This window comes from Peptostreptococcus sp. D1 (genome assembly GCF_900112955.1).
In the GTDB taxonomy this organism is placed as follows: domain Bacteria; phylum Bacillota; class Clostridia; order Peptostreptococcales; family Peptostreptococcaceae; genus Peptostreptococcus.
Window position 1 is genome coordinate 1 of sequence record NZ_FONP01000004.1, and the last position, 57,671, is coordinate 57,671.

The window sequence follows — 57,671 nt, forward strand, 5'->3', positions numbered from 1 at the left end:
GCACCATTAATATTAAGATTAAATTTTTCATTTTGTTTAAATTCTATATTTACATCATTTCCTTCTAGCTTCATTTCTTGTTCTCCTTTTATAAAAATATACTGGTATAGTATTGAATAGTATAATTAAATTATTTTGTATCCTTCTAAGCATTAGTATTCTCCTTCTTTTACTCTTTTGTTAGGATCAACAAAGAAGTATTTTTACACTAAAAAAGCACCCTAACTACTGTTAAAGTGCTTATATAAATGGTGTGATGTCTTTAACATCCTTCAAACCATTCTTAATTTTTTGCATTGTAGAATTTTCTTGTAAAAACTCCATACCTTTGATTGTTAATCTAGGCTCTATTGCTTTAAAGCCATACCCACCATGATAATTAATTCTTGCAAAGCCATCAATTAAACCATCATCAATCATAGATTGAAGTATTTTATTTCGTCTTTCTTCACTTATTTTTAAAGCTTCTAAAAATGTACCATCAAATATACTGCTATCCATAGATGCTTCAATTCCTACAAGAATTTTATATACTATTTTCAGATTATCCATTATTACACCTACTTAAAATCATCTAGTGAATACCCTCTTGATTCAAGGTCATTCTTCATCATATCCAATACTTCATAAAAGGCTAGTTTTCTACCATTATTGAAATCATCATCACCTTCACTCAAGGATTCTTCATACCTTTCTTGTATTCTAGAGATGATATATCCTAGAGTATCTTCAGTAATTTTCCACTTATCATCATTATTTATTTTTCCACTCACTTACATCAACTCCTCTTTTTTCTAGTTCTTCAATAGAATCTTCAATATTTTTCTCAAAGGTTTTTATTTCTTTCTTCCAATGCCTCACTAAACCTTCTTTATGCTTGTCTGTATAGTTATTAAACTCTGGGTCAAACAGATGTGGATTAAGGACTTTTGCCTTATGTTTTTCAATCTGCTTTATATTCGACTTTATCCCCTTTGCAATCTGTTTATCTGTCTGCTTTAAGAGGTCTTTACTAGCCAACAACTGAAGATTCATCCTTCTAGATTCATTATACTTTATATTCTGAAAGTCCTCAAGCTTTCTAGGCACTTTATTACTTAATTTTCTATATTTCTCTAATTGCTTTTTATCACTATGCCTATTCTTCCATTTCTTTTCTTCAATCAAATATTCAGGATTACTTTCAACATACTTCTTATACCATTCATGATAATTTAATGACTTATCTACCTTTACCTCATTACCATCTTTATCCCTTGCTGTTCTAGTTCCTTCTAACTTTCCTGTATATGGTGCTGTTGCACTTCGACATCTGGGGTGCATTGGTGGATAGTTAACACCTGCTTGAGCTTCTGAAACGGAAAATATTTCATGGTCTAACTCTCTACAGGTATCCGATGTTTTAATATCAAGTGTAGCTATATAAATGTATTTTTGAACATTCATGGCTTCGTATGCTTTTTTAGTCCCGAGTCCACTGAAATATGCTTGTTCAGTGTAAATTAGTGTGGCTGCTGCTTTTTTACTGACATCTATTTTTTTAGTGATCTTATCTATTGCATCCTCAGTGTCTACACCTTGAATAGCTGATTGTATTATTATTTCCTCCAAAGTATCCTTCAACAGTGTTCTATTTTTCCATATCCTCTCACTAAAATTTTTGCCACTCCAGGGTTTAGCAAACTCTTTTACTATTTCAGCTTTAGATAATACATTCAGATTTTTAACAGTCACTCCACTGGCCACACTAACATCAAATAAGGTTTTGTAGTAATTCGATTTTGTAGATTCATATAATAACCTCTCTACTTTTTCATCAGTGAATTGAAAAACACCATCTATATGCTTTTGTATCTCAAAAAATGATTGTTCAAGTCGTGAAATTCGACTCCTAGCTGCCAACGTATTTAATTCTAATAAAATATTAGGGGTATCTATCAACTCCATATATTCGGTTAGCTCTCGCTTGAATTTGATGTATTCTTTACCAGTTAAAAGCTTTATAGCTAAATCATAATCTATCTCATTATTTTCAGAAAACCTATAAAATATCATTGCTATTTCTTTTTCTATCTTTTTCAAACAATTCTCAAGCTGCTCATTAACCAACTTAATTACTTCATCAGAATCCCTCAAATCTTCGAGTTGGGTCATATTAATCCAACCGCCACATTAAATATCTATTCGCACCTATATAAAAATATGTCAAAAGAAGACATTGACTTCTTAAACAAGCTAGATTAATAATTTATAAAACATTGCCACGGAGCATTACACCCCGTGGCAGTATTAGTATTTTAAATCTATTTAGCTGATATAGCAGCCATAGTTATATAATTATACGGCTGATTGAAGTGAGGCAAGAAGAATATATCTAAAAGAGCTAATCTTTCTATAGTCACTTTTTCCTGAATTGCCAAAGAGAACATATGGATTCCCATTGACATATCATATTCAGATGCCATCTGAGCACCAAGAACAACTCTAGTTTTCTTATCATAAACTATTCTCAATTTAACACTTGGATTAGAAGTTTCAATAAAAGCTGGCTTCTGAAGATCTTCAAAATCAGTGTATCCAACTTCGATTCCAAGCTTTTCTGCCTTTGCTACAGTTATACCAGTAGAAACCATCTTTAAATCATAGATGCTTATACCATTTGATCCCTGTACACCAATTGATTCAATTTCAGTACCTGCAACATTATGAGCAGCCACAATACCGCTTCTAACTGCATTTGTTGCAAGTGCTATATAATTTCTATCGTCTATCGTGTTGTCATAAACAGTTGCACAATCACCTATCGCATATACATCCTTTATGCTAGTTTCCTGTTTTTTGTTTACAAGATAAGCACCATTTCTGAATAATTCCAAGCTATCCTTTCCTAAAGCATTATTAGGTCTGAATCCTATTGATAGAATAACCATATCTGCCTTTATTTCTTTCTTATCAGTCACTACTGCAGTAACCTTTCCATTTTCACCCTTTATTTCTTGAACAGCCTGTCCGAACTCAAGATTAATATTATGATCTTCAAGATTTTTCTTCATTAGAGAAGTAAACGGTTCATCATAGTATGCTGGCAAACATGTATCAGCAATATCAACCATTGTTACCTTCTTTCCATGTCTTTCAAATGCCTCTGCTAATTCAACACCTATGTACCCAGCACCTACAACAGTAATATCTTTTATTTCAGGATTTTCTAATTTCTTTATTACCTCTGCAGCATTCTGGTACAATTTAACCTGCTGAACGTTTTCTAGATCCTTACCAGGAATTGTCGGTATTATTGGAAGAGATCCAGTAGCCAGTATTATCTTGTCATAAGAATCTTCTACCTCTGTTCCATCTGATAGAGTAACATACACTTTTTTATTTTCGAAGTCTATCTTGTGAACATCCGCTTCCATATGTACTTTTGCACCCATTTCTTCTAGAGATTCTTTTGTTGCATAAAATAAACCTTCTGCTCCAGAAATCTGATTTCCTATCCATAATGCCATACCACAGCCCAAGAATGAAATATTATTATTCTTGTCATATACCACTACTTCATGTCCTTCATAATTGCCTAAAATCGTTTTGATTGCTGCTGTACCAGCATGGTTAGAACCAACAACTATAATCTTGCTCATAATAAAACCCTCCGTTAAAAAAATAATTAATAATATGTAATTTCCATCTTCGCAAATAGTGTTTTAAAAGATAAACTTAATAAACCACAAAAAACCATGGTAAAAATTTAATATTGTTTTTATATTAACATTAAAAATTTACATAAGAACTCAAGATTAGTTTGCGAAAACCTTCTCATTTATTTGATACCCCCTAAAAATACATATAAACATTTTTTTTAATAAATTTTTAATAAATTTTTGATTATTTTAATCGCGATATTAAAAATGTTGAACTTATAGTGTTTTAATCTTGTAATCCCATAAAAAAAGACTTTACATTCAAATCATAATTTCAAAAAATGTAAAGTCTTTAATTTCAGACTATCTTCAAACAACAGTCCATTTACTAGCTTTTTGTATATTTATTTTTGTATTTCAATTTTATATTTATTTAATAAAATCATTTTTCTTCAAGCATTCCATAGCTGCATCAAGTTTTTCTGGAGAAATCATTACTATCGGTCCTGTACAACCCATTCCACTTTCTGCGTATATTCCATCCTTCCAAAGAGCCTTGACAGCATCTTCAAGATCAAGAATATCCACTCCTGCAATACCTTCAGTAACTACTTCCTTTGGCGGAGCAGTTATCTCTTCAGCAGCTTCCTTAGGTGCTTTTTTAGACTTAAGCTCAGCAAACTCTTTTTCTAAACCGCAAGAAACTGCCTTCTTATATTCTTCTCTAGCAACGACATTAACTTCACCCTTAGCTATTTCAAAAGCATACTTTAATGCGTTTGCTACAACAGGAGTACCACTTGCTCTAGATAAAATTAGTACTCTTCTATCATAATTTTCGCCAATACCTGGTCCATATCCAAAGCCTTGCGCCTCAAAATCACCACCAGTATTGAAAGAAGAAAATACCTTCATCAATAAGTTGCCAGTTAATGTATCTGTTACCATTACATCTGGAACACCTATCAATAGGTCGTTTCCTCTCATCACAGAACCACCATCAGCTCTCATCGATTCTGCAAAATCGAAATCATATCCATTTTCCTTCAGACTCAACAATACTTTTTCAACCTGTCTAGCACCATCTAGGTTTAAAATACCAACAGTTGGTTTTGCAATACCACAAGATTTTGCAGCTGCAATACCGTAAATGGCATTTCTTACCATTGCCTCTACTCTGTCAGTCGCTGAAGTACCTGTAGTTGTCGCCAGATACATTTCACGACCTCTACCTGGAGTAACAACTCTACCTACTGTAGATACACCTATTGGAAAATTATAGTGCATAGTTACGCAAGCATCGATTTCTTTAGAATCTAGTAGCTGTTCCATGACTTTGTACATTTCATCTTCTGTTTCAGTTTCATAAGAAGTAAATCCTTCTGCACCTTTACCAATCAAAACTATTTCAAAGTCACCCTTATTGGCAAGTATTGCACCATTAATAAGATTTTCAGAACCATGTTCGCTTCCAAGAGTAGTTAAGCCTACTTTTATTTTCTTTCCAAAATTACCACTTTCAATTGCATCCGCAACTTCAAGTAGAACATCTGATATAAACCTGTTAGACATATTTTCTATCCCCCTATTCTTCTATCATATTTAGGGCAATATTTCTCATTGATTCTGCTATTATCTTTCTTATTTCATCCTTAGAGATTGAAGAACCAGCTTCTTCTTCAACACCCGGGTTTCTCTCAGCAATTAATGAAAGACCATCAAATAGATTAGTCATTCTACCCAAGAACAAACTACCCTTACCAACTATCATCGCTCTATTCTTATCACCTGTTGTCAAATCGTCGATTAAGAAACCAACATACGGAACACCAGATGGAATATGTCCCTGAGTTGGAGCCCAGCCTGGAAGACCACGCTTTGCAATAAAATCCTTTAATTCTTTCTTTTCTATTTCACCTCTAGTTGCAGCAAGAGCTCCTATCATCTTGTAGTTAGCTTCTGGTACATTACCTGCACCTGCTGGCTTCGTAATATCAGGGTTTTGCATTTCTACTGAAAATACATCTACATCAGGTATCTTTAATCCAGCTTTATCTAATCCCTGAGTGATTAATGCCGTCATAACCGCCTGTGGAGCAGAGCCTGTTCCAACAGTATGCTTTCCAACTAGGTCAGTTCTTATTATTGGGTTAACACCATCGTTTTCAGAAACTAATACCGCAAATCCACCAACTACGTCTTCAAGAACTGGTAAGCCCTTCTTAACATGGTCTTTTGCATTCATACCCAATTTGGCTGAAGCACCACCTGCAACAACCACAACGTTCTTATGAACACCAGCTTTTACTAAAGCCGCAGCATTTGTTAATGCATGAGCTGGACCAGCACAGAACCCTCTTGTATCTGAGCCTGTTGCATTTACAAATCCTAGCATTTCAGCGATAGATTTAGCAAAGTTACCTCCACCTCTCTGATTCATATCACCACAGGCTTCTTCTGAGCACTCAATCACATAATCTATATCTTCAAGATTAACGCCAGAGCTTCTCACAAGCTCAATAGCTGACATAACACCTGAAGCTTTCACAACAAGGTTTTCAAACATAGTATGTGCATTCAAGTTAACATCTACATCATGAGCTCTCTTTACGTATCCCACCAACTTATTATTATGGTATAAACCTTGAGCGACATGTCCGTCTATTAATTCCTGTGCATCAGAAATATCGCTACCTTTTAGTAAATGGAAGAATGATTGTAGTTCTGGATAGTTTTCTTCCAATGCTGGTCTTACCGCAGAAACAAATTCTTCTGAAAGTTTAACAAGCTCAAAAGCATCTGAAATCTGCATCAAAGCTAAAAATTCATCTTGAGGAGCTATCTGTCCAAATTTACCTTTTCTTTCACCTTTGTGTTCTATTTCGCACCATGGAAGCTTTTTATCTTCCAAAAATTCAGGTCTAAGGTTTCCTATATAAACCTGATTTGGCAAGTAGTTTACTACTTCTTCGTAGCTTCTTATTCTACCACCAATTTCTTTTAAAAATTCTGAATTCGGATTAATTTCCTGTTCTACTGTACAAGTCGTACCGTTTCTGACAATCATATCAGGAGTATGAACTAGAACATATCCTGCACCTTTGAATACTGGGAATGACATTGTATTACCTCCAATTTAAAAATAATTTATATACCAATATTGGTACACATAGAAACCCTACGTGTACCAATACCAATTAAGCTATTTCTTTTGATTAGTCTTCGAATACTGTCTGACCATCTACCTCTGTAGTTAATGCTTTTAATGCTTTTTCTACAAGCTTTCTTCTTAGAGCTTTTTCTTCAGCAGGATCCAATGCTGGATTTCCAAGAGGATGAGGTATAGCTATTGTTGGAACTATTCTGTTAGCACCAACAGTCAATGAAATAGGTACAACTGTACACATGTGAACTATTGGTAGTCCAGCTCTTTCTATTTCTTTTACCATCGTTGCACCGCAACGAGTACAAGTACCTCACGTAGAAGTCATGATAACAGCGTCTACTCCATCAGCTATCAACTTCTGAGCGTATTCAGCAGCAAAAGCCTTTGATGATGCAACCGCAGTACCATTACCTACTGTAGTATAGAATTTATTGTGAAGCTTTCCAATAACTCCTTCTTTTTCTAAATCTCTCAATACATCAACTGGCAAAACTCTATCTGAGTCAGTGTTTGCGTAAGATGGGTCATATCCACCATGAGCAGTTTCCCATCCTTCTTCTGTCAAATCATTTACACCAGTAATGTCATATTCACCATACTTTGTAGCATTTGATGATTCAATTCTATCAGGATTTCCCTTTGGAACAATACCACCAGAAGTACAAAGTGCTATTGTGCATTTTGATAAATCTTTTATTGCTGGATTTGGATCAACTCTATCGAAGTTTGGCATTGGATATTCTGTAACAAATTCTTCGCCTTTGATCTTCTTGATTAGCATATCAACTGCTCTCTTAGATCCTCTTTCTTCAGCAAAATAGTTTACTCTGACACCCTTTTCAATATATCCTTCTTCAGCAGGAGATCCGACTTCTTCACCCTTTGCTAGCTTTGCAGCAAGAGAAGCAATCCTTGGAAGAGCCTTTCTCATACCTGCAGCAGAATTTGCAGTTTCAACTATATATAATTCTTTCTTAAACATATCAGCACCAGGATTTTCAACATACATTCCTGTCAAGGCTGGTATATTAAGTTCATTTTTCACTACACTTGTTATTGTACCACAAGCAACACCATATCTACCAGCGTTGAAGGCTGGTCCGGCAATGAATAACTGTGGATCAAATCCCTTAACCATTCCCAATACTTCTGCACTTGCTTCATCTATATTTTCATTAAAGTAACCATCACCACAAACTACTGTAGCAACAATTTCAAATTCATCGCCTAGTTTTCCTTGTAACTGAACACTCACTGGAGGAAGTGCTTCCATTATCTTTGGTTCAACGTCAGCTTTTTCTTCTCCACCTATTCCAGCAAAGAACTGGTTAACATAATGAACTACTCTAATTTTTGACATTATTTTACCTCCCATTGGATTTTACAAATATTTACAGAATTCGCTTCTTATATCTGCCATTTCTTCAGCAATTTCGTCACAGTCAAGAACCATTTCCATCATTCCTACCTGTTCGTCGTAAACAGCTTCATCGAACTGTTCTTTCATTTCTTCTTCAGTTACGTGGAATACACTCAATCCAAGATCTACTCCTGCTAGAGGACCAGCGAAAGTTGGGTCACCTGCTGTTACTGTTTCAGCTGCAAGACCTGCAGCTTCGGCTTCTGCGGCACCTAGTAAAACCACTACATTTTCAGCTCCGAATTTATCGGCAGCATCCTTTACTCTATTCTGGTTTTCTAAGTCCATAGCCCCAGCAGCTGTTCAGACGAAGCATTCAGTAGAAGAGAAAACTACTTCAACACCGTCAACTGTTTTTACACATTCTTCGATAGCAGGACCTGGTATACCGTCTCTGTCACCGATTATAATAACTTTTTTATTACTCAAAGTTGTCATAACAATTATCTCCTTCATTAATATTTTTTTCAAATGTAATTAATACATTTCACTTACATCTCATATTTCATCAATATTCAATGCTAAGATTTTACATAAATTTTTTACCGTTTTAAATCTTTAATGCAAAATTAGAAAGTTTTTGCTGATAAGTATCCAAATCCTGTTTCGTTAGTTGCACCAGTTATAGTCTGGATTTCAACCTCTAATGATCCGTCTTCTCTTAGAGAATGTTCATTACCACCAGCTATTATGTTAACATATTCTATATGTCCAATTACCTTATCTAGTTTCGGAAGTACTACATACTGGTTAGCATTTCCTCCTGTAACAACTGCATCTGCCTTTGCATCCGCATCTGCTAATGATTGAGAAGCACCATCTCTACCAGCATATTCATCTGTTACTATAACAGTCTTAACTCCAGCTGTCTCGATCTTTTTACAGTTCATAATCAAGTCAGTATCTGGATTACCAAATCCTTCCTGAGAAACTATAACAGCGTCTAATCCCAAATATTTACAAAGCTTAGAAGTCCAGTTTGAAGATCTTTCCTTATCAGCCAAGTATACGTTTTCGTTAGTGATTATTACACCAAGGAAGTTTATTTCTTTTCCATGCTGAGCGTATAATTCCTCGATTACACCATTGTTTAAATGCACGTAAGTTGGATTCTTGTCACAAGCAGAAACACAGTTACCAGAAACTATTGCACCATCCATTATTTCAGTTGGATATAGTAGTGTTGGAACTATCTGCTTTGCATCTACACCATATACGTAAGTATCGTGTAGCAAGCCCTGAGTCTGTAGCATGTAAACATATCCTACCTTTGGAAGCTCAGGATATTCAGCTATCTGTTCTAGTAAAGGCTTAGTTTCATAAACAGAAACCTCATCAGCTTCTAGGTTTCTAGCTAGCTCACCAAGGTATCTTGCAGCCTTGAAGCCTAAGAATCTTACTGATTTTTCATGATCGTGTTGCTTAACACCTTCTTTTGGTTCAGCTATTAATACCAGGTTTACTGTCTTTGAGAATGGAGTGTATTCAGCACCCAAACCAGTCATGTCTATTATTCCTTCCTGGAAACCTACTATTTTACCAGTAGTTACAACAGACATACCTTTTAAAACATGAGTTCTACCTTCACCAACAGTGTCAACCTTTGAAAGTACACCTGGGAATATTCCACCATTACCTTCTACCTTAACTCTCGGTTCGATAACATCCTTTACAGGTGTAATTCTTACACTTTCACCTGGTCTAGCGATATCAAGATCAACTGAAGCTATGTGTTCATCATCCCATATTTCCTTGATCATTTCTTCTTTGTTTACAAATAAAACACCATTTTCTATCTTCGTAACATCAGCAAACTGGATGTCTTTTATGAAGATTTTGCCTATTTCAAGACGCATAGGTTACCTCCTATAAAAATAATTTAATATAATTTAATATTTAAAAATATTTGACTATATTTAACGCATTTTTTTCGACCTGGACCAAAAGAAAACTTTTGGTCCGAGTCTATTGTAAAGATCAAATAGACAGATGCATTGCCTATTTAATAAGTGGATAACTTTCCTAGCAGTTCTTAATAGAACTTTTTAATCATTGCTTCGATGTTTGCAATATTTGCATCATCTTTAGTTATTTCATCTACTTTTTCTCCACCCTTATACATTGTCATTGTTGGTAGACCAAGTACTTTTTGCTTAATTGCAAGTCTTCTAGCTTTTGTAATGTCCATTGAACAGAATTTTATCTTGTCACCATATTGTTCAGCTAATTTATGAACATCAGGCATTAGTGCTTTACAAGGTTCGCATCCCTGACTCCAGAAATCTACAAACACATATCCTTCACCTTCCAAAACTTCTGAATCAAAATTATCTTTAGTAAGTTCTATCATTTTTTTACCTCCATTAATAATCAATACTGAGTCGTAAATTATGACCCTTTTTCTTCAAAAACTAACTCTACTCTGTCACTAACTAACTTTATATAAAAATTTTATATACTTATTTTAACTTACTTTTTTGTTTTTACTTAACTTATTTATATTTAACTTATATTCGAATTGCTTTAATTATTATTCAAATTTACTCGCTATATATCTTTCAGCCATAACTGCTGCCACAGCACCATCACTTGTAGCAGTAACTACCTGTCTAACTTCTTTCTTTCTGCAGTCACCAGCAACGAAAACTCCCGGAATCTTAGTAGTTGTATCATCACTTGCTATAAAATATCCAGTTTCATCACATTCGATAACATCTTTGAACATTTCAGTCTGTGGAACATAGCCTATAAATACAAAGCATCCAAATGTTCCATCTTCTTCATCAGCGAAATATTCAGTGATTTCACCAGTTACTTTATTCTTGAAAACAATAGATTCTAGTAATCCATCTCCCTTAACTTCTTCTACAACTGTGTCTAGTAAGAATTCAATCTTTGGATTAGATCTCGCTTTATCAATTGCAGTAGGAGCACATCTGAATCCCTGTCTTCTGTGAACTATTGTTACCTTTCTTGCAAACTTAGTAAGGTACATAGCTTCTTCTATAGCACTATCTCCACCTCCAATTACGAATACCTCGAAATCTTCAAAGAAGTCAGCATCACAAGTAGCACAGTAAGATACACCTTTTCCTGTAAGCTCAGCTTCACCAGGACAACCCATCTTTCTTGGATTTGCACCAGTAGCTATAACCACTGCCTTTGCATGGTACTCTTTTTCAGCAGTCTTAACTATTTTTATATCTCCACTAAAATTGAATTCAACAACATCGCCTCTCTCAATTTCACATCCAAAAGACTTAGCCTGTTCAACCATTCTAGCTGTTAATGATGGTCCAGTAGCATTTTCTATTGAACCAGGATAGTTATCCACCTGATGAGTAATTACAATCTGTCCGCCATTTTTCTGTTTTTCAAGAATAATAGTTTTCAATTTTCCTCTAGCACCATAAAGCCCAGCAGATAAACCAGCCGGTCCACCACCTATGATTAATAAATCATATACGTTTTCCATTTCATACCTCCATGTAATAAACTAATATTTTCGTACAACATCCAACAATAACAGATAATCATACCAATTAATTTAATGAAATTTAATATTATTTCAACACAGCTAAATTTACTGTATTATAAACATAATTTTCATATCTATAACCAAAGTTATTTATGTCAATTTTTTGGTTATTTTAACTGTATTCATAGCTAAAATCAATACATATGCCACTCGATGGCTATTTTCTATGTTTGTGAAACGTTTTTTTAAAGCCTATTAAAGCACAATTCTATCAATAGTCTTTGAGATTAAATCATGATCAATCACTCTAAAATCTTCCTTAACGCTATCAATCCACAAAGGAGTCTGTTTATTTTTTTTGAATTTCTTCGCCGTTTCAATCGCCTCTTCAATCAATGTCAAGGAATTAATATCCAGCTTATCATTTTTTTCCAAGACTATACTTCTATATATTGTCTCATTCGGTTTAACACTTCCATACAATGGATGAGTCAACATTTCATACCCTTCGTGAATCATATCTCTACAATGCTCAAGAACGCCTAAATAGTCAGTTTCAACAAAACGAAAATCTATTTTTTTTGATTCCAAATAATTCTTCACTTCTATAAATTTTTCATTATTAGTTACTAATATCATTTATTTTCCTTTCACATATAAAAAAGGGAGATAAAGTTGTCGCTTTATCCCCCTGTCAAAATCTTTCAGAGATACGTCCAATTCTACTCCTTTTACCTGAAAAATTCATACCAATTTTGACTGACTTGGTACTTGTCCCTTCGGTGGCTTTCGCTCTCTCATAGAATTATCACCCGTAAATAATGATATTGATATTATTTATACTGCTTTAAACACATTATACATTATGTCTATATCTAAAATCAAGATTTTTTTGTTAAAAAAAAAATATTATTAGATTGATTTTTTCTATAGTGAAAAATAGCTACATCAATAGTATAAATTTTGTATAAAAATGCCTCAATTTGAATATTCACATCATTAGAGAAACGATTATTGAGTTGGCAATTTCTCTACCAATCTGACTTAGCTTCAACCTACCTTCCTCAATGCGTACATATCCATCATCAACCAATTTTTCTATATTACAAAGTATTCTATCTCTATTTTCTAAATCATTGATTGACTCAAAAATTGTCATATTTACACCATCATTCATTCTCAAACCCAGCATCAAGCTCTCATTATAGCTATCAATATTTGAAATCACTTCTTCAAATTTGACTGGAAGTTTACCATTATCTATAAAGGCTTTATATTCTCTATAACTCGACACATTTGTATAACGCTTTGAATCTAAGTAACCAGAAGCACTTATTCCAAAGCCAAAATACTCATCTTGTTTCCAATATTTGATATTGTGTTTACAGGTATAGTCAAATATTTTATTAATTAGTCTTTTATTTTTGATAATCTCGTTTTTACTAACCTCATTTTCATCACCTTTATTTTGACTAATTTCGTTTTCATTCGTTCTATTGTCTATAACATTATTTCTACTTTTTTCGTTGACATTTTTATCAAAAATATCAATATTTTCTCTATAGTAATTTGATATTTCATACTGCTTATATCCATTTTCTTTCATTTTATCAACAGACATTCTATACATTTCAATAAATTCACTCTCATCAAATTCATCTATAATCCCTCTTTCCAAATACGTATTAAACGGAGTATTTTCCTCTATGATTAAAGAATATAATGATATGTGTTCCGGTTTTAAATCAAATATAAAATCTAACGTATCCACTAAATCAGCTCTTGTTTGTCCATGAAAAGCAAAAATAACATCAACATTGATATTGTCAAACCCGACCATTCTTGCCAGTCTATAACTCTTTTCAAACTCTTCTGATGTGTGTATTCTACCCATAAAATTCAAATGCTCACTCTGTTTTGCCTGCAATCCAAAGCTCAATCTATTGACCCCATTATTAAGCATTATATTTAACTTTTCCAAATCTACAGTTCCAGGATTACATTCAACAGTAAACTCTACCACATTATCAATATTGAAGTTATTTTTCAGTATAGAAAAAAGCTTTTCAAGCTGCTTTGATGATAAAATTGAGGGCGTTCCACCCCCTATAAAAATTGTATCTATATCTCCTATTTGTGGCATAAATTCGCAGCCTGTCTTAATACGATTATATCTATATAGTTCTTTAAATATTTCTATTTCCTTGCATAAAAGCTCTAAATATTCATCAATCATTTCAATATCTGTAAATGATACAAAGTCACAATAATTACATTTTTTCTTACAAAACGGAATATGTATATATAATCCTCTTCCCATATTATCCCTTTCAAATATTTAAGGACCATTGAGAATTCAATAGTCCTTTCAATAAAAATTATTTCGTAAAATTTATATGTTACAATATCCAACAACCTTATAATTCTGTGGAATACCATAATCCTTCTCTATTTCATCAAATCCCCATTTTGAATCAAACATAGTTACATCTAGTATTACACCAAAATACAGCATAATAATACCAGCATCTATTTTGTTAGCATAGCTTCCACTGTAATTCTCATTATTTATAGCCAAAACAACCTTACCACCATCAACTATAAATCTCCAAGGCTGCTTATTTAGAGATGATGGTGCCATTCTTGAATATGAAAATGCGTCTAATAATGCTCTTTCTTCTAAAACCTCAGCAGTAGCTGAATTTCCCCACTTATCAATGAATACCATCTCCTCTAAAGCAATTCTATCTGAGCTGCCCTTAGAAACAGATAGATTCGACTGCGAATAATTGTCTCCAGTCTTTCCAGCACCTTCAATTTTCTTTTCACTTGAAGCATATCCAAGTGCAATCAATGCAACTACCTCTTTGTCAGTATCTATACCCAATGTATTTTTTACAGCGTTTCTATCAGAGTATGAAATCCAACAGCTATCTATTCCCAAGTCTCTAGCCTTTAGTATTGCTCTCTCACCAACATAGCCTGCATTTTCAAGATGGTGTGGCTTATCCTCTGACAGTAATACAAGATAATTAGGCGCCTCTATCATAACACCCTTATATCCTGCTATACCGTACAATCTCTTATATGTATCATCTCCTGCAAAAAATCTAGTTTCTACTTCGATTGAATCATCTAATTTTTTACATTCAGAAACATATTGCTCAAGCTCAGTAAGTTTTTTTGCATCAACTGGCGTATCCTTGTAATTTCTCACTGATCTACCATTCATTATTAATGATTTGAAATCCATAATTTTACCTCCATTAAAACATTAATTATACTTATATTATATTTTTTGATAACAAAACAAGTTTATCTCTACTATTGAATTCTGGATTTTCTATCACATAATCCAATAGCCTATTAAGAACAATTCCAATCGTTATCCCATTTTTGAAACCATTTTCAATAAGAAGCTTACCATTTATGTCCAATTGGGAAATACTAAAGCATTCCCCTTTTTCTATTATATCATCAAATACAGAAAAACATACACATGGATTTGATTTTTTTTTCATAAATTTTGAATAAATCGCAAATTTTGCCAATTTAATATTGGAAGTATTCCTTAATATATTTTTTAGCTCAATTTTTAGCAATTTTTTTTCATCCTTCAGTAAGTTTTTCTCATCATTTAAAACACTACTAGACAAATTGTCAATAGCATGGTATTTTTCATTTAATACCTTGTGTATTCCTACTGTACTCAAGATATCTTTCTTAGAATATTTAAGCCTCTTCATAGAGTTTAAAACTTGATTTTCTTTAACACGCTCATAAAGCATAGCTCTTTTCAAAGCCATTTCATATTCAAGCTCATAAAAGCCGTCGCCAATTGCTAATTTATTAAAATTATAGTTTTCAAAGACCATCCTATCACTACCGAATATATAGTCAGATATTCCCAAAGCATTAAATACATTCAAAAACGATACATCACTACATATAATTTCTTCTATTTCACAATTTATCCTTTCAAAAGAAATTTGCTTGATATTATTCGAATTGTTTTTCATAGAATTGAGAGTTTCTTCGTCTATATTAAATCCGAGCTTTGATGAAAATCTAACTGCTCTTATTATCCTAAGTGCATCTTCATTAAATCTTTTGTTTGGATTGCCAACACATTTTATCGTCTTTTTTGAAATGTCATGAACACCGCCAAATTCGTCTACCAAGCCAACTCTATCATTATAAGCCATTGCATTAATCGTAAAGTCACGTCTCGATAAATCTTCTATAATATTTTTACTGAAGGTAACTTCTCTGGGACGTCTCATATCCAGGTACTCCCCATCCACTCTGTAGGTAGTCACTTCATAATTGATATCATCATGGACAACAGTCACTGTACCATGCTTTATTCCAGTTGGAATTGTTTTATCAAAAATACTCTGAACGTCAGTCGGAAGTGCATTTGTTGCTATATCCCAATCTTTCGGCATTTTTCCCATCAATGAATCTCTGACGCAGCCTCCGACAATAAATGCTTCAAAGCCATTGTCATAAAGTGTATCTATAATATACTGAGCACCCTTTTCAATTTTTATTTGCAAGGAATCACCTACTTTAATCATCTAACTTTAATACTGACATAAATGCTTTCTGAGGTACCTCGACATTTCCTATCTGTCTCATTCTCTTCTTACCTTCTTTTTGTTTTTCTAAAAGCTTTCTCTTTCTGGAAATATCACCACCATAGCATTTTGCAAGCACGTCTTTCCTATATGCAGCCACTGTTTCTCTAGCAATTATTTTATTTCCAACAGCAGCTTGGATAGGCACAGGAAATTGGTGTCTAGGAATTTCATTTTTAAGCTTTTCACACATTGCTTTTCCTCTTACAAATGCTCTGCTTTCGTGAATTATAAAGCTTAATGCATCAACTTGCTCCTTATTTATAAGTATATCCATTTTTACAAGAGTTGAAACGGCATACCCCTTTACTTCATAATCAATGGAACCATATCCTCTAGTTCTGGATTTAAGTGCATCGAAGAAGTCATATATAACCTCATTTAATGGAAGATCATAGTGTAGCATCACTCTCTTGTCGTCAATATATTCCATATCAAGCATCGTACCACGTCTTTCCTGACACAACTCCATAACCACGCCTACATAGTCCTTCGGAACTATAATATCACTTTTTACGATCGGCTCTTCAATCGTTCTTATTTCTGTAACCGGAGGTAAATTCGCCGGATTTTGTATCATTACTACCTCACCATCATTCTTGATTACTTTATATATAACAGAAGGTGCTGTAGTAATAATATTTAAATCAAATTCTCTTTCCAACCTTTCTTGAATAATTTCCATATGCAAAAGCCCCAAAAATCCACATCTAAATCCAAATCCCAAAGCAGCAGATGATTCTGATTCAAACTCTAATGCAGCATCATTAATCTGCAATTTTTCTAATGCATCTCTTACGTTTTCGTACTTTTCTCCCTCACCTGGATAAACTCCACAGTAAACCATCGGAGTTGCCTTTTTATACCCAGGAAGAGCTTCAACAGTCCTATTATTTGCATCTGTTATCGTATCACCAACTCTACAGCTTCTGATATCCTTAATACTAGCTGCTATATATCCAACATCACCAGCAGTTAAATCTGGAAGCTCCGTTACATTTGGTGCCATTACACCTACTTCAGTGACTTCAAATTTCCTTTTACTGTTCATCATTTCTATTGTCATGCCTTTTTTGACAGCGCCCTCAAAAACTCTTACGTAAGCAACGACACCCTTATATGCATCATAATATGAATCGAATATTAGTGCCTTCAATGGTGCATCAGGATCTCCCTTTGGTGCCGGCACATGATTCACAATAGATTCCAAAACATCTTCTATATTTATATTGTTTTTTGCAGAAATCATCGGAGCTTCGCTACAATCAAGACCAATTAAATCTTCTATTTCATTTTTTACATATTCAGGTCTAGCACTCGGAAGATCAATTTTATTGATGACCGGAAGAATTTCCAGCTCCTGCTCCAATGCCAAATATACATTAGCAAGTGTCTGTGCCTCTACTCCTTGTGCTGCATCAACGACCAATAACGCCCCTTCACAAGCAGCCAAGCTCCTCGAAACCTCGTAATTAAAGTCTACATGTCCCGGAGTATCAATCAGATTAAGACTATATTCCTCTCCGTCCTTTGCTTTGTATTTCAACCTTACATTCTGTAGCTTTATTGTTATTCCCCTCTCACGCTCCAAATCCATATTATCCAATAGCTGAGATTTCATATCTCTTTCAGCAACCAGCCCAGTGTTTTGAATCAACCTATCAGCCAAGGTGGATTTGCCGTGATCTATATGAGCAATAATACTAAAATTTCTTGTTTTATTTTGTCTATTAGCCAATAATACCCCTCCTTTTTAAACAATCAAATCATACGTTTATATCAACAGCTTCATTTATTGCAAAATTCATCATTATATATTTTACTGTAAAAATCATATACAGTAAATAATGCTTGAACAAAATTTTAAATTTTTTATAAAATTAACTTTTTTACCTTGATTTTTACATATATTTCTGCTAAAATGGTGTATGTTGATTATGAATAAATATGATTTAAGGAGGTGAAATAGATGGCAAATATTAAGTCTGCTAAAAAAAGAATCAGTGTTATTGAAAAGAAAACTGCTCTTAATAGAGCTAGAAAATCTCAAATAAAAACTGCGATTAGAAGATTTGACGAAGCTGTAGAAGCAGGAAATAAGGAAGATGCATTGGCAAAATTCCAGTTAGCACAAAAGAAAATATACCAGGTTGCATCAAAGGGTACTATCCACAAGAATGCTGCCGATAGAAAGGTTTCTAAGCTTGCAAACAGATTGAACTCAATAAACGCTTAATGAACGAATGATAGAGTTATATCGACGGGTATGGCTCTTTAAAGGCAACGGATAGATTTTATCTTGTGTCAAACGTTTGAAAATACTAGATAACCAAAGGGACTGACTCGTATGTCCTTTTTGCCGTAGGTTGATATGCCTACGGTATTTTTTTATAATAAAGCCAGTACCTATGAAAACAAAAATTCGCACTTTAAAAAAATTCACCGAAAGTAATCACTTGCGGTGAATTTTTTCCAATTAATTAGCTGACGAACAATATTTCAATATAAAAATCTCAGATACCAGCTTATCATCCATTAGTCCTGTTTTTATTTTATAGTCGCTTTCAGATAAATAGTTTAATATATTAAAAATTGTATCATTATCAAAATTATTGGCATATCTTACAAGTTTATTTAAAACATACTTGTTAATTTTTAAATTTTCACTTATTACAGCAACCGGTATCTTTTTTTCAACAAGACTCTTTATCTGTAATATTTGATTGAATTGCCTTGATAGCATTGCCAATATCGACAACATCGACTCTCCACTATCAATCATATCATCTAACACAGACATCGCTCTTTTAGAATTTTTGCTAGATATCATATCTATAAACAGAAAAATATCATTTTCAACCTTGTCGTTAATCAATAAATTTATAGAGGCTTTATCTATTTTTTTAGTGTCTAGAGCATACGAGGTCAGCTTATCTATTTCATTTTTTAAATCCGATAGCGTGTTTTCAGAATTTTTATCTCTGTATCCACTTAGCTCTATAAAATAAGCTAGATCTGAATTTGTTATTTTAACATCTCTCTTAAAAAATTCATTTTTACACCAGCTCAATAGAGAAACATCATCTAATTTTTTTACATCACAAACCACTCCACTTTTTTCAAATACTTTCGATATGCTCTTTCTTTTATCTATATCTCCATATACTGTAAACAACAAAATAGTCGTATTTGGCATATTACTCAGAACTTTTGTCAAAATATTTTCATCATCCTTAGAAATTGCTTTTTTTGATTTAAATATTTCTGCATCTCTTACTATAATAACTCTGTATTCTGACATAAAAGGGAGTGTTTCAACACTTGTCACAATACTATCTATATCAAATTCCTTACCATCAATTATCGACAAATTGAAATCTGCAAGATTTTCATCGACTATACCCTTGATAATATTCTCAATTTCCTCTATCAAATAAAAATCTTTTCCATAAATCAAGTATAGATTTTTGTAATTCCCATTTTCAAGAGAATCAATCAATGCCTTCCTCTCCATAAAAAACTCCTTTTTAATATATTTCCCTCTGTTATAATATTCTATCATTCAAAATTTTTTTTATCAACTATATCAAATTTGTTTTTAATAATAAAATACCTCTCTAAAAATATATCTATCAATATAACTATTACAAAATATGAAATCATCGCTCCTATACCCATCTTTTTAATTACAATGTTGTTGACTCCATAATCTCCAATCATTTTTAGTACATAAATCAGCGTATCCAAAATATGCACATTCACCTGAGAAATAGCCATCGATATAGCAAACGAAGCATTAAAAAAAATCATCGACAAAAAATCTAACACTAAAATAATCATAGCAAATGGTATTGCAACAATGTTTCCAATGATTGATACAGTCGAGACCTCTCCATAGAAAAATAGTATTATTGGAATGGTTAAAATATTTGCAGCAATTGAAATACATACAGAATTAAAGCAGAGCAATAGCTTTAAGTATCTAGTAAAAATTCTTATTGACAACACTGTACCAAAGCTTAATAAAAAAGATGCATTGTATATTACATTAGGATTTACTATTATAAATATACTCGAGAGTACATATACGACATTTTCAATATCGAAATCTCTATCAAGAAAAAAAGAAGTATATAATACTGCCATCATTGATATTGCTCTGTAAATTGAGCTACCACCACCAATCATCAAGCTATATAGCATTATTATTATAAAAATGGCAATAATCTTTTTCAAATTACTTATTTTTCCCAGCAAAATCACAATCATATTGGCTATAAGTCCTATATGTAATCCAGAGATAGCCATTACATGACTTGTTCCTGAATCCTTAAAAATATATTGAATTTCTTCATCAATGCTTTCAATCCTACCTATCACTAATGCATTGACTACACTAGATAGCTCCTTGTATAGAAACCTGTTTGTTTTGATAATATAATCCTTCGCTATAGAAAGCTTGCTCAATAAATAAGACCGTCCAACCAGCTTGAAATTTTTCGCCCTAAGATATCTATTTATCCCAACACTTTTTAAATACATTCCATAGTCAAAGCCCTTTACATTCATATTATCAAGGTCCTCACTTTCACCAAAGAAAACAACTCTGTCACCAATGCTTAAATCTGATATTCCATTTTTTTTATTCAATTCCCAATCATATTTTTTCACAGAAATCAATGAATCACTCACAATGTATTCAATGGTGCTTTTTTTGTATTTTTTATTGGTAATAACACCGCAAATCACCGAATTTCCATTTGATATAGAATCATTTACACTTTTATTGTCTTTAATATTGAACACAATAAAAACAGTCAAAATTAATATTAAAAGTCCTGGTCTTCTCATCATAAATCTCCTTGCAAATAAATAGTTACCTTCTAATTATTTTTAGGCATTTTTATGTAGAAAATACTTACTATACTAATATATTGCTTTGGAAATTTTTCTTGAATATTATGTAGTTAAAAAATGCTACAGAGTTGAAATAACTAGTAATCACAAAAAAATGCTCGAATTATTAAAAGCTAAGATGTATTCTTTGAATAAGCCTACAATATTAAAGGCATCTACTAATAAAAATAAGTACTTTTACAGTTTTTTCAAAAGCAATATTTGGCTAATAAATTACAATAAAGCGTTGGCTATAGCCAACGCTTTATTGTAATTTATTTATTGGTATTATTTTATTATAGATGAGTATAGCATTTCAGCTCCATGAAATTAAAAGAAAAAAATTATTACTATATTACACATATTCATTGATATGGTTTACTTCTTTGGAAAAGGATAATAGATTTTCAAGTCTATTCTTCAATCCATTCTCTTTCACAGAAAAATAGTCTTCTCTCAATTTTAAGGCTTCATCTACACTAGAATATTTTGTAAAAATTTTTGTCGCTTCAGCAATATCCAGTTCAATTTCATATTCCTTACTACAGCTATCTTCTACAAATAAAGTCCCTGATTTATTTACCAGCCTAAATACCTTATCATTATTAGATAGATATTCATCATTAATTTTTATCAAAATACTTTCTTCGTCCAAAGCTTTTCTTATAACAAATCCACAAGCATTAATAAATTTCTTAAAATCAATAATCCTAGCCATCATAAAAGGCTTAATTTCAAAGGTAGCATCCTTTGGATTATCCAATAAAAGCCTTAGTGGATCATCAATTGAGCTCATCATTTCTACTCTTTTGCACTGTGTATTATGGTTAAATACAAACTTTAAAATAGATTTGTATGATGTGATATCTATTGAATAAATTTCTCTAATTGTGAACACTCCACCTGATATTGAATAGACGATATAACCGGAGGGTATTCCACTAATATAGTTGATATATATGCTTCCGCCATCAACATCCATCTCTTCAATCAAATCAAAAAAATAGGCTTCATCTCTTAAAGCAAATCCATTATAATCAGATGCAGCCAAACTATAAATATTTTTCAATTCAGAAGCATCTTTCGTAGTTGCCTTTTTAAAATCACCAATATATTTAAATTTTTTGAGATCAAAAATATCCACACTATTTAAAATCATATCATAACAATTGGAAAATCCGAATTTAGTATATAGTCTAAAATCAATCGGCATCAATATACTAATACTTTGACCTCTTCTTAACATTTCCTTCAAGGATTCTATCATCATATCATTCATGATTCCCCTACCTCTTGCTTCTGGTAAAGTGGAAACACCAACCACATATGAAGTATTAAACTTCTTACCATTCATCAATATATCATGCTGATTCAGATGAATAGAAGAAATGAGTCTATCTCCATCCTTTGATATCACTACGTTGTTATGATTAAGCTTCTTATCAAAGTAGAAATTAACATAAGCCTCACTATCCTCAAAGCAGTATTTCCAGATATCTTTTATCTGATTGATTTCATCTTTTTTACATAATCTAATTTCCATATGACACCTCGTGACTATATTTCTCTTACCGTATATTTTTCAACGAACCTTTCCGGATAATATGAAAGCTTTGCTTTTCTCAGCCCAGGGACTCCCATATCTTCTTCTCTGTTTACCCACTTTACATCTGGGAATATATCAGCTACAAACATTTTATTTATGTATGGATACAATCCTCTAATATCTGCATTCGCTTTTTCAATATGAATTAATGCCATATCATCATTTATTTTTTCGCCCATACTGAAGGCCTGTAATTTTCCATCAATAAAAACTCCATATATTTTCAGCTTATCTTTTATTTTATCATAATTGTCGAAAAGCTTCTTCATACCAATGTACTCATCGTCTATGCTGTTTTCGAAATCCTCATCTCCATTTTTTGTCTCATTCCATTCGTTCAACAAGCTAAAACAGGCTGGAAAATCGTCTTCATTTAGAAGCCTTCTCTCAATTCTACCCTCATATTCTTTTGTAAAGAAGTTAATATGATTTCTTTTACCACTCAGCTTTCTACCCTTCAAGGTTCTCATCTTTTCAGCATCATACACATAATCAAATATATCTCTTTCCTCAATGTAGTCAAACTTACCTGGATAAAGCTCCCTTAGCATTGTTACAACACTTGAATCAATACCTCTAAAATATACCTTATTTTTATCCGTATCAAACCAATTTATTGCATATTCTATTGCTTCCGGAATCCTTTCCTTTGGTGCCAAGGGCAAAATCGAGAATATTTCTCCCTCATGCTCACCTACCAAAACGGCAAAGCCATCTCCAATATGGTAGCAAGTCTTATACGCATGCTGCCACATAAATAATGTATTAAAACAGTATTCACAAGCCTCATAATCGACCATCTCGAAATACTTATCTAATACCTCCTTTGATTCTATATTTATTTCTTTAAATTCCATTATTACATCTCCCTGCTATTTTATCAAATAATTTATTAAAATTTAAAAAATCAAGTTTATTTTTACTATCGTTTTGACTATATTCATATAACTATGATATACCCTTTTTTATAAAAAGTAAACCAAAAAGTTACGATTTAATAGGAGACAACGTTTTTTATGAAAAAAATTCTCAAATATATAATTGTTATTGCTATATTAATATTTACGACCTCTTGTTCAAAAGATAAAGCACTTGAGGTTCATGTTATTGATGTTGACCAAGGAGATTCTACATTGATTATTACCCCCGATAAAAAGTCCATTTTAATCGACGCAGGTGAAGATATTTATGCAAGAAATGTAATAAGAGAACTGAAAATTTCAGGAGTTAATCGAATTGATATCGTTGTTGCAACACATTTTGATAAGGATCATATCGGAGGCTTAGACAAAATAGTGAACACCTTTAAAGTTTCTAATATTTTTGTGCCTCCAGGTGCCGTATCACATCAAGACTACTATGAATTTATCAACTCATGTAAAAATAAATGTATAAAACCATCTGTAATTAACGATTTTATCAGCCTCAAGCTTGGAGCAGAAACAGCAATTGACTTTTTATCACCAATATATAGTAATACAAAATACGAAATTGAGTCTGAAATAACTGACTCAAAAGAAATAAACAAAAACTCAATAGTATTTTTATTAAGATGCTTTAACCACAAGCTTATTTTTACAGGTGATATTGATTCAGAGGTAGAAGATAAGATTTTAAATTTATACAATTTAGAAAATACCTCTTTTTTAAAGGTAGCTCATCATGGAAGCAAATCATCTACCTCTGAAAATTTTATCAAGGAGCTGACTCCTAAAATATCATCAATATCCTGTGGATATGGCAATAGATATGGTCACCCACACAAAGAAACTCTCAACACATTAAATAAATACAAATCAAGGATATACAGGACTGATGTAAATGGAACTATGACATTCTATTTTACCGATAAAGGTATCTACTCCAAAGAAAAATACGAATAACCACTTAACCACTACCATTAATGTATATAAATCCATTTGATTAGTTTTTTTAATATATTTTATATATGTAGCCACTTAATTTGTTTTTTTCAATTAAACTAGCTATTTGATTTGATTCCTTTAATTATAGTGACTACCTAGTTGTTTTTTTACGTATGCAGTTACTTGATTAGCTCTCTTACTATATATGAAGCTATAATCAGTCCAGCAGCCGACGGAACAAATGATACACTTCCATTTACTCTCTTCTTTTTACCATCAGCTTCATCAACACCTGTTTCTGATGGTTTTTCTTTGGAATAAACTACAGCTAGTCTCCTAATTCCCATTTTCTTTGATTCTCTTCTTATTATTTTTGCCAACGGACACATTTCAGTCTTATATATATCCGAAATTTCAATCTTCGTAGGATCTAGCTTATTACCCATTCCCATTGAACTAATCAATCTTAATTTTTTGTTATCACATTCTTTTATTAATGCCAATTTTGATTTTACCATATCTATTGCATCTACTACGAAATCGTAATGTTCGCACAAAAAATCAGAGCAATTTTCTTCTGTCAATAGAGCACATACTTTCCTTATATTTAAATTTGGATTAATATCAAGAGCCCGTTCATACATTACATCTACTTTATTTTTTCCAATACTAGAATTTAAAGCAATAATCTGCCTATTGATATTTGTTTCATCCACTTTATCAAAATCGACAATAGTTATATTGCCCACTCCTGCTCTTATTAGTGATTCTACTACGAAACCACCTACCCCACCTACTCCAAATACTAGGATATTGGCATCTCTCAACTTATCTATTCCATCGCTTCCAACGACTATTTCAGTCCTCTGTTTAAAATCATTTCTTATCATCGGCTAGCCCTTTCTTCTTAATGATAGTTCTTCTCTTTTCAGGTTTAAATTTGAAGCTACAAACTATTTTATAAACATATTTAATATCTGTCAACCAATAAAAGAAATGAGGCTGACATAAAGCCAGCCAATCTTTTTAAATAACATTTATGATTAATTTAACATTCCCAAACATTACAGCAGGTTGTCCTCCATAATCACCAAAATAATTACTATCATCTTCAAATAAAATGAAAAAATCTTCACTTAGATTTGTGTTTGAACCGACATTTACTTTAATTTTTCCATTTTCAAACTGAAGATTTCTATTTAATTCAACACTATCTCCAGCATAATCAGTATCTGATTGAGTAATAAAATTATTATTAGTGTCTTTAAGAGGATTATCAATTATCAAATATCCATCGATTATTTTATCTCTGTTTACTTCATATTTTAAAATAAGATTATCAAATGACATTGTTCTAACCTTATCTTCACTATTTTTTGCTTCCTTATCGACTGAATTGGCTTCTCTTACCAAGAAATTCTTATACCATTCAAAGTCATCTATAGTTATATTAGTAATCGCAGCTTCATTTAAATATGTTTGTTTCTTAATACTCTCCAAATAATTATTTGCCAAAGGATTTTTTGCAATTCTAAATCGCTTAAGCTCTAAAGACTCAAGAGAAGAAATGTCACTAATATTATTGTCATTCAACAATAGTGCTTCAAGTGATGACAAAGTATTTAGTGGAGATACATCTGTAATTTTATTGCCATAAAGATACAGTGTTTCCAAATTCACAAGATTTGATAAATCTTTTACATTCGTAATATTATTATTCTCTAGGTCTAGTCTTCTCAAAGTCACCATATTTTTAATAGGACTAAGATTTGATATATTATTTTCTTCCAAAGAAAGTGTTGTTAGTTTTAAATTTCTAATCGGAAACAAATTTCTCGTTTCTGTTGAGTTAATTCTCAAATCTTCTAACTTTGTATTTTTTTCTAATGAAGATAAATCTAACTCCTTTGATTTATCAAGCTTTCTATAATCCTGATTTAAATAGTAAAGAGCTTTTAATTTTTTTGCATTTGATAAAAACTCAAAGTTTGATAATTCTCTTCTGAGATTTCTATCATTTAATGAAACATCGAATTTTTCAAGATTTGTTGCAAATCTTAATGGCTCAACAAGTTTATCATCAATATTCTTACTAATTGCAGAAAATATCTTTATTTTTTTTAAATCACCTACTGTTAAATTATCGCTGCTTTTTTTGGGTAGATATTCATTTTGGGCATCATCGGTTAAATTCGAATATTTCTTTTCGATTTTGCTATAATGATTCATAATTTTAAAGTATGATTCCTTAACACTTTCATCAACATCAACAATATCATTATCATTCAAAGACTTTTGTTTTATATTTATAGTAGATGTAATAAATCCAAATTCATCAATTCCAGAAATAATATTAATATTGAAGTCCAAATCCTTATTGTATATATTAGGATTTATTTCAATAATATATTTATGCTTATCCTTGTCATAAACTATTGATTTAATTGCATTTTCAACAATTTTTTCATCTTTTTCTTTTGAATTTTTTTTATCTAAAACAACCTTATTATCCAAAAACATAGTGTCTAACTCAAAGTTTGCAGCTATTTCATCTAGTCCTCTAAACTTACTATCAACTTCAATTGTTCCTCCAGTTGAGTTTACTTTCTTCCCAATGCTCTGTATAGATTTCTGACCAAAGAAACCACAGCTATATCCTTCGTTATTTTCTTGCTTTTTATACATTTCTGATAGCATATTGTTAATCTTCGTAAAGTCAGTAATTCTGTTACCATTAATACTCAAATCAATAAGCTTATTATAGTTCTGTATTACGTCTGCATTTTCAATATTATTATCTGAAGCATCAAACATTTCAAGATTTACAAGTTTGTCCAAAGAATCAATATTTGTTACACCTTTTTCTTTGTTATTATCTACGTTAAAGTGAATATCCAAATACCTCAAATTTGTTAAGTTCGCTAAAGGTGAAACATCTTCAATTAAATTATTATATAGCTTTAAATGTTCTAATTGAGTCATTTCTGCCAAGGGCGATACATCTTTAATTCTGTTTCTATCAATTTCAATGTACTTTAATTTTTTCAAACCCTTTAACGGTGTTATGTCTTCAAATTGACATTCCGAAATTTCAATTGCCTCTAAATTTTTTAAATACTGTATACCTTCAATGCTTTTTAAATTTCTAGCAACTAACCATTTTCCTTCAGCCTTTGTCAAAGGTATAATAGGCTCTCTATCAGTATCATTTTCTATTGTTGTAATATCCTTTCCATTTGAAAAATAAACGCTAAGTTGTTTTATTTTGAGTAATTCTTCTTTAGTAACCTTCTGATCATCAGCTCTTTTAGGATCAATATTTTTATTTATTAATTTCAAAAACATCGGGTCTTTTATATTTACATATTTATTCTCAGTGCTTTGACTTGATCCACTTAACGTATTTGATGAATTAGAGCTAATATTATCTCTATTATTTATTCTGCCAAGCTTTGAAATTGAATTTTCTATATCAAAACCAACGCTATTTTTTCCACCAACAATTATTGCTTTACTAATTTCAAATGAATTCTTAATAAAATTGTCCATATTTTTGTTTGAAAACACAATAGGTGCCATATATCTTTTTGATAGAGGAATTGCCGATAATGAATCTGGAAAATTATTTCCATCAGTTATAATTAAATTATCAACAGCCTTTCCTTTATTGTTTTGAATTCGCTTAAACTCTTTTGCAATATTTTCAGCTGTTTCTAGCCTATCATTACCAAATATTCTAGAAATTTTTTTCTTCCCAAAATTAATATTAACTGACTTTTCTCCGCCAAAAACTACAATATTTTTTTTCTCAATAAATTTCAATATATCTTTGTTGATGGTTTTCCCATCAGTTAATAACAATAAACCATTATTTGAACATAAATATGGAACCGACGAAAGAGCATCTGAAAACTTGTTTCCATTTGTGATTCCGACAGTCCTTATGTTAAATTTTTTATCAAGATATCTTAGGACTTTTTCAGATGTTTCGTATCTATCAATTCCTCCTAGTCTACTCATAAAATATTTTTTAGATAATAATGTTTCAACTTCCTTAGATATTGAATTTTCTCCACCTACTATAATAACCTTTTCTACGCCCAGCCTTTTTAATTCATATAATGTTGAATCAGATAAACTGTCTTTTTGGGATAAAAACAGTGGAATGTCCTCTAAAAAAGAAATCGTTCCTGATGATAGTGCATCAGCAAAAGTCTCTCCACTTGCTATTACAGCCATTTTTGAGCTGGAATACGATGATTTTGATACCAATGCATTGGTTTCAAATCTATCTGACCCTGATATTCTTGTCACAGCAATCTCATTCGCAAATGAACTAATTCCCAATGTAAAAGTCAACGAAATTGCTAGCATTGAAATAAATATATTTTTCTTCATATTCCCCCCTGATTTACTACATTTTAACAAATAATTTAATTTATCCTATAATCACTTGAAAATAGGCATTTTTAAAAATTTATCGTTAAATAAGCATTATCTATTCTTTTCTTTCTTTATTGTACTTTCTTTCTGCATTCCTTGCTGCACCAAGAGCACCAGCAAATCTTCCATACTCAGATGTATTTACTGGTATTCTTATCTTTTTAGAAACTGAATCAGCAAAATACTCATTAGAGCTCAATCCACCTGTTAAAATAACATATTCAGAATTTGCAAACTTGCCAAATAGTTGTGCTACTTTTCCAGCTACAGAATCTACAACCCCTGCAGCAATATCTTTTCTACTTCGACCTTCGCCGATATAATTGATAATTTCCGACTCTGCAAAAACTGTACAAAGAGAACTAATCGGCAATATCTGTCCAGTCATCGCCATATTAAATAGATCGTTAATGTCCACTCCAAGTCTATTTGCCATAATCTCAACAAACTTTCCAGTTCCAGCGGAGCACTTGTCATTCATCAAAAAATCTGTTACAATACCGTTTTCTATTTTTATAATTTTTGTATCCTGACCGCCAATATCAATAATTGTGCAGTCTTTTCCTGCAATTTCATAACCACCCAATCCATGGCAAGTTATTTCTGTAACAATATAATCTGCAAAATCCACTGCAACCCTTCCATATCCCGTTGCTCCTACTATAACATCATTCGATTCAACATCAATATTGTCATTTAATAAAGCGTCTTTAATTATTCTAGCAGCTTCTTTACTACTCCAACCTGTCGGCATAACAAATTCACTTGATACATCTCCTCTCACAACAACCTTCGAAGCAGTAGAGCCTATATCAATTCCTACAAAAATCATAGTAGTACCTCCACTAACAATATCTATCTCTTTTTGGATTTATATCCTTTTCAACGGAATCAATGGATAAAATATCGACATTATTTTCCTCAATGACATTTTTCACCTTTTCAAGCTCATTTTCGGCTATTATCAAAGAAATTCCACAGCACTTCGATAGTGATCTTGGAGTAGGCGAAATTGTTGCTTTCAAACCATTCGATCTCAGTAATTTATGAAGCCTTAAGCCATTTTCGTGATTTTCAAACAAAATATAGAATATTCTATCCATTTCTTCCTCCATTAATTTATCAATTATTTTTAAAAAATTACACTAAATGTATCTTGCCTTAATCTATTACATCGAATCTATCTCTTTAACTAATACATAAAAAACTTTAGTTTATTCTCCAAGCATTTCAATAAATGCACCTATTCTAGTTCTTAATTGCTGTACATCTGAATCAGTGTAATCGGTTTCAATTCCAATAACCGGAATGCCAGCATCTTTTAGTGCCCTTTCAACAATAAATCCTTCTGTGTCGTATAAATTACAGAATTTCAAGTTTACATCTATTACACCATCCACATTATATTCCTTGCAAAGTCTGATTATATCATCGATTCTAGCATTGTTCGGCGTGAAGCAAGCACAGTTGATTCCCATATATCTTTCTGCCAACGCATCAACCTGTTCCTCTAATGTTTCCTTTGATTCATCAACAAGATTTTCAAAGTACCTAGTACCTGTACACATTTCTTCACAAACTACAGCACCACCTGAAGTTTCAACAATATTATGTAGTTTCCAATTCGGTATTGCCAATGGAGTTCCCGCAATCAAAATTCTCTTCGTTCCAGCCGGGAATACACTTATATTGTCCTTTACTCTTTGGTCAAGTTCATCACAAAGCGCATTTGTCATCTGTGCAAATCTAGTCGGATCATCATAAAATGCAATCTGAGAGATTAATAAGCAGTCTTTACCAGAAATTGGAATATTTTTATTCTTTCTGAATTCACTCAATCTTGCAAGTGCCCTTCTTTTATCATTTATCAGCTTTATTGATGATTTTAGAGATTCACTATTGACTTTGTTTCCTGTAAATTCTTCTACAGTAGCTTTCAAAGTCATTATTTCTTCAGCCCATGCCTTATAGTCTTTTCTTCTTTTCATTTGTGGAAGATCCATAACGTGCATTGGGACGTCTTCACCAAGAATTTCCCAAGCTTTTTTCTTTCCATCGCAAGTAGTTTCGCCTATGTACATATCTGCTATTCTAAAAAATGGACAGGTTCTATCAAGCCTTGCTCCAACAGATGCCTTAATAAGTGGACATGTATTTGTCGGAAGAACCTTTTCTCCACCTGGAACCCAGAATTGTGAACCACCGCAAAGACCAGTCGCTATTGCATCTGCACCAAATATTATTTCGTCTGGAACAAATATACAAAATGTACCAAAAACTTTTTTACCATTTTTCTGAGCCTCAATCAATTCCGCAGGTCTTACACCGTGAATTTCTGAAACAACGAAATCATAATATCCCATATTTTCCGGTCTATTTTCTTGTGATAAATAAACATCTGTGAAAGCCACAGGCAAAACATCACATAGTACATCGTGAGTTTCCAAATCCATACCAAGACTTTCCCACATTTCTCTGTAATCTGCCATAAAACTATCCCCCTTAAACATTTAATAAATTAGGATAAGAAAACATTCTCATCAAATTTATATTAACATATAAGGGGGTAAAAATAAATAAATCTAAATCATTATATATATTCATATTTTCTATTATTGAACACTCGAAAATAGAGTATAGCTATTATCTGATTCTCGAAGTTTGAGTAATACTTTCTCAGCATTGTATTAATGCTTTTATTCCTTCAATTATTTTATCTATTTCTCTTTCAGTATTAAAGTATCCAACTGAAAATCTTATTCCACCATGAGGAAATGTACCAATAAATCTATGTGTTTCATGAGAACAATGAATGCCAACTCTAGCTTGAATCGAGTAATTTACATCCAAACAAAATCCTACCATTGACATATCATGTCCTTTTACATTCAACAAACAAAACGATCCCTGTCCCAAAACAACAGAGCTTTCAATTTTTGAAAGTCCAGTCCTCAGCCTATTTCCTAAATCATGCCTTTTCTCTATTATTTTTTCAATCCCTACATAATCAATATAGTCAATTGCCTTGCCAATTCCTAAAATAGCTGGAATATTCAACGTGCCTACTTCAAGCTTATCCGGGATTGTATCTGACATCAAATTCGAATCAGAATTACTTCCATTTCCTCCAAATACAACTGGATTCAATTGGTGGCTTAATTCCTTTGACATTAAGCTAACTCCAACTCCTTCTGCTGACATAAGTCCAATATGAGGTGAAAATACTACAGCATCGACACCCATCCTATCAATATCCACCAAATCTTCACATACAGTTTGAACAATATCCAAAATAAGATATGTATTATATTTCTTGCATTTTTCCGATATTTTGAATAATTCATTTTGATCAATGTAGTTCTCACCTGTAATATTATTAGTTTGAGTAATAAAAATTGCTTTAATTGCTTCTTGATTTTCAGATAAATAATTTTCTAATTCATTTTTTACTTTTTTTACAACTTTTATTCCCTTTGACCTCAAATTATCAAATACTCTCGTTGATGAATTATGATTACAATCTCCAATCAAAATTGTATCTCCCTCTTCTAATAACCCAATTAATATTTGATTGATTGAATAGGTAGCAGAAGGACTAAAAATACATTCAAAATCACTTGGAGTATTAAAAAATGATTTGATTTTCTCCCTGACATCTATTATTTTTCCTTGAAGATCATAGGATTTAATATACGTACCCCTATTAATACTATACGATTGATTGTCTATTACGCTCATCACTTCTGTAGCTACTCCAGGTGCCTTTGGAAAGCAAGTAGATGCATTATCTACATATATCTCACTTAGAATCGACTCCGTTCTTAAAAGCTCTGCTTCTATTGAATCAAGCTCTATTACAGTATGATATTCACCATTCTCACCACAAAGGTCAATATTGCAATTTTCAAGATCTTTAATAGTGTCCGGAGATAATATCCTTCCAATAAAAGCTTCGGCAAGTTTACTATTGTCCACTTTTTTTATTCGTGCGATAAATTTTGTTGCAAATAGATATTCTAAAATCGTTTTTCTATCAATAAACATCAACGGATGGATACATTCTAATCCAACACTGTCACATCTAGCTTTATTCCATTTTAGATGCTGCTCAATATCTATGTCACCAAATACACATGCTTGCGCCCCTATATTTTTTGCAGCTCGCAAAGCATTTTCAAAACACAATTCATAGTCGTCTATCATGGAATCGGTAAAAATGACTTCACACTTCAAAATTTCTGCCACTTCCTTGAAATATTCTTTGCTTAATGAATGTGTCCATGAGATATCTTGGGATTCTATTGTAGAAACTACTAATGCGACCAATCGATTGCCTCTATCTATCATTTTTTTTATTGCCAAAATTGAGTCTTTACCACCACTAAAAGACGCAGCAAATTCCATATTATATCCCTCCCTGAAATTATGAATAACCAACTCTACTTTAACACGAACTAGATACAAAAGTAAATAATAAATAGTTATAAACAAAAAATACGAGATAAAAACTACAGCAAACAAAAAATACAAGATTAAAATATCGCAGACAAAATAAGATAAATAAAAATTATAGCAAACAAATTGGGATAAATGAAAATCGAAAATCACAGAAAATAAAAAAACTACGACAAAGTCGTAGATAAAAAACTATTGGCGGGAATGCGTGAGAATCGAACTCACCCAAGAGGCTACTAACCCCTCATACTAGTTTTGAAGACTAGAGGGCACACCAGCACCCATTCACTCCCGAATACCTATTAATAGTATCATAGTTTGTTAAAAAAATCAAGATAATTTATCTATAAACATCCTAGCAATCTATAGAAAATATCTATACTTGTATAATCAAAAATCTTCTATATTCTCCAATCTATAGCATCCTTACCCAAGGAACTAAGTATATCGTTTATCTTTTTAAAGTGATTGCAGCCAAAAAAACCTCTATGAGCAGATAATGGACTAGGATGAGGAGCTTCAAGCACAAAATGCTTTCTCGTATCAATAAATTGTTTTTTGCTTCTTGCATTTGCACCCCACAACACAAATATTATTGGATCTTCTCTCCTGTTCAATATTTTTATTATCTCATCAGTAAAAATCTCCCAGCCCATATTCTTGTGTGAATTCGCTTGATGTGCTCTGACAGTAAGAACAGTATTTAACAATAATACCCCTTGCTTCGACCAAGCTTCCAAATATCCACTACTCGGCATATCATAGCCGTATTCATCCTTTATTTCCTTATAGATATTAAGTAATGATGGAGGTATTTTTATACCTGGCTTCACAGAAAATGCCAAACCATGAGCTTGTCCTATGTCATGATATGGATCCTGTCCCAAAATTAATACCTTTGTATCTTTATATGAGGTTAGCTTTAGAGCATTGAAAATATCATACATATTTGGAAAAATTTCTCTGCTCCTATACTCTACCTTTAGAAATTCCCTCAATTTAAGGTAGTACTCTTTTTTGAACTCATCCTTTAGTATTTCATCCCAATCATTATTTAAATTAACCATAGCCCCTCCTACTTTACCTCAATGTCATTATCTGATTCACTGCTTTCTCCAACGATTTTCACATTTACTTTATGAGGCAGGCATACAATACTCTGCCCAGGCTTTGAAATGAAGCCAGTTTTTATGCAAACCTGATCAGGGCAGCTTGCCTCAATCATTTCAACACCATTATTATGAATTTTTATTATATTTTTGCCACTATTATCAAGTGTAATTGTCGCATCCTTGTTAATTGGTAGCTCTTTGTATAGTTTATCTCCCACATATATCTGTACTGTAGAAGCTGGACTGGAATTTAGACTTCTATTGACGAGAATAGATGAAATTATTGCTATGGCTACCACAAAAATAACTATCATATCCTTTTTTTTCATTTTATACCCTCATTCTAAAAAAAGACTGAATCATTGACTCAGCCCTTTGATTTTTATTTTTTTTCAGCTTCTGATGTCACACTACCAAGTATACCATTAATGTATTTGTATGAATTATCATCACAGTACTTTTTTGCCATATCGACTGCAACATTACAAGCAACCTTATTCGGTATATCAATCATATACACTATTTCTGCAATAGCGATTCTCAAAATTGAAACGTCAACAGCTGGCAATGTTTCAACACTCCAATTTCTCGCATATCTATTAATGTATAAATTTATTTCATCAATATTTTCCTCAATAGAATCAGAAATATTCATTAAATAACCACCATCCAAAGTCAGCTCTCTAAAATTTTCAAGCTGGTCTATCTCCTTACCGCCATTTTCGTAGTAAAGCTCCAAAATATCATCTTCTATTTTGGGTACAAACTCACAAAAATCATTGAAGATATTCTGCCACAGCTCTTTTGAAAGAGCTTTTTGGTATAAATATTTCATGAAGATTTCTCTAGAAACCATTCTCTTTATTATCGAATCTCTTGGATTACTCATTTTCTTTTTTATCTCTTTCCTTTTTCGTTCCTATACTATCAACATTAATATTCACCTGCGAAACCTTTAATCCAGCCATTGTTTCTACAGCATTGATAATATTTTCTTGTACTTTATAGCAAACCTCTGGGATTATCTCCCCAAATTTAACGGATAAGTCAACGTCTATTATAGCCATATCATCTTCTATATTAACTTTTATGCCATGATTTTTAAAAAGCTTATCTGTAAATGATGTCGATTTATCTATTCCTTCAATTTCTATAGCAGCAAAGCCAGCAATAGTTTGTATTACATCGTTTGATATTTTAACTTGACCTAAATTTTCCATATCACACCTCCATACTTCTTCTTTTACAATAATACCAAAATAACTCATGTTTTGCAAATTATTTTTCTTTGATTAAACCAATTTTATAGGCAGCCAATAATTTTTTCAAATCCTCTACCTTTTCAGCTAATTGCTCACCATCATTGGTGTCTTTTATCATTCTTCTCTCCATCCTGTGCTCAACTAATACGGATGATGATATGATATCTCTTTCATTTTCAACAGCATCTTCTTTTGATGTAAACGGCTCATGTGCTACTAATTGTAATGTTCTAGAATTATATATCAACGTATAACCAGCCATACCGGTTTTACTCTGATATGCTCTAGAAAAGCCTCCATCAATAACAAAGACTTTTCCATTTGCCTTTACAGGCTTTTCTCCTTTTTTGTATTTTACTGGCACATGACCATTTATAATATGATCCTCATCAAAATCCATATCAAATTCATCAAATATTTTTTTCAAAACTTCCATATCTTCCCTCAAATTAAAATACGGATTCTTGTTCTCGATATGTGATTCCTTATCCTCAATAAAATATCTTTCAAAGGTTGTCATATCGTCTTTACCAAATAACGAAGAGCATTTCCCGGTCCATAAATACCAAAATAAATCAATACCGTACCTTCTCTTTTCTATATCATTTTCAAAATATGCTTCTCTGACTAGTGATTCCATTTTATCCAAAAGAGCCTTGCCTCTGTACATCATGCCCTTTAGCTTCATCCCCATAAAGCTACCATCTTCGTTAAGAGGTACTCCACCATGAATCAAAAGGTTTCCATTGTACTTCAAATAAATGCTTCCTTTTGAGAACATAAAGTTTATATGCTTCTGAAGCTTTTCACTTCCTTTAAATGATTTTACAAGCTTTTCCATTATTTCAGCTTCTTCACTTGTCAGCTCATATGGTTTTTCAGGATTGATTGTAGGGAAATTCGAATCCTTTAATGTGTATTGTTTACCCTTAATCGTTATTAATCCTTTTTTATAATCTATTTTGTCCAGCAATAATCTGTGTTCCATTTCATATTCAGGATGGTTTGATATTATCTCTCCCTCTAGTTTAAATTGAATAATACTTATAGCCTTGTGCATTTTGGCAGTCAAAGGCATTTCGTTAATATTAAACTCTTCACTGTCTATTTTTGGCATAAATTCTGTGCAAGGATCAGCTCCATATATTTTCATTGCGAAGGTTGCAAGCGGCAGAAGATTTATTCCATATACATCCTCTATTATATCAAGGTTTGCGTACCTTGAAGAAATTCTTAAGGCGTTCGCAATACAAGTTTTTTCTCCAGCCGCTGCCCCCATCCATAATATATCATGATTTCCCCACTGGATATCCACACAATGATGATTCATCAGCCAATCGACAATCACATCAGGTCTAGGACCTCTATCATATATGTCACCGACAATATGCAATCTGTCAACTACAAGTCTCTGAATTGCTGTAGATATAGAAACAATAAAATCCTCGGCCTGACCAAGGTTTATTATTGTTTCAACTAATGATACATAATACTCCTCCTTGTGCTCGCTTTTTCTATGCTCGTGAAGTAACTCTTCAATAACATAGCTATAATCCTCGGGAAGCAGCTTTCTAACCTTAGATCGAGTATATTTGCTCGAACAGTATTTACACAGCTCAACTAGCCTATAAATACTAATCCTGTAAAAATCCTCCATATTATTCTCATTTTTTTTGACCAATTCCATCTTGTCTTTTGGATAGTATACCAAGGTTGCCAACGCTTTTTTTTCCGAGTCTCTCATAGTATTCGTAAATAGCTCGTCTATTTTTCTTCTAATTACACCCGAGCCATTCTTTAGAACATGAACAAATGACTCATACTCACCATGTATGTCCGATAAAAAATGTTCAGTACCCTTTGGTAAATTTAGAATTGACTCAAGATTTATTATTTCGCTACTTGCTTTTGAGATAGTAGGATACTGATTTGCAAGCAGCTTTAAATATTTTAATTTTGAATTTAGTTCATCTAACGAATAATTATTGTTCATCCAAGCCTCCGAAATTCTTTATCTCTTCCAATACATTTCCATTATAAAACTTTATTCCTTGATTAATTGCATTTTTAATCGCAACAGCATCAGAGCTACCATGAGCTTTGATTACACCACCATCAACTCCTAAAAACGGCGCTCCACCATATGATGAGTAATCCAATAGGTCCTTAAGCTTTTTCAATTCGCCCTTCATCAAAAGAGCGCCAATTTTTGATTTAGTCGATGCAGTCATTACTTCCTTTAGCTTTTTAAATAAAGAAAGAACACTACCCTCCATAGTTTTCACTATAATATTACCTATAAATCCATCACATATTACAATATCACAAACTCCATTAAGGATTTCTCTGGTTTCCATATTTCCAATAAAATTAATTCCATCCATTTCCTTTAATTCTGCAAAAACCTCTTTTACCAGTGCATTACCTTTGCCATCTTCTGTACCGATGTTTCCAAGAGCAACTCTAGGATTATTGATTCCCAATACTTTTTTTGCATAAATATCAGTCATTCTAGCAAAGTCTACCAAATTTTGTTTATTACAATCAACATTAGCTCCAGTATCTGATATCAGCGTAAATCCACCTTCCATAGTCGGCATACCGGCACATATACAAGGTCTACTTATTCCCCTTATACGTTTAATTATAAACACTCCTCCACTTAGTAGTGCACCAGTACTTCCTGCTGAAATAACGACATCTGCCTTTTTATCCTTTACCATTTTTAATGCGACAACCATCGAGCTATCAGTTTTTCTCCTAATCGCTGTAACAGGCTTTTCTTCGTTTGTTATAACCTCCGTAGTATGCACAACTTCTATCCTGCTTTTGTCACAGTCATATTTATTCAATTCATCTTTAATTATCTTTTCATCCCCAGTTATTATTATATCAACACCATATTCGTTAACTGCCATACAGGCTCCTTCTACAACTGAGTATGGAGCATTATCTCCACCCATTCCATCTATAACAATTTTCATATTTGCCTCCAAAACATTTTCTATATCAATTATAACACAAAAAAATACATCAAATCAATTCAATTGAATCAACTCGATGTATTCGTCGTTGGAATAAATTCCATAAATATCATTTTTTCTAAAATCTAATTAGTCAACAGCTATTACTTCTTTTCCGTTATAGCTTCCACAAGTAGGACACACTCTGTGTGCTAACTTTGGTTCGTGACACTGTGGGCATTCAACGAAACCAGCTGGAACCATCTTTGAATTGGATGCTCTTCTCATATTCTTTTTAGATTTAGATGTTCTACGCTTTGGTACTGCCATGAAGACACCTCCTTACTCTATTTTAACAATTCTTTTAATTTAGCAAATCTAGGATCAATGTCATCTGTATCAACTGGAGCATCGCACTTGCATTCCTCAAAATTCAAGTCGACTCCGCACCCTGAACATATACCTTGACAATCTTCGCTACACAAAATTCTCTGAGGCATATTAAAGCTCAATGTAGAATTGATAATCCTCATAAAATCAATTTCAGATCCATCAACCCCGAAAACATCGTAGTCTTCATAATCTCCCTCATCGTATTCTTCTCTCATTAAATAAGCATCAATATTATACTTTATCGGACAAGAAACATCTACCAAGCATCTTGAGCATGAACCTTCAACAGTTAAATCTACAGTAGATTTAACAAAATAGTTTCTGCCAGCTCGTGATATTCTTCCCGAAATATGTATAGGTGATATCAAACTATAATCTACTCCATAGTAATTCAAACTCGATATATTCTCTTCTAAATCAAAGTCAATAAAGTCTTTTTCTTTATTAGAAAGAGCTTCAACCTTTAGTTTCATAATTCTTCACCTCTATAAACATTACTTATCTATTATAACTACTGTAAAACAATTTGTCAAGTATTTTTACTTTATAGCTAAAATTATTCATTATTCTTTTTCAATTTATAACCAAAAATAGCCAACATATTTCACTGCTAGCACAAAAATCTATTTAGATAGCCTTACAGTATCTCTTGCTATCATTAATTCTTCGTTAGTAGGTATCAATAATACCTTGACCTTTGAATCATCAGTAGAAATAACTCTTTCTTTTCCTCTAACGTTATTCTTTTCGGCATCAAGCTTTATTCCAAAGAAATCCATATCCTTACAGATCATTTCTCTCATGCTTATTCCGTTTTCTCCTAGTCCCGCTGTAAATACTATAGCATCAACACCGTTCATCGCTGCCACATATGAGCCTATGTATTTTTTTACTTTATGACAATACGCATCTAATGCTACCTGTGCTTTTTCATCACCATTATTCGCAGCATCTTCTATATCTCTGAAGTCAGAGGATATACCTGTCATTCCATATACACCTGACTGCTTATTCATCAATTTATCTATTCCGTCAGCATCAAGACCTTCTTTTTTCATCACAAATGGTACTATAGCAGGATCTATGTCACCACATCTTGTTCCCATTATCAAGCCTTCAAGAGGAGTAAGACCCATACTTGTATCAACAGCTTTTCCTCCATCTACGGCTGTTAGAGATGCACCATTTCCAAGATGACAAGTAACTATCTTTAGCTCTTCGACTGGCTTTCCTAACATTTCAGCAGCTTTTTGAGAAACATAAAGATGACTTGTTCCATGGAATCCGTATCTTCTTACACCATATTTTGTATATAATTCATGAGGCAATCCATATATAAATGCCTTCTTTGGCATAGATTGATGGAATGCTGTATCAAACACACCTACCTGAGGAACATCTGGCAATATAGATTTACAAGCTTCAACCCCCATCAAGTTAGCAGGATTATGAAGTGGCGCCAATTCCACACATTCATTAATAGCTTCAATCACTTCTTCAGTTAGAAGTGCAGAGGAAGCAAATTTTTCGCCACCATGAACTATTCTGTGACCCACCGCTTCAATTTCACTCATTTCTTTAACTGCACCAACCTCTGGATGGGCGACTGCCTCAAGCACATATTTGATAGCAGCCTTGTGGTCTTTCATTTCAACTTCAACAATATGCTTTCCATCCAGACCAGCTTTCTCATGCTTTAGTACAGAGCCCTCTATTCCTATTCTTTCTACCAAACCTTTGCATAATACAGATTCATTACTCATATCTATCAACTGATATTTAAGAGACGAACTACCGCAGTTTAATACCAAAACTTTCATTTAAACATTTACCTCCAATATAATAAATTAATCCATTTTTAATATATCACTTTTTTATCGAAATGTATATACTAAATTTTAACTTATTTGCTAATTACATCATAGAAATTAAAGTTATAAAATCTATTTTTCCTTTTTTTAGTAGCTTTCTATTGTTTAAAAACGACTTCTGATAATAAAGTTCTGAAGTGGTCAAATCATAATCTAAGAGAAAGCTATACATATCATTGTGCTTAGATTCATACCGAAGAGATTTTGCGATTTGAGTTACAACACTTATATCTGAATTTGATTTAATTCTTGATAATATTTCCGTACCTTTTTTATTGAAGCCTAATACTCTTACAAAGGGTATAGAATTTATTTGTTTACATATTTCTATATGCTTGTCCTCTATTCCTAGAAAAATATTAAATAAAGCCCTTCTTATTCTGTTACGTGTAAGAATTGGAGAACTTAAATTTTCAATTATTTCATTAAAATCAAGGCAAGCTGAGGCTTGCTTGTAAATAGAATTTTCCAATCCATTTCCCACATCGAAAAACCTTGAAAGACATCCTTTATTTCTTATTATTTCTATACATATATCAGAAAAAAAGTCATCATCAAAAAGAAATTTTCTTCCATCAGCCTGATAGCTTCTAATTTCGGACTGAGATGATTTTGGCAAAAAATCCATAATTCCTATAATGTCATTTTTCTTTATATTTTGCCTTATAAAGCTAGCAGAACAAAAATTTCCAAATGCTTCTGTGGAATTATGTGAAGTGCCATATCTCCTAATAGCTACCGGCTCAATAGTAGAGCTCAATAGTAACAGCTCTTTTACATACTCAATCCCTAATATCGTGTTGGATTCTCTAAAAAATCCATCATCTAAATCACAACGACTCTTTCTTGATAAAATATCTCTGATAGCTTTTTCTCGTGCAACAGGAAAAGAGTCTCTATTCCTAATATTACTTGAAATAAGAGCATCTATCTCAGCTTGATCTTCTATCATAATCTCTGCGACATTTTTTATCGATTTTAGGTCTCCATTTTCAGAACCAAAACACAATAAATCCACGCACCCAAGCGAATTCAATAATGTTACTCCACCCTTAGAAAATATTTGAGCCGTCTGGGTGCAATACAATGATGGAATTTCAATCACAAGGTCGACACCACCAGCTATTGCCATCCTTGCCCTAGTAAACTTGTCTACTATCGCAGGTCCGCCCCTCTGAACAAAATTCCCACTCATTGCAACCACTATATGTGAAACATCATAAAGCTTTCTAAAGCATTCAATTTGGTATGCATGACCATTATGGAATGGATTATATTCTGCTATTATTCCACCAATTTTCATGTCCAAATAGCACCATAATTATAATTGAGCTTTGTTGTTTCTTACTTCATCCAACATTTCAGATAAAGTTGCTTCAACAATATTCAACTGATCTATTGAGTACAATTTTGCACCCTCTCTCATATCTCTAGCATATTCAGTTGCCTCTTTAACCAATCTATCAGCCTTCGCTCTTGCTTCTTTTATTATCTTGCTATCAGAAACTAGCTCTTCAGCTCTCAACGTAGCTTCCTTCATCATATTCTCAATCTCAGCCTCTACGTGCTTATTTTTTATTATGATTTCATCATTACATTCTTTTATCTTTTGCTCTCTTTCCTTTTTTGCTTCATCCAAAATAAAATTAGCATCGTTTCTGGCAGATTCTATTATCACATTTTCCTCGTTGATAATTTTTAGAGCTCTTTCCAGCTCGTAAGGAAGCGCCTCTCTAAGCTCAGCAATCAATTCGATAAACTCATCCTTATCAATACCAACCTTTTTCGATAGTGGAAAACCACTTGCTTCATCAAGAATTTCTTCCATATCAGCCAATATTTCTATTACTTTAATATTATCGCTCATTTTTACCTCCGTAATTGTAAATATATTTGGTGTTGCTTTATTTTTTCTTTAACCTCAATTCATCCAATACACACTTTGGAACTAGATTTTCTATATCAGCATCAAAGCTCAATACTTCCTTTATCAGAGATGAACTAATATATGAATATTTTGTACTTGTTGGCAAAATAATAGTCTCAATCTCATTTGCCAGCTCCTTATTCATATGTGCCATCCGAAGCTCATATTCAACGTCAGCAGTCGATCTTATCCCTCTGACTAGTACTGATACATCATTTTTCTTACAATAATCCACCAACAGTCCTTCAAAAGAAATAACCTCTATATTTTCAATATGTTCAGTGGACTTCCTTATCAATTCTATTCTCTCTGATATAGTAAACATGGTTTTCTTATTAGGATTTATTAAAATTCCTATTATGAGCTTGTCAAATAACCTTGAAGCTCTTTCAATAATATCAATATGACCATTTGTTATAGGGTCAAAACTTCCGGCAAAAATTGCTTTAACAGGCTTACTCATATTTTTCCTCCATTTTTAATACAGTCAACATTACCATTCCATACTTTTTTTCTTTATATTTAGAAAGACAATCTAAGTCAGCCAGTTCAATTTCCGAATCATGTTCAACTACAATTATTCCATCATTACCCAGAAGCTCTAACTCCATAATGCTTCTTAAAGCATCATCAAACAGTCCTTTGTAATAAGGCGGATCTACAAAAATCACGTCGAATTTTTTTTTCAGAAGAGACATTCTTTTTAAAGCATCTCTGTAGTCGTCCTTTATTACTACGCTTTTATCTTCAAATTTTGATTTTTTTATATTGTCAGACGTTATTTTTATACTATCTTTGCTTTTATCACAGAAATAGACCTTTTTTGCACCTCTCGACAAACATTCAATTCCGAGTGCACCACTACCTGAAAAAAGATCCAATGCCTCACAATCATAAATATATTCAGAAATCATGTTAAACATAGATTCTTTAACTCTATCAGTAGTAGGTCTTATTTCATTATTGTTCGGTGCAATTAATTTTAACCCTCTTGCACTTCCAGATATCACTCTCATAAAAGTCCTCCATGCATAAGATAACACACAATGACTATTATAGTCAGTATGTTATCTATATTCTAACACATTATATTGATTTTAACTAGTTTCTAAAGCAATATAATTAATAAAAATTAAATCGACATATTATATCCAATATCTCTAAACATATATTCAACCTTATCTCTTACACCTTTATTTTCCTCTGAAGAAAGTGAAGGATCATTTGCATACGTTATTCTAGCCTCTTTTTGAACTAGCTTTAGAATTTTTGAATGCTTGAATAAATTGGCAACCATAAGCTCTGGAAGCCCATGCTGTCTTGTTCCAAAAAAATCTCCAGGACCTCTTATAGATAAATCTTTTTCCGCCAAAGCAAAGCCATCGTTTGAAGATTCCATTGTTTTCATCCTCTCCAAAGCAACCTCGTTGCTCGAATCATAAATAAGCACACAAAACGATTGATCCTTTCCTCTTCCAACTCTACCTCTCAGCTGATGTAGCTGTGCCAATCCAAATCGCTCTGCATTCTCTATTACCATGACTGTGGCATTTGGAACATTTACACCAACCTCAATAACAGTAGTTGAAACAAGAATATCGATATTTCCTCTTTTAAAATTTTCCATTATATCGTCTTTTTCTGAGTTTTTCATCCTTCCATGCAAAAGCCCAACCTTCAAATCAGGAAAATAGTTATAGCTAAGCTCCTCATATACCTTTGTAGCAGAGCTAACATCCAAAACCTCGCTTTCGTCCACAAGAGGACAAACCACATATACTTGATGACCCTTTTTGATTTCTTTTCTAATATTATTTTTGTATAGCTTACCTCTAGCATCTTTTTTAATCGCCAAGGTTTCAATTGTTTTTCTTCCAGGTGGCAATTCGTCAATTACCGAAATATCAAGATCACCATACAAAATTAAAGCGAGAGTTCTTGGAATTGGTGTCGCCGTCATAACCAAAACATCTGGATTTTCTGCTTTTGATGATAATTTTCCTCTCTGCCTTACCCCAAATCTATGCTGTTCATCCGTAATAACTAAGCCCAGACGCTTAAACTTAACCTTATCTTCTATAATCGCATGGGTACCTATCAATATATCTATATCTCCATTTTCCAGAGATTCAAGAATTCTCAAATTATTTTTCTTTGTTGTTGAGCTAGTCAGAAGCTCTATCTTAACGTCACTTCCAACAAAAAATTCGGAAAAAGATTCAAAATGCTGTTTTGCCAATATTTCTGTGGGAGCCATATACGCACCTTGATATCCATTGAATACGCAATTGGCGAGTGATAGCTGTGCCACTACGGTTTTCCCGCTACCAACATCCCCTTGTACAAGTCTATTCATAACCCTATTTGAATTCATATCGTCTAATATTTCGTCAAGTGCCTTTTTCTGTGATCTAGTCAATAAAAATGGCAATTCTCTAATTTTCTTATCAATATTTTCCGAAATATTAAAGCTGATTCCCGACTTTATCTCATTTCCTCCCTTTATGGAAAACAAACCTAGCTGTAAAAAGTACAGTTCCTCAAATATAAGTCTATACATTGCAATTTGAACACTTTGCTTGTCGGCTGGAAAATGCATGCTCTTTATCGCAAAATTGATATCACACAATCTATGCTTGTCGACTAACTCCAATGGTAGATATTCTTTTATTTTTACTTCAGAGGTATCAAATATATTTCTAACTACACCCATTACATCCTTGTTAGTAACACCATTCGTAAGCTTGTATACAGGTACTATCGTTCCCACATTTTTTTCCAGTCGCTCATATTCTATCTCACAATTATGCATTTCCAATCTTCCATGCTCTGTTTTTTTCACTGTACCAAAGGATCTTATTGCATCATTTACTCTATATGTGTTTTTTAAATATGATTTATTAAAGAAAATCAATGAAATTGTTCCTGTTTCATCATCAACAGTAATCTCCGTAATATCAAGTCTATTGATTCTCTTATTGGAAATTTTTCTTATCCTACCTTTAATAGTCACCTTATCGCCATCAATTAGAGTTATAATTTGTTTTTCAATACTTCTGTCCTCAAACTGTCTTGGAAAATAGTATAAAGCATCCCTGATAGTAAAAATTCCCAGCCTCGACATCTTATCTGCTTTTTTTGGTCCAACACCTTTAATATACTGAATTTCTTTGTCCAAAATACTATACATAACTTTCGTACCTTTCATAAAAAGAGGAAGACCATCACAATCTTCCCCTAAATAAACTAGTAAAACGATAATTCTATTTTTGTGACCTAATAATATCTATTCCACAGAAATTAAATAGTAGTATAGTGGTTGACCACCATAATATAGCTCGACATCTACATCTTTATATTCTTCTTGAATTGTTTCAGCCAATAGCCTTGCATCGTCCTCTTCAACATCTTCACCATAATACAGCGTTATGATATCTGAATCTTCATCTGCCATATTTCTCACGACTTCCTTTGTTACCTCGGCAATATCTTTACCTGATGAAATTAAACTTTTTCCAGTTATTCCTATAACATCACCCTCGTTGATCTCTATACCATCCATAATAGTATCTCTAACTGCAAAGGTAATTTCACCCGACTTGATACTGTTTAAAGCTCTATCAAAGTTTTCCATATTGGAATCTGCATCTGAATCAGGATCAAATGATACAAGACAGCAAATTCCCTGAGGAATATTTTTTGTAGGAACGACATAGATATTTTTTTCCGATATTTCTTTTGCCTGGTTTGCAGCCATAATTACGTTTCCATTATTTGGCAAGATAAAAATATTGTCCGCATTAACCATATTTATCGCATTAATAAAATCCTCAGTAGACGGATTCATAGTCTGTCCACCTTCTATAACAATGTCTACACCAAACTCTTCAAAAATTCCAGCAAGACCCTTTCCCATTGTTGTTGTAATAAATCCAAAAGGCTTGCTTTCTTCATTTACAATAACCTTATCCTGACTTGCAAGCTTTGAGTTACCTTTCTGATTGTCATCTGGAATTATCAGATTTTCATGCTGATATCTCATATTTTCTATCTTGATAGTCAACAATTGACCAAACTTCAATGCCTCCTGCAATACGTTTCCTGGTTCATTCGAGTGTACATGCACCTTTATTACTCCATCGTACCCAACAACAACAAGACTATCACCATATTTCAACATGATATCTCTTATTTTTTCTGGATCTGCATTTTCTGATTCTAATATAAATTCTGTACAGTATCCAAATTTAATATCCAATTCATTTTGATTTTCTACATAATCATTAGTAATACTCTGAACAGAATCAATTTTATCCAATTCCTTAAGATTAACTATTTTTCCCTTTAATGCCGAAAGCATGCCTTCATATAGGCAAACCAGCCCTTTTCCCCCTGAATCAACAACACCAGCGTCCTTCAAATTCTTAAGTAATTCTGGTGTTTTTTCAAGAGATTTATTCGATTCAATCAAAACCTTTTCGAAAAATTCAATAAAATTCTTATTCTTTTTTATATTTTTGACAGCAAACTCTCCAGATTCTCTTACAACGGTCAATATTGTACCCTCGATAGGCTTAATTACAGCCTTATATGCCGTATCAGAGCCTGATTTTAATGCTTTGGCGAATTCATCTATGCCAAGTTCTTTTTTTCCCTCAACTGATTTTGAAATACCTCTAATAATCTGAGAAAGAATTACCCCAGAATTACCTCTAGCTCCCATCAAAGACCCCTTAGAAAGAGCCTTGCCTATTTCTGACAGGTCATCACTCTCTACCTTTTTTAGTTCTTTAATAGCAGCGGCTATAGTTAGAGACATATTTGTACCAGTATCACCATCTGGAACTGGAAACACATTCAATTTGTCTATTAATTCCTTGTTGTTTTGCAGATTATTTGCACCAGAAATAAACATATCTCTAAATAATTTGCCATTTATTTTTTCTATCATTTAACTCTCCTCCTGATTACTTTACCCTGATGCCTTGAACACTGACAGTTATTTGGTTTATTTTGATACCAGAGTAGGTTTCAACAGTGTACTTTATTCTTTCTATAATATTATTAGCAACTGTTGTAATGTTTGTTCCATATTGTAAAATCACAAAAATCTCAATATCTATCAAAGCTTCGCTTAGCTCAATGATATTAACACCTTTAGTTGCATTTTCTCCCTTTAATAACTCAACGATTCCTTTTGACTTTGATGAAAAACCAACTAATCCATAGCTTTCCATCGCAGCTTGATAAGTAAGTTGAGCTAGAACGTGCTTATTTATTTCTATTTTTCCTAATTTATTAACCAAAACTGACCCCATATTCTACCTCCAATATATTATAAATATAGATTAGCATGCACTTCTTGCATTACACTTATCCAAAAATTTTCTATGTAAATTATTACACATAATAGTATACCTTATATTATACAAAAAAAAACACTTAATTGCAATTAATTGCTTTTTTTTGCTTGATTTTTTCTTACTACTATGATATCATTAAATATGTTTTTAGGCTTAATATTTTATTATTAAGGAGGTGGCATGATGTCAAGAGTATGTAGCGTGTGCGGAAAAGGTAAAGTATCTGGAAATCAAGTATCTCACTCAAACAAGCATAATAAGAGAACTTGGTCAGCAAACTTGAAAAACGTTAAAGTCGTAGAAAATGGAACACCAAAGAGAGTTTCAGTTTGTACTAGATGCTTACGTTCTGGTAAAGTTGAAAGAGCATAAATAGAGATACATTATGATATATATCCTATTGCAAGATAAATAAAAAAGGACTGTTTCACAGTCCTTTTTTATTTAATTCTCAATCAATATCTCATTTTCACTATATTATACTCAATAGATATTGACTTATTAAACTTGTCACAAATCTCTATTTTCATTATCGAGAATTGATATTCTCTTTCGATATATTTTTCCTACTAGAAATTATTTCCCTATTTTTATAGAAAATAATCTCAGATTTAAATAAATCTCCGTCAAGATGTATATTCAGCTCTCCACCCTGTATCTCAACGTACCCCTTTGCAATGGACAATCCTAGACCTGATCCCTCAGTATTTCTTGATTTATCACCACGTCTAAACCTTTCAAGTATATCCTGTGCATCATAGTCTATTTCAGTTTCAGAAATATTCTTAAAAGTTATAACTACACGTTCTTCTTCGTTTTTGATATCCACATATGCCCTTGAATATTTTGCCGAGTATTTTGCGATATTTACAAGAAGATTTTCAAATATTCTATAGGTTTTTTCACCATCTAGCTTTAAAATTATCTTTTCTTCGGGGAATGAAGTCTTCAAAGCTATTCCTCTAGTTGAAAATCTATCACTAACCTCAAAAATACTTTGTTTCATTAGGTTTACTATTTCAACTTCATCTATATTCACCTTCAAATTACCAGACTGTGCCTTCGTAATCTCAAACATATCGTCTATAAGTATTTTTAATCTTTCAGATTTTCTACTAATAGTATCAATATATTTTTTTGCGTTTTCTGACGTTTCCGTATTTTTCAAAAGCTCAATATATGTAATTATAGAAGTTAAAGGTGTCTTTAAATCATGTGAAACATTTGAAATTAAGTCACTTTTCATCTTTTGACTTTTCACTTCTTCTTCAATGGATTTTTTATACGCTTGTTGAATACTAAACAGCTGTCTTTGTATTTCCTCGTAAATACCCACATCAACCTTCATAATATCCTGATCAAGATTTCCACTAGCGATATCCTTTGTCAGCCCTAAAAGTCCCTCATAGTCTTTTTTACCATTGTCGATTTCTTTTTTTACAATTTTCGTAAAAATCAAAAGTACCATAATATATACTATCATCAAAAAGAACCATAATAACGTATACGTAACATCAGCCCAAAGTAATATTACTGTACCAAAAAATACCAAAATAAACCCACTAATAAATAATCGGTTGTATCTCAACGACAAATCAACGCTGATAAATCTATAAAATATTGAAGAAATACCTCTTATTATCATTCTTGAAATCCAAAGAAGAATGCTTCTCTTTCTTAAATATCCAGTTATTCCATTTTTAATTACCATCTTTATCAAACATGCAATCAAGTAAATAGAAAAGAATGATAACATCCAATATGCAATATTTATTATATTTACCAACTGCTTGGCTACAACAAGTGGAATATCATTTGACAACAATGATTTCAGCACATTTCCAGTAATTGTTTCTCTTACCATCATTATCGCAACGTAATTACTCAATAGAGATGAATGAAGATAATACAATGCAATCACAAAAACTTCCAAAGGTAGCTTCTTTAGTTTTTCCAATCCCATAAATAATTTTAGTGTTCTAATAGGTATTAATAGTGTTATTACAACGATAATTGCCAGTATACTTCGTCCCAAAATCTCTATACCTTTATATGAACTTCGCTCTTTTCTATGAACGTATTCACTTACTGTATCATGACTAGAATAAAAGTTTGTATTCACACTATTTGGAATCGCATAAACATATCTCATATTTTTAATTGGCTCAACTCTGTAGTTTGAAAAAGAAAAATCAGCTACATCTGAAATATTGTATACCTCATTTAGTTTTTTATTTGCATCTAACTCCAAGAAATAATTATCAAAAACCTCTTTTTGCAAGCCATAACTATAGGAAATATCACATTTACCATTAGAGTCGAAATCTATAATTATGTAAGTCATGAATTTCCTTTTTATTTTTTTCTGAAGATTGATATAATCCTTGTAAATTTCAGAATTTTTATCTATTTTTGTAGCATCATTATTCAATTTTTCAAGTTCACTCTGATAGTCATCAAAGGTTTTCATATCATCCTTAAACAAATAGTTGGTGTACTTAAAGCCAGTCTTTTTATTTATAGCGAAGTATTTTAGCTTACCTTCTGAGTTATTAATAAAATCTCCGAGCTCCTTGAAGGATTCATCAAAATTATATTTTATATCATCGGAATCTAACTCACTTGAGTAATAATCTATATCTAAATTATTGATCATCCCCTGAATATTCTTTTTAGTTAAAAACAAATCAACAGGTCTTATTAGCTGATTTTTTTCTTGCTGATAAATCTTATAATAAAGATAATAGTTCGTATAAAATAGATCTGAGGCAAACTGCCTATTTTGAAATGGATTTTGTTTGTTTTCTTGAACTCGTAAGTCTACAGAATGGTATCTATATATCATTATCAAAGAAAGGATAAAAGTAATCAATAAAACTAATGAAGTATATATCTTTTTCTTTTTACCGAGATCATATCTTGTCAATTTTATATCCAACACCCCACACCACCTTTAAATACTTGGGATTTTTTGAATCAATTTCAATCTTTTCTCGTATGTTTCTAATATGAACCATCACTGTTTCAGTATTCACAGCGTTCTCATTCCATACATTTTCGTATATTTCATCCAAAGAAAATACTCTTCCCGGACTTTTCATGAGAAGATTTAATATCTTAAACTCTATTGGAGTTACCTTTACTTGGCAACCATCCACACTTACCACCTTTGTTTTTTCATTTAATTCCAGTCCACCGATAACATAAAACCCCTCATCCTCATTTGATTCGTTATCATTTCCTATATTTATATATTTTGTATATCTTCTAATCTGAGAATTTACTCTAGCAAGTAGTTCAAGTGGTTTAAATGGTTTATTAACATAATCATCCGCACCAATATTTAACCCTAAAATCTTGTCGGAGTCTTCGGATTTTGCAGAAAGAATTATTACTGGGAAATTATGCTTCTGTCTAAGTCTAATTATCATCGTTTCGCCATCCATTTCAGGCATCATCAGATCGATAATAGCTAGATGTATAGTTTCCTTATCTATGATATCCAAGCCTTCCAGTCCATTTGACGCTTTAAGAACACGATAACCTTGATTCGTTAAGTAAATTTCTATCGCATCGGAGATTTCATTCTCATCCTCAACAACTAGTATATTGTATTTCTCCATGTTTACCCCTCTCTTATTTATCAAATTTATTTTTTATTACAATTAAACACCCATCTCTAACATCAATATAGCAAAGAGTGTCGGTCATTACATTTGAAATACCTCTTGGAACCGAATAACTCATATCAAACTCCTCAAGAGTGTATTCCAAATTTCTTAAGGTTACTCCGTTTGCATCACCCTTTAAAGGAATAATGGAAATTATATCTCCGACACAACCCTCGATAACCAATTCGTCATTTTCTACGGTATAAATTTCCGTTTTTTTCGATACAATTCTACCAAACACTTCCTTTTTCATTATATAATACAAAAGAAAAACATTCGCTAGCTCATGATCAATTCTTCCTCCTAAGGCTCCAAGTATATCCACACAAACACAGCCATCCTCTATCGCCTTTACAACAGCCAACTCCGTATCAGTCTCGTTTTTTTTCGATGGATATTTTAATACCTCCACACCTTTTTCATTGTAATATTCATAAACAAAATCCTCAATCGAGTCCAAATCTCCAACGATATAATCTGGCACAACTCCAATTTTGTAAAGGTGATTTGCACCGCCATCTACGGCTATTATTTTGCCATATTCTTGTAACTCGATAAATTTTTTCATCTCTTCATAATCGCCTATTTCTCCATTCAAAACAATACAAGCTGTTTTTGAATTTATCAAACATCCGTACACTACAACGCCTACTTTCCTTTTACAGCATTTCTCAGATTCATCACAGCCAAATCAATATCTTCACTATTAAATATCGCTGACCCCGCAACTAAAACATCTGCTCCAGCATCCACTAAGGCTTTAATATTCTGAGAATTAACGCCTCCGTCAACCTCTATCTCGATATCTAGCCCACGCTCATCAATCATCCTTTTTAACGCTTTTATCTTTTCCAAAACCTCTGGAATGAACTTTTGTCCACCAAAGCCAGGATTTACCGACATTAAAAGCACCATATCCACATCTGGTAAAATATGCTTTATTGTTTCGATAGGCGTGGCTGGATTTAAGACCACTCCAGCTTTCACATTATATGCTTTAATATTTTGTATTGTTCTGTGAAGATGAGTGCAGGCTTCTTGATGTACAGTAATTATATCACAGCCAGCATCAACTAGATCAGGTATAAACTTATCTGGATCAGTTATCATCAAATGTGCATCAAAAACCATTTCAATATCTTTTCTCAAGCTCTTTATTATAGGTGCCCCAAAAGTAATATTAGGAACAAAATGTCCATCCATCACATCCAGATGTAAATATTCACATCCAGCATTTTCAACTTTCTTACAACTGCTTAGCAAATTTGCAAAATCTGCTGATAAAACCGATGGTGCTAATTTCATTTTTACCTCCCATTTTTCCTATTTTTTGATTTTACATAAATTCCATCTTTTTCTCTGTTTTTTCTTCCAAAAGAATTATTTGAGCTTATTTCATCTAATATCTGAAGATAGCTTTCGTACCTTCTTTTAGAAATTTTGTTATCTTCAACTGCTTCTTTCACAACGCAATCGGGTTCATTCTTGTGAATACACTTATTACCAAATCTACACTCACTCAAGGCAGAAAACTCAATAAAGTAATGCTTTAACTCATCTGCCTCAATATCGTTAATTTCAAATGAACTAAAACCAGGAGTATCGGCAAAAATAGTATCCTCATCAACCTTGAAAAGCTGTGCATGTCTAGTAGTATGCTTTCCTCTTCCCAGCTTATGAGATATTTCAGAGGTTTCCAAGCTCAATTCCGGAACAATACTATTGATAATGCTCGATTTTCCCACTCCCGATTGACCAGCAAAAACAGACGTGCAGCCCTTCATCTCCAGCTTAACCTTATCCATATTTTGTCCAGTAATTGTGCTTACCGGTATGACTTTATATCCGACTTTTGAATATTCATCAGCTATAATCATTGTTTTTTCTAACCTTTCATCTAAATCCATTTTTGAAAGTAGAATAACTATATCCAAGCCCACCTTTTCAGAAAACACAATAAATCTATCCAACAACGATAGATTAGGATTTGGCTCTTTAACAGCAAAGGTTATAAATACCTTATCTATATTTGCTACTGGAGGTCTTACCAATTCCGTCTTTCTAGGCATTACCTCTTCTATTATACCACAATTTAAATCAGTTGTTGAAATAATAACGTTATCTCCTATAATCGGAGTAATATTTTTCTTTCTCAATATTCCTCTCGCCTTACACTCTATTATACCATTATCAGATTCAACATAGAAAAAACCACTTATGGCTTTAATTATTTTTCCTTTTATCATATATTCTCCTAAATTACGAAGCCACCATTCACACCAAAAACCTGCCCTGTAATAAAATCAGCTTTTCCCGACAATAAAAATGACACAAGTGATGCTATGTCTTCTGGTTTACCCAGTCTCATCAAAGGTGTTTCGTCTTTCAAATTTTTCAAATCCTCGCTTGAATATCCAGACATCATATCTGTCATTATCACTCCTGGTGCAATGGCATTTACATTTATGCCAGATGGACCGACCTCCTTAGCCAGAGCTCTTGTAAGTCCAATTATCCCAGCCTTTGATGCAGAATAAACTGTTTCATATGAGCCGCCTGTCACACCCCACATTGATGTGATATTGATAATACTACCAGAATGATTTGAAATCATAGTCTTTAAAGCTTCCTTGCTGCATAGAAAAACCGATTTTAAATTGACATCAATAACGTTGTCCCACTCGTCTTCGCTAATATCTGTCAAAAGCCCCTCGCAGCTTATTCCAGCATTATTTATCAAACAGTCTACCGTTCCGAACTTTTTGAAACAATAGTCAAACATTTTTTTTACATCAAATGAATTAGAGACATCGGCACAGAATACATCCACATTACACCCCTTGATATTCAAGCTTTGCATAAGCTCAACAGCTCTGTCTTTAGACCTGTTGTAATTTATTAATACTCTGTAGCCCTTGGTTGCTAGCTCAATAGAGATAGCCTCGCCAATGCCTCTTGCTCCACCTGTCACAATAACAACTTTACTCATTATTTTTCCTTTACATATGAATTTATTTACATTTAACTTTGTTTAGATTTCACTTTAAAACAAAAGAGCTATCATAATAGATAACTCTTTTTAGTTTTAAATTAAATTTTTCTCACAGTTTCTTATAAGTAGTCCTTAAGGCTGATAAACTCACAATCATGACTACTATCTCCTTCTATATTACTCTGATTGTATTTCTGCGTCATCAGAAATTCCAGAGCCTGAATTACCACTGGAGGATCCGTGTCCAGAACCTGTACCGTTCGAATCAGTCGTTCCGCCAGAGCTTGAAGAATCGCCACTTGATCCATTTGAGCCAGATCCCATTCCACTTGAGGTTCCACCGCTTCTTGAAGTACCACCACTTCTTGAAGTACCACTGTTTCCATTACTTCTAGGGCCTGAAGACCCGTTGTTGATTATTCCAGGGTTAATATCAGTATTCGCATCGTTGCTATCATCTATTATACTCGGAGCTTGAGTACTAGCTTCCTTTCCTTTGCTTACGACTAAAGAAACCTTTTGTCCTTCATCACTTGAGCCACCAAGCAAACTCTGTTCCAGCACTGTGCCTTCCTTTGCACTGTTGTACTGATACTTGACATTTCCTAGCAATAATCCATTGTCATTTAGCAGCTTTTCTGCATCTGAAAGCTTCATTCCAACTACATTAGGAACTGGAACCTTCGTATTACCTCTACTGATAATGACAGATATTGAATCACCCTTTTTCAATTTACTACCGGCAATAGGAGTCTGTGTTATTATCCTTCCCGCAGAAACCTGACTGCTAAATTCTTCAGATTTCAATTCTATATTCAACCCAAGATCCCTTACCTCGTTTTGAGCTTCCTCTATTGTCATGCTCTGCACATCAGGAACAACTACTTCTTCTTCGCTATTCCTGCTGATAAAAGATCCCAAACCAAAATATTTAACACCGATATATCCATATCCAATCAAGATAAGTATTAAAATCACAGCTAAAATTTTCAATCTTCTTCTTGTTTTTGGAGATTCCTTCTTAATACTTTTCTTTTTTTCTTTTTTCAATTCTTTCCTAGATTTTCTGGAGTTATCTTCATCATAATATTCTTCATCATCATAATACTCCTCGTCATCATCATAGTATTCATCCTCATCATCATAATATTCGTCTTCATCGTCGTAATACTCTTCATCGTCGGATTTCTTTTTAAACGGAATAGGAGTTCTACCCTTGAATATACTATAATCTCGTCTAGTTATATCCTCTGTTGCAAAGTTATCATAATCTTTCATATATGGAAGATCGATATTCTTTTCTACAAACTCTATATCTTCTATCAGCTCTTCAGCAGTTTCATATCTGTTAACCGGTTCTTTCTGAGTCAGCTTGCTAATGATAGTTCTAATCGAATTTGGAATAATTCTTTTTTCCTCATCAGAAAAGCTAATATTTTCGTTGATGTGCTTTAGGGCAATTGAAATAGGGCTATCTCCGCTGAATGGAACTTTCCCCAATATCATTTCATAAAGAACTATACCCAAAGAGTAAAGATCTGCATTGCTAGTCAGATGCTTCCCCTTCGCTTGCTCAGGTGAGATATAATGAACTGAACCGATTACACTCCCCATGTTCGTCATAGTTGAACTGCTTACTGCCTTTGCGATTCCAAAGTCAGCCACCTTAACTTGTCTACCATCTTTTGAAATCAGGATATTATGAGGCTTGATATCTCTGTGAATAATACCACTTCTATGAGCGGCTCCCAAAGCATTCGCTATCTGCTTCGTAATATCCAAAGCAGTATACTCCTCCAAAGATCCCTCTTTTTGTATTATTTCCTTTAGGTTTTGTCCATCGACATATTCCATTACAATGTAATGAACTTTTCCATCTTCACCTACATCATAAACATTCACTATGTTCGGATGAGAAAGACTGGCTACGGCCTCTGCCTCTCTTTTAAACTTCACCAAAAATTCTTGATCGTCAACAAATTCTGGTCTCAAAACCTTTACTGCTACTATTCTATTTAATAATCTATCCCTAGCTTGATAAACAAAGGCCATGCCTCCATCACCAATTTTTCTAAGGATCTCGTATCTATTTCCTAAGACTGTCGCTCCCATAATAACACCACCTTAAACCATAACTATTATTACTGTAACATTATCTTTGCCCGAAGTGTCATTTGCAAGCTCTACCAATTTATTCGCCATTTCATCAGCACGCAACTGAGTCTTTAAAACAGCTTCAATTGTATTGCCTTCGACTGGACCTGTCAATCCATCAGTTGCAAGAAGTATTATATCACCCTCATTTAGATCAACCTCAAAAATATCCACAATTACCACTGGTTCAGTACCAACAGCTCTAGTTATTTTATTTCTATCTGGATGAACTCTCGCTTCTTCTTCAGTAATTATTTTAGCCTTCACATATTCTTCCACGACAGAGTGGTCAGAAGTAATTCGTTCAAGACTGCCTTCTTTTCTATATACATAGCATCTGCTATCACCTACAT

At 32.8% G+C, this 57,671-nt stretch carries 53 protein-coding genes, 1 tRNA gene and 1 riboswitch (1 of these 55 running past the window's edge); of the genes, 3 read left to right on the top strand and 51 right to left on the bottom strand.

The window, feature by feature from the left end; translation table 11 throughout:
• Positions 1–240: 240 nt before the first annotated feature.
• The 16 genes from BM120_RS04425 to lepA all read right to left on the bottom strand — a co-directional run bounded on the left by BM120_RS04425 (position 241) and on the right by lepA (position 18,083).
• On the bottom strand, positions 241–552 hold the full coding sequence (locus BM120_RS04425; protein WP_091993613.1) for a YjcQ family protein: 312 nt from the start codon (positions 550–552) through the stop codon (positions 241–243).
• Between the two features lie 8 nt (positions 553–560).
• Positions 561–773, bottom strand: coding sequence for a hypothetical protein (locus BM120_RS04430; RefSeq protein WP_207645698.1), 213 nt, complete (start codon positions 771–773; stop codon positions 561–563).
• The gene (locus tag BM120_RS04435; RefSeq protein ID WP_091993614.1) at positions 754–2,154 is read right to left on the bottom strand and encodes a minor capsid protein; all 1,401 of its coding nucleotides are present in this window, start codon (positions 2,152–2,154) and stop codon (positions 754–756) included. Before BM120_RS04435 ends, BM120_RS04430 begins: the two co-directional genes overlap by 20 nt.
• A 149-nt stretch (positions 2,155–2,303) precedes the next feature.
• On the bottom strand, positions 2,304–3,641 hold the full coding sequence (nox, locus tag BM120_RS04440) for a H2O-forming NADH oxidase (RefSeq protein ID WP_091993616.1): 1,338 nt from the start codon (positions 3,639–3,641) through the stop codon (positions 2,304–2,306).
• A gap of 429 nt (positions 3,642–4,070) precedes the next feature.
• Positions 4,071–5,213: a glycine/sarcosine/betaine reductase complex component C subunit alpha gene (gene grdD / locus BM120_RS04445; protein WP_091993617.1), complete on the bottom strand. Its 1,143-nt coding sequence runs from the start codon at positions 5,211–5,213 to the stop codon at positions 4,071–4,073.
• Positions 5,214–5,226: 13 nt separating this feature from the next.
• Entirely contained in the window at positions 5,227–6,762 is a 1,536-nt protein-coding gene (gene grdC / locus BM120_RS04450) for a glycine/sarcosine/betaine reductase complex component C subunit beta (RefSeq protein WP_091993619.1), read from the bottom strand.
• A 94-nt stretch (positions 6,763–6,856) separates the two neighbouring features.
• On the bottom strand, positions 6,857–8,167 hold the full coding sequence (grdB, locus tag BM120_RS04455; RefSeq protein WP_091993620.1) for a glycine reductase complex selenoprotein B: 1,311 nt from the start codon (positions 8,165–8,167) through the stop codon (positions 6,857–6,859).
• Positions 8,168–8,188: 21 nt separating this feature from the next.
• Positions 8,189–8,665 carry a glycine/sarcosine/betaine reductase complex selenoprotein A gene (gene grdA, locus BM120_RS04460; RefSeq protein WP_091993622.1) on the bottom strand — a complete coding sequence of 159 codons (477 nt, stop codon included), beginning with the start codon at positions 8,663–8,665 and terminating at the stop codon, positions 8,189–8,191.
• A 131-nt stretch (positions 8,666–8,796) separates the two neighbouring features.
• Positions 8,797–10,083 carry a glycine/sarcosine/betaine reductase component B subunit gene (locus tag BM120_RS04465; RefSeq protein ID WP_091993623.1) on the bottom strand — a complete coding sequence of 429 codons (1,287 nt, stop codon included), beginning with the start codon at positions 10,081–10,083 and terminating at the stop codon, positions 8,797–8,799.
• A 176-nt stretch (positions 10,084–10,259) separates the two neighbouring features.
• Positions 10,260–10,577: a thioredoxin TrxA gene (gene trxA / locus BM120_RS04470; protein WP_091993625.1), complete on the bottom strand. Its 318-nt coding sequence runs from the start codon at positions 10,575–10,577 to the stop codon at positions 10,260–10,262.
• Between the two features lie 180 nt (positions 10,578–10,757).
• Positions 10,758–11,702, bottom strand: a complete 945-nt coding sequence (trxB, locus tag BM120_RS04475) for a thioredoxin-disulfide reductase (protein WP_091993626.1) — start codon at positions 11,700–11,702, stop codon at positions 10,758–10,760.
• 258 nt (positions 11,703–11,960) lie between these two features.
• Positions 11,961–12,344: a GrdX family protein gene (locus tag BM120_RS04480; RefSeq protein WP_091993628.1), complete on the bottom strand. Its 384-nt coding sequence runs from the start codon at positions 12,342–12,344 to the stop codon at positions 11,961–11,963.
• A 74-nt stretch (positions 12,345–12,418) separates the two neighbouring features.
• A riboswitch (glycine riboswitch) is annotated at positions 12,419–12,517 on the bottom strand.
• Between the two features lie 179 nt (positions 12,518–12,696).
• Positions 12,697–14,025, bottom strand: coding sequence for a radical SAM family heme chaperone HemW (hemW, locus tag BM120_RS04485; protein WP_091993629.1), 1,329 nt, complete (start codon positions 14,023–14,025; stop codon positions 12,697–12,699).
• Positions 14,026–14,097: 72 nt separating this feature from the next.
• Positions 14,098–14,958, bottom strand: a complete 861-nt coding sequence (locus tag BM120_RS04490) for a nitroreductase family protein (RefSeq protein WP_091993631.1) — start codon at positions 14,956–14,958, stop codon at positions 14,098–14,100.
• Positions 14,959–14,989: 31 nt separating this feature from the next.
• A complete protein-coding gene (locus BM120_RS04495) occupies positions 14,990–16,285 on the bottom strand; it encodes a CCA tRNA nucleotidyltransferase (protein ID WP_091993632.1) in 1,296 nt (431 codons plus the stop codon).
• Positions 16,278–18,083: a translation elongation factor 4 gene (gene lepA / locus BM120_RS04500; RefSeq protein ID WP_091993634.1), complete on the bottom strand. Its 1,806-nt coding sequence runs from the start codon at positions 18,081–18,083 to the stop codon at positions 16,278–16,280. The genes BM120_RS04495 and lepA overlap by 8 nt, the downstream gene beginning before the upstream one ends.
• Before the next feature lie 231 nt (positions 18,084–18,314).
• Here lepA and rpsT point away from each other — a divergent pair, with 231 nt between their 5' ends.
• Positions 18,315–18,581: a 30S ribosomal protein S20 gene (gene rpsT, locus BM120_RS04505; protein WP_091993635.1), complete on the top strand. Its 267-nt coding sequence runs from the start codon at positions 18,315–18,317 to the stop codon at positions 18,579–18,581.
• Between the two features lie 240 nt (positions 18,582–18,821).
• On the opposite strand, the gene holA is transcribed toward rpsT, so the two are convergent.
• The 4 genes from holA to BM120_RS04525 all read right to left on the bottom strand — a co-directional run bounded on the left by holA (position 18,822) and on the right by BM120_RS04525 (position 23,704).
• Positions 18,822–19,859: a DNA polymerase III subunit delta gene (gene holA, locus BM120_RS04510; protein ID WP_177187370.1), complete on the bottom strand. Its 1,038-nt coding sequence runs from the start codon at positions 19,857–19,859 to the stop codon at positions 18,822–18,824.
• Positions 19,860–19,903: 44 nt separating this feature from the next.
• Complete coding sequence (locus tag BM120_RS04515) at positions 19,904–21,196, bottom strand: ComEC/Rec2 family competence protein (RefSeq protein ID WP_177187371.1); 1,293 nt, start codon at positions 21,194–21,196, stop codon at positions 19,904–19,906.
• Between the two features lie 400 nt (positions 21,197–21,596).
• Complete coding sequence (locus tag BM120_RS04520) at positions 21,597–22,784, bottom strand: GNAT family N-acetyltransferase (RefSeq protein WP_091993640.1); 1,188 nt, start codon at positions 22,782–22,784, stop codon at positions 21,597–21,599.
• 14 nt (positions 22,785–22,798) lie between these two features.
• Complete coding sequence (locus BM120_RS04525; protein WP_091993642.1) at positions 22,799–23,704, bottom strand: DUF2156 domain-containing protein; 906 nt, start codon at positions 23,702–23,704, stop codon at positions 22,799–22,801.
• 159 nt (positions 23,705–23,863) lie between these two features.
• Between BM120_RS04525 and BM120_RS04530 the strand changes: the two genes are divergently transcribed.
• On the top strand, positions 23,864–24,730 hold the full coding sequence (locus tag BM120_RS04530) for a ComEC/Rec2 family competence protein (RefSeq protein WP_091993643.1): 867 nt from the start codon (positions 23,864–23,866) through the stop codon (positions 24,728–24,730).
• Positions 24,731–24,891: 161 nt separating this feature from the next.
• Here BM120_RS04530 and BM120_RS04535 read toward each other — a convergent pair whose 3' ends face one another.
• The 23 genes from BM120_RS04535 to BM120_RS04640 form a co-directional block, all read right to left on the bottom strand.
• Entirely contained in the window at positions 24,892–25,599 is a 708-nt protein-coding gene (locus BM120_RS04535) for a tRNA threonylcarbamoyladenosine dehydratase (RefSeq protein WP_091993808.1), read from the bottom strand.
• Positions 25,600–25,738: 139 nt separating this feature from the next.
• Entirely contained in the window at positions 25,739–29,110 is a 3,372-nt protein-coding gene (locus BM120_RS04540) for a cell wall-binding repeat-containing protein (protein WP_091993645.1), read from the bottom strand.
• A 100-nt stretch (positions 29,111–29,210) separates the two neighbouring features.
• On the bottom strand, positions 29,211–29,987 hold the full coding sequence (locus tag BM120_RS04545) for an acyl-CoA dehydratase activase (RefSeq protein WP_091993646.1): 777 nt from the start codon (positions 29,985–29,987) through the stop codon (positions 29,211–29,213).
• Positions 29,988–30,000: 13 nt separating this feature from the next.
• The gene (locus tag BM120_RS04550) at positions 30,001–30,258 is read right to left on the bottom strand and encodes a putative Se/S carrier protein (RefSeq protein ID WP_091993648.1); all 258 of its coding nucleotides are present in this window, start codon (positions 30,256–30,258) and stop codon (positions 30,001–30,003) included.
• Positions 30,259–30,369: 111 nt separating this feature from the next.
• Positions 30,370–31,644: a double-cubane-cluster-containing anaerobic reductase gene (locus BM120_RS04555; protein WP_091993650.1), complete on the bottom strand. Its 1,275-nt coding sequence runs from the start codon at positions 31,642–31,644 to the stop codon at positions 30,370–30,372.
• A gap of 187 nt (positions 31,645–31,831) precedes the next feature.
• Positions 31,832–33,559 carry an aminotransferase class V-fold PLP-dependent enzyme gene (locus tag BM120_RS04560; protein WP_091993651.1) on the bottom strand — a complete coding sequence of 576 codons (1,728 nt, stop codon included), beginning with the start codon at positions 33,557–33,559 and terminating at the stop codon, positions 31,832–31,834.
• 247 nt (positions 33,560–33,806) lie between these two features.
• Positions 33,807–33,903, bottom strand: a tRNA-Sec gene (locus BM120_RS10870).
• A gap of 108 nt (positions 33,904–34,011) precedes the next feature.
• The gene (locus BM120_RS04565; RefSeq protein ID WP_091993653.1) at positions 34,012–34,677 is read right to left on the bottom strand and encodes a uracil-DNA glycosylase; all 666 of its coding nucleotides are present in this window, start codon (positions 34,675–34,677) and stop codon (positions 34,012–34,014) included.
• A gap of 8 nt (positions 34,678–34,685) precedes the next feature.
• A complete protein-coding gene (locus tag BM120_RS04570; protein ID WP_091993655.1) occupies positions 34,686–35,051 on the bottom strand; it encodes a NusG domain II-containing protein in 366 nt (121 codons plus the stop codon).
• 53 nt (positions 35,052–35,104) lie between these two features.
• A complete protein-coding gene (gene nusB, locus BM120_RS04575) occupies positions 35,105–35,611 on the bottom strand; it encodes a transcription antitermination factor NusB (RefSeq protein WP_091993657.1) in 507 nt (168 codons plus the stop codon).
• Entirely contained in the window at positions 35,604–35,942 is a 339-nt protein-coding gene (locus tag BM120_RS04580) for an Asp23/Gls24 family envelope stress response protein (protein WP_091993658.1), read from the bottom strand. The genes nusB and BM120_RS04580 overlap by 8 nt, the downstream gene beginning before the upstream one ends.
• 58 nt (positions 35,943–36,000) lie before the next feature.
• Complete coding sequence (locus BM120_RS04585; RefSeq protein ID WP_091993660.1) at positions 36,001–37,977, bottom strand: fructose-1,6-bisphosphatase; 1,977 nt, start codon at positions 37,975–37,977, stop codon at positions 36,001–36,003.
• The gene (plsX, locus tag BM120_RS04590) at positions 37,967–38,968 is read right to left on the bottom strand and encodes a phosphate acyltransferase PlsX (protein WP_091993661.1); all 1,002 of its coding nucleotides are present in this window, start codon (positions 38,966–38,968) and stop codon (positions 37,967–37,969) included. The genes BM120_RS04585 and plsX overlap by 11 nt, the downstream gene beginning before the upstream one ends.
• Before the next feature lie 129 nt (positions 38,969–39,097).
• Positions 39,098–39,277, bottom strand: a complete 180-nt coding sequence (gene rpmF / locus BM120_RS04595; protein ID WP_091993663.1) for a 50S ribosomal protein L32 — start codon at positions 39,275–39,277, stop codon at positions 39,098–39,100.
• 17 nt (positions 39,278–39,294) lie between these two features.
• A complete protein-coding gene (locus tag BM120_RS04600; RefSeq protein WP_091993664.1) occupies positions 39,295–39,813 on the bottom strand; it encodes a YceD family protein in 519 nt (172 codons plus the stop codon).
• A 150-nt stretch (positions 39,814–39,963) separates the two neighbouring features.
• On the bottom strand, positions 39,964–41,160 hold the full coding sequence (locus BM120_RS04605; RefSeq protein WP_091993666.1) for an acetate/propionate family kinase: 1,197 nt from the start codon (positions 41,158–41,160) through the stop codon (positions 39,964–39,966).
• 94 nt (positions 41,161–41,254) lie between these two features.
• Positions 41,255–42,514 (bottom strand): tRNA(Met) cytidine acetate ligase, encoded by a 1,260-nt coding sequence (locus tag BM120_RS04610; RefSeq protein ID WP_091993667.1) that lies wholly within the window; start codon positions 42,512–42,514, stop codon positions 41,255–41,257.
• Positions 42,515–42,532: 18 nt separating this feature from the next.
• Positions 42,533–43,078 carry a permease gene (locus BM120_RS04615; protein ID WP_091993669.1) on the bottom strand — a complete coding sequence of 182 codons (546 nt, stop codon included), beginning with the start codon at positions 43,076–43,078 and terminating at the stop codon, positions 42,533–42,535.
• Between the two features lie 37 nt (positions 43,079–43,115).
• Positions 43,116–43,601 (bottom strand): pantetheine-phosphate adenylyltransferase, encoded by a 486-nt coding sequence (gene coaD, locus BM120_RS04620; protein ID WP_091993670.1) that lies wholly within the window; start codon positions 43,599–43,601, stop codon positions 43,116–43,118.
• Positions 43,594–44,154: a 16S rRNA (guanine(966)-N(2))-methyltransferase RsmD gene (gene rsmD, locus BM120_RS04625; RefSeq protein WP_091993672.1), complete on the bottom strand. Its 561-nt coding sequence runs from the start codon at positions 44,152–44,154 to the stop codon at positions 43,594–43,596. The genes coaD and rsmD overlap by 8 nt, the downstream gene beginning before the upstream one ends.
• A 116-nt stretch (positions 44,155–44,270) precedes the next feature.
• Positions 44,271–46,328, bottom strand: a complete 2,058-nt coding sequence (gene recG / locus BM120_RS04630) for an ATP-dependent DNA helicase RecG (RefSeq protein WP_091993810.1) — start codon at positions 46,326–46,328, stop codon at positions 44,271–44,273.
• A 96-nt stretch (positions 46,329–46,424) separates the two neighbouring features.
• A complete protein-coding gene (locus BM120_RS04635; RefSeq protein ID WP_091993673.1) occupies positions 46,425–48,089 on the bottom strand; it encodes a DAK2 domain-containing protein in 1,665 nt (554 codons plus the stop codon).
• 16 nt (positions 48,090–48,105) lie between these two features.
• The gene (locus BM120_RS04640) at positions 48,106–48,456 is read right to left on the bottom strand and encodes an Asp23/Gls24 family envelope stress response protein (protein WP_091993675.1); all 351 of its coding nucleotides are present in this window, start codon (positions 48,454–48,456) and stop codon (positions 48,106–48,108) included.
• 228 nt (positions 48,457–48,684) lie between these two features.
• Here BM120_RS04640 and rpmB point away from each other — a divergent pair, with 228 nt between their 5' ends.
• Positions 48,685–48,873 (top strand): 50S ribosomal protein L28, encoded by a 189-nt coding sequence (rpmB, locus tag BM120_RS04645; protein WP_091993676.1) that lies wholly within the window; start codon positions 48,685–48,687, stop codon positions 48,871–48,873.
• Positions 48,874–49,030: 157 nt separating this feature from the next.
• On the opposite strand, the gene BM120_RS04650 is transcribed toward rpmB, so the two are convergent.
• The 8 genes from BM120_RS04650 to BM120_RS04685 all read right to left on the bottom strand — a co-directional run.
• Positions 49,031–51,442 carry a sensor histidine kinase gene (locus tag BM120_RS04650; protein ID WP_091993678.1) on the bottom strand — a complete coding sequence of 804 codons (2,412 nt, stop codon included), beginning with the start codon at positions 51,440–51,442 and terminating at the stop codon, positions 49,031–49,033.
• Positions 51,414–52,124, bottom strand: coding sequence for a response regulator transcription factor (locus tag BM120_RS04655; protein WP_091993679.1), 711 nt, complete (start codon positions 52,122–52,124; stop codon positions 51,414–51,416). Before BM120_RS04655 ends, BM120_RS04650 begins: the two co-directional genes overlap by 29 nt.
• A gap of 13 nt (positions 52,125–52,137) precedes the next feature.
• Positions 52,138–52,800: a thiamine diphosphokinase gene (locus BM120_RS04660; RefSeq protein ID WP_091993811.1), complete on the bottom strand. Its 663-nt coding sequence runs from the start codon at positions 52,798–52,800 to the stop codon at positions 52,138–52,140.
• Positions 52,801–52,820: 20 nt separating this feature from the next.
• Complete coding sequence (gene rpe / locus BM120_RS04665; protein ID WP_091993681.1) at positions 52,821–53,477, bottom strand: ribulose-phosphate 3-epimerase; 657 nt, start codon at positions 53,475–53,477, stop codon at positions 52,821–52,823.
• A 2-nt stretch (positions 53,478–53,479) separates the two neighbouring features.
• Positions 53,480–54,418 carry a ribosome small subunit-dependent GTPase A gene (rsgA, locus tag BM120_RS04670; RefSeq protein WP_091993683.1) on the bottom strand — a complete coding sequence of 313 codons (939 nt, stop codon included), beginning with the start codon at positions 54,416–54,418 and terminating at the stop codon, positions 53,480–53,482.
• Positions 54,419–54,426: 8 nt separating this feature from the next.
• A complete protein-coding gene (gene ymfI / locus BM120_RS04675) occupies positions 54,427–55,161 on the bottom strand; it encodes an elongation factor P 5-aminopentanone reductase (protein WP_091993685.1) in 735 nt (244 codons plus the stop codon).
• A gap of 180 nt (positions 55,162–55,341) precedes the next feature.
• Entirely contained in the window at positions 55,342–57,276 is a 1,935-nt protein-coding gene (gene pknB, locus BM120_RS04680; protein ID WP_091993686.1) for a Stk1 family PASTA domain-containing Ser/Thr kinase, read from the bottom strand.
• 12 nt (positions 57,277–57,288) lie between these two features.
• Positions 57,289–57,671, bottom strand: the 3' portion of a protein-coding gene (locus tag BM120_RS04685) for a Stp1/IreP family PP2C-type Ser/Thr phosphatase (RefSeq protein WP_091993688.1). It continues 370 nt past the right edge of the window; only the last 383 of its 753 coding nucleotides appear in the window; its start codon lies off the right edge, out of view; the stop codon is at positions 57,289–57,291.

Coding starts and splice junctions, on each gene's coding strand:
- rsmD (WP_091993672.1), bottom strand. CDS start 44,154: ATGAGAGTGATATCTGGAAGTGCAAGAGGGTTAAAATTAATTGCACCG.
- BM120_RS04530 (WP_091993643.1), top strand. CDS start 23,864: ATGAAAAAAATTCTCAAATATATAATTGTTATTGCTATATTAATATTT.
- BM120_RS04465 (WP_091993623.1), bottom strand. CDS start 10,083: ATGCGTCTTGAAATAGGCAAAATCTTCATAAAAGACATCCAGTTTGCT.
- trxA (WP_091993625.1), bottom strand. CDS start 10,577: ATGATAGAACTTACTAAAGATAATTTTGATTCAGAAGTTTTGGAAGGT.
- hemW (WP_091993629.1), bottom strand. CDS start 14,025: ATGGGAAGAGGATTATATATACATATTCCGTTTTGTAAGAAAAAATGT.
- BM120_RS04550 (WP_091993648.1), bottom strand. CDS start 30,258: ATGGATAGAATATTCTATATTTTGTTTGAAAATCACGAAAATGGCTTA.
- recG (WP_091993810.1), bottom strand. CDS start 46,328: ATGTATAGTATTTTGGACAAAGAAATTCAGTATATTAAAGGTGTTGGA.
- BM120_RS04490 (WP_091993631.1), bottom strand. CDS start 14,958: ATGGATTTCAAATCATTAATAATGAATGGTAGATCAGTGAGAAATTAC.
- BM120_RS04580 (WP_091993658.1), bottom strand. CDS start 35,942: ATGGAAAATTTAGGTCAAGTTAAAATATCAAACGATGTAATACAAACT.
- trxB (WP_091993626.1), bottom strand. CDS start 11,702: ATGGAAAACGTATATGATTTATTAATCATAGGTGGTGGACCGGCTGGT.
- BM120_RS04585 (WP_091993660.1), bottom strand. CDS start 37,977: ATGAACAATAATTATTCGTTAGATGAACTAAATTCAAAATTAAAATAT.
- BM120_RS04565 (WP_091993653.1), bottom strand. CDS start 34,677: ATGGTTAATTTAAATAATGATTGGGATGAAATACTAAAGGATGAGTTC.
- grdD (WP_091993617.1), bottom strand. CDS start 5,213: ATGTCTAACAGGTTTATATCAGATGTTCTACTTGAAGTTGCGGATGCA.
- BM120_RS04515 (WP_177187371.1), bottom strand. CDS start 21,196: ATGAGAAGACCAGGACTTTTAATATTAATTTTGACTGTTTTTATTGTG.
- BM120_RS04605 (WP_091993666.1), bottom strand. CDS start 41,160: ATGAAAGTTTTGGTATTAAACTGCGGTAGTTCGTCTCTTAAATATCAG.
- holA (WP_177187370.1), bottom strand. CDS start 19,859: ATGGAGAGGAAGGCATTGATTGATTCTCTTGAAAATGGGAATTACAAA.
- BM120_RS04615 (WP_091993669.1), bottom strand. CDS start 43,078: ATGAGCGATAATATTAAAGTAATAGAAATATTGGCTGATATGGAAGAA.
- plsX (WP_091993661.1), bottom strand. CDS start 38,968: ATGAAAATTGTTATAGATGGAATGGGTGGAGATAATGCTCCATACTCA.
- nox (WP_091993616.1), bottom strand. CDS start 3,641: ATGAGCAAGATTATAGTTGTTGGTTCTAACCATGCTGGTACAGCAGCA.
- BM120_RS04570 (WP_091993655.1), bottom strand. CDS start 35,051: ATGAAAAAAAAGGATATGATAGTTATTTTTGTGGTAGCCATAGCAATA.
- BM120_RS04480 (WP_091993628.1), bottom strand. CDS start 12,344: ATGATATTAGTAACTAATAATGAAAAATTTATAGAAGTGAAGAATTAT.
- grdC (WP_091993619.1), bottom strand. CDS start 6,762: ATGTCATTCCCAGTATTCAAAGGTGCAGGATATGTTCTAGTTCATACT.
- rpmF (WP_091993663.1), bottom strand. CDS start 39,277: ATGGCAGTACCAAAGCGTAGAACATCTAAATCTAAAAAGAATATGAGA.
- BM120_RS04435 (WP_091993614.1), bottom strand. CDS start 2,154: ATGACCCAACTCGAAGATTTGAGGGATTCTGATGAAGTAATTAAGTTG.
- BM120_RS04495 (WP_091993632.1), bottom strand. CDS start 16,285: ATGATTAAAGTAGGTGATTCCTTGCAAATAAAAATTGAAAAGGGTGCT.
- coaD (WP_091993670.1), bottom strand. CDS start 43,601: ATGAGTAAGCCTGTTAAAGCAATTTTTGCCGGAAGTTTTGACCCTATA.
- rpe (WP_091993681.1), bottom strand. CDS start 53,477: ATGAAATTAGCACCATCGGTTTTATCAGCAGATTTTGCAAATTTGCTA.
- BM120_RS04610 (WP_091993667.1), bottom strand. CDS start 42,514: ATGAAAATTGGTGGAATAATAGCAGAATATAATCCATTCCATAATGGT.
- BM120_RS04425 (WP_091993613.1), bottom strand. CDS start 552: ATGGATAATCTGAAAATAGTATATAAAATTCTTGTAGGAATTGAAGCA.
- BM120_RS04600 (WP_091993664.1), bottom strand. CDS start 39,813: ATGAAACTAAAGGTTGAAGCTCTTTCTAATAAAGAAAAAGACTTTATT.
- rsgA (WP_091993683.1), bottom strand. CDS start 54,418: ATGATAAAAGGAAAAATAATTAAAGCCATAAGTGGTTTTTTCTATGTT.
- BM120_RS04540 (WP_091993645.1), bottom strand. CDS start 29,110: ATGAAGAAAAATATATTTATTTCAATGCTAGCAATTTCGTTGACTTTT.
- BM120_RS04655 (WP_091993679.1), bottom strand. CDS start 52,124: ATGGAGAAATACAATATACTAGTTGTTGAGGATGAGAATGAAATCTCC.
- rpmB (WP_091993676.1), top strand. CDS start 48,685: ATGTCAAGAGTATGTAGCGTGTGCGGAAAAGGTAAAGTATCTGGAAAT.
- BM120_RS04525 (WP_091993642.1), bottom strand. CDS start 23,704: ATGGAATTTAAAGAAATAAATATAGAATCAAAGGAGGTATTAGATAAG.
- BM120_RS04640 (WP_091993675.1), bottom strand. CDS start 48,456: ATGGGGTCAGTTTTGGTTAATAAATTAGGAAAAATAGAAATAAATAAG.
- pknB (WP_091993686.1), bottom strand. CDS start 57,276: ATGGGAGCGACAGTCTTAGGAAATAGATACGAGATCCTTAGAAAAATT.
- BM120_RS04545 (WP_091993646.1), bottom strand. CDS start 29,987: ATGATTTTTGTAGGAATTGATATAGGCTCTACTGCTTCGAAGGTTGTT.
- rpsT (WP_091993635.1), top strand. CDS start 18,315: ATGGCAAATATTAAGTCTGCTAAAAAAAGAATCAGTGTTATTGAAAAG.
- nusB (WP_091993657.1), bottom strand. CDS start 35,611: ATGAGTAATCCAAGAGATTCGATAATAAAGAGAATGGTTTCTAGAGAA.
- BM120_RS04560 (WP_091993651.1), bottom strand. CDS start 33,559: ATGGAATTTGCTGCGTCTTTTAGTGGTGGTAAAGACTCAATTTTGGCA.
- BM120_RS04555 (WP_091993650.1), bottom strand. CDS start 31,644: ATGGCAGATTACAGAGAAATGTGGGAAAGTCTTGGTATGGATTTGGAA.
- BM120_RS04520 (WP_091993640.1), bottom strand. CDS start 22,784: ATGGAAATTAGATTATGTAAAAAAGATGAAATCAATCAGATAAAAGAT.
- ymfI (WP_091993685.1), bottom strand. CDS start 55,161: ATGAGTAAAGTTGTTATTGTGACAGGTGGAGCAAGAGGCATTGGCGAG.
- BM120_RS04635 (WP_091993673.1), bottom strand. CDS start 48,089: ATGATAGAAAAAATAAATGGCAAATTATTTAGAGATATGTTTATTTCT.